Below are 57,671 nucleotides of genomic sequence, written 5' to 3'. Positions count from 1 at the left end.
AATGATCGATCAACCACAAGCTCAAATCACCTTTGACCTCGCCCTTCGAGCTGGCGAGGGTTTCGCGAAATTCATCGATCGAGTCGAGCAAACGGAGTATCGCCGTGTATGCGACTTGGCCTTCCTGAGTCAGTTGAAAGCCGCTACGACCGCGATGACAAAGCTGGCTCCCGAAACGGCTCTCCAGATCCGACAGTTGCCGGCTAATGGCCGAGATGCCCATTCCTGTCGCCTCTTCGGCAGCAGACAGTCCGCCGCATTCGACGACCGCTTTAAATAATCGCCAGTGCTTCAAATCAATATCGTGCAGAGGTGGTACCGATGGGGTGTTCAACTTTTTATACTCCAAATTCAAGGAGTAGAGCGCTTGTGTCGACAAGACGGGTCGCGCTCGGCCTTTTTGTTAGTGTTGTACACCAAAACAATTTTTTAGGAGAGGTTGCTGTCCAGATAGATGAGCGTTTCAGCCAGGACTCGAGTGCCGTCCAACAACTGCTGCTGGTCAAGCCATTCTTCTGGGCAATGACTTCGCCCATTCAGGCAGGGCACGAAAACCATCCCCATGGGGCCTGTTGCGCCCACGTAAACCGCGTCATGTCCGGCTCCACTGGGCATTGTCCTGTGTGAGTACCCCAGACGCTCTGCCACTTGGCTGACGGCTTCGATCACGATGGGCGAGCAGTCCGTTGGATCGGCGTAGGTCAAGGGTACTGATGTGATTGTCAACCTGAGGTCTGCCAGTACAGGCTTACAGCTAGCAAGCAATTGTTCCGGGAAGTCCAGCAAGACCTGTTTTGAATCGCTTCGAACTTCCAACACCATTTCTACCTTGCCAGGTACCGCATTTGGCACATTGGGGGTCACATCCAACCGACCCACTGTGGCAACCACGTAGTGAGGATTGCCATTCATGGTGGCGGCCATGTTTCGAGCTTCGCGAATCAGCTCTGCCGCACCAACCAACGCGTCGCGACGCAGGTCCATGGGGGTGGTACCCGCGTGATCAGGTAAACCGTGGACAGTTATGCCGACGCGACGAATACCAACGATGTTGGTTACCGAGCCGATGTGCAAGCCACTGCTTTCCAGAACGGGGCCTTGTTCAATATGGAGCTCAACAAATGCCGCAGTACTGTTTGGCGCCCGGAGTGCCTGGCCGAGTGCCTCTGGGGCGCCGCCAATACGTGTCAAAGCCGTGGCCAGAGTTTCACCTGCGCGGTTCTCCGAGGCCAGCATCTGCGAGGTCAACAACCCGGAGAATGCCCGGCTACCCACACAGGAAATGCCGTAGTCACTCGGCTCCTCGGAGAGAAAATCGATCACTTGCAATGGGTGGCGCAAAAGTCGACCAACGTCTTTCAGGGCGTGGGCAACTTCAAGCGCGGCCAAGACTCCGATGATGCCGTCAAACCGGCCACCCCCCACTACCGTGTCGCAGTGCGAGCCACTGATGAGCGGTTTCAGATTGGGCTCGCTACCATCGAGTTGACCAATCAAATTGCCGCCGGCATCCAACGTCACTGTAAGGCCCGCCAACTCGAATTCAGATCTCAACCATTGCCGGGCTCGTTCAAACTCCGGTGAAAAGGCGCGCCTGGTCCAAGGCACGTTTGGCAACGTAAATGCTGAAAGGGCATTGACCCGATTCCAGAGACGCTCGATGTTCAGTTCCAACGGTGAATCAATCATGTCAGTAGATACTCTGTGTTGATGGACGAGGACGAAGGAAACGGCCGTACCCGGGTTTATTGAGGATCTTCCCTTGATCGAAAACACTTTGGCCCCTGCAGTAGGTAGCCTTGACCCTGGCAGTAAACTCCATGCCTTCGAATGAGCTCCAGGTCACTGCACTCAGGCTGCTGGACGGGTCGTAGCGATAACGCTCTTGCGCCAACACCACAAAGTCAGCGTCCTGCCCCAACGCAAAATCACCTTTGCGGTCATCCAGGAGAAAGTGCTTGGCGGGGTTGTGGCTGAGTTGCTGCACAACGAGTGAAGGCGCCAGCCCCCTGCCTATGGCGCCAGTCCAAAAAGCTGGCAGGAGCGTTTCGAGGCCCGGGCCACCTGATGAATTACGGAACACGTTGGGATTCGCTTTGCGTTCCAGGCCCCAGCTGACGTGGTCAGAAGAAACGAACGTGCAGTGACCTTTGGCGATGTGCTCCCACAGCTTTTCGGTTTCGGCCTTGGGTCTGATCGGAGGGTAGTGCTTGGTTTTGGCGCCGAAGCGCCGTGTATGTTCTTCATGGTTGAGCATCAAATATTGAATGCAGGTTTCGATACTCGCCTTGTGTCCTGCCTTGCGGTACATCTCGCACAGTTCGAAGCCGCGACTGGTTGAAACGTGTACTGGATGGGCCCTGGCACCTGTCTGCGCACCAATCTCATAAATCAATGCGGTGGCAAGATCTTCCACCAGAGGGGGGTGAGCCCGAAGGAACGCATCCCAACCGGTATCGCCAGCCTCAATGAGGCGATTGATGTTCTTGCGCGTCAGTTCCTGCATCTGATTGTGCACGCCACACACAAGGCCAGAAGGTGCGATCAAGGTGAACAACTCTGCCAACAGGTCCTCTTCGATACGCGGAAAGCGGCCCGGTGCAGCTTCGAACGTCGAGAACTTGAAGGCGCAAGCTCCAGCCTCGATCAATCCGGGTATCGCTGCGACGCCATGGTTTTCGTTGACCGTGGCGAATAAACCTACATCGACATGGCAGGTTTCTTCGACCTCGCGGGCCTTGCGTGTCAGTTGTTCGGCACAGGCCACAGGTTCAGGATCGTCATAAGGCATGTCGACCATGACGGTAATGCCACCGGCAGCGGCAGCGCGGCTGGCCCAACCGAGACCCTCCTGGTTGGCCTGGCTGCCCGAATGAACCTGTCCATCGATGACCCCCGGCAAAATCCAGTGCCCACGTTCATCCAACGTGTCTCTGGCCGCAGGCGGCATGCCGCTTCCGCGAGCTGCAATGCGCCCGTCAATCACGGCTAGCCAGCCGTCTTCTGCGGTCTGCTGGCTATCGACGATGCGTCCACGTACTACCAGATCAAAATCACTCATACATCAGCCTCGTCATCGGGTGAATAAGCTTTGAGCGAGTATCGACAGAGGCAGGCAAGCCAACCATGCAGCAAGTGGCAACTTTACTTGCAACTTTTGGCATAGTTCTGAGCTGCTGAGGTTTGAATAATTCGAGCCATTCAAGGGGAAGCCTGCCAAAGGTGCTTCCGCATAACCTCAGCGAGAGTGGCTCGACATGACTCAGCAAAAAGCTAAACAAATCATGGCTGCCCGTGGCAGTACCTTGCGGTGCAAGGGATGGAAGCAGGAAACCATCCTGCGCATGTTGGAAAATAACTTGGAAAATGCTGAGGACGCTTCGCGTCTGATCGTTTACGGTGGTATTGGCAAGGCCGCGCGCAATTGGGAGAGCTATGACGCGATCGTCCAGTCGCTCAAGTCTCTGGAGAATGACGAAACGCTAGCGATCCAATCAGGTATGCCGGTTGCCATTTTCAAGACCCATCGTCTGGCGCCGCGGGTAGTGATGGCTAACAGCAACGTAATCAAAGCCGACTGGCCGAAATTCTATGACCTCAGTGCACAGAATCTGACGGCGTTCGCCTCGTATACCGCCGGCCCATGGCAATACATAGGCAGCCAGGGCGTGATTGAAGGCACCTTCGAGACCCTGGCGCTGGTGGCCGATCGTCACTTCGACAGCGCGTTGAAAGGCCGCATATTCTTCACGGCGGGCCTGGGGGGAATGGGCCGTTCGCAGCCATTGGCAATGACCATGCACGGCGGTGTAAGTGTCACCGTAGAAGTCCGCCAACAGAGCATCGTAGAACGTCTTGCCGCCGGCTATGCCGATGTCCAGGCGGCATCCCTCGAAGAAGCCATTGAAATGGCGGAGAGTGCCAAGCGTGAAGGGCGGGCATTGTCGATTGTCGTTCTGGGCAACATGGTCGACGCTCTGGAGCAGGCGCTTGGTTACGGCTGGCGGCCAGACATCGTCACCGAGATGTGCCCCTGCCATGACCCGTTTGCGCTGATCCCTTCCGGGTTGACGCTGGAAGACGCCGCGGCACTGCTGGAAACCGACCGTGACGCCTACATGGTCGCCTCTCGTCAATCGATGATCCGTATCGTCCGCGCGATGACTCGCTTCCAGGAAGCGGGTTCGGTGGTGTTTGAGTACGGCACCTTTGTGCGCAAAGAAGCCGTGGATGCCGGGATGTCCAAGGAAGAAGCCTTTGCCTATCCGGGCTGTATTGCCGAGTACGTGCGGCCATTGTTTTTCCTCGGTCGAGGTCCATTCCGCTGGACCTGTGTCTCCGGCGAAGTCTCTGACCAGAGGCGTCTGGATGATCTGGCATTGGAGATGTTCAAGGATGACAGCCTCGTCACTCGTTGGATCTCGACATCCCGTCATCGCTTGCCAGTAGAAGGGCTCCCAGCACGTATCTGCTTCCTCGGGTTTGGTCAGCGCCGGGCCTTCGGCCTTGCGGTCAATGCCTTGGTGCGTTCCGGTGAACTGGCCGGGCCGGTGGCTTTCTCCCGAGACAACCTGGATACCGGTTCGATTGCCAACCCGGCTTTTGAGACCGAAAACATGCTGGACGGCTCAGACGCAATCTCCGACTGGCCATACCTGAACGCCTTGCTGAACGTTTCGGCGATGGCCGACCTGGTCGCGATTCAGTCCAACGGCACCATGGGGATCTCTGCACACACCGGCGTAACGATGATTGCCGATGGTTCAGAGGAAGCCGATCTGCGCCTGGATGCGTGCCTTACGACGGACTCGGGCATTGGTGTCGTGCGCCACGCACAAGCCGGTTATCCAATGGCCAAAACCGTTTCCAAAGGGGAGGGGCCATTGACTGACAACGCCATCGAAATTCCTCTCTGGTGGTCCCCTCAAGCTACCCAGTACCGCGGGGAATAGGAAATCGTCATGGCCCTTCTTCATTTGATCGAACAGGTCAGCGTGGTCGGCATGGGCGATGCGACCGCCCAGGTTGTGGATGTATTGATTGATGGCGATCGCTTCGTTGGCCTGGCACCGCGAATCGATCTGTCCACGGTTAATCTCGACGAGTGTACCGACGGTCGGGGCAAGTTGCTGATTCCCGGGTTAATCAACGCTCATCATCATTCACACGATCGTTTCGACAAGGGCCGTTTTTCCGGTATTCCATTGGAAGTCTGGATGGGCTTATACAACCCGCCGTCTTATCGACGTGGTTGGACGGCCCGCGAGGTGTACCTGCGCACATTGCTGAACGGTATCGAAATGCTGCGAAGTGGCATCACTACCGTGGTCGATGACATTCACTTTGGCGGGCATCTGGAACCAGAGGTCGTGCATTCCGCGTTTCAGGCTTATTCGGACCTTGGGATGCGTGCCGATGTGAGTGTGGCGTGGGCTGACCGGCCGTTTCAAGAAGGTATTCCCTACCTGACCGAGCGGTTGCCCAACGACCTTAAGGGCAGTGTGTCGTCTCAGGCCGCAGAACGGGTACTCGAGCATTGGCAGGAGCTGGCCCGCAGTTGGAACGGCCGAGTGCGGTTTGTGTTTTCACCTTCCGGTCCGCAGCGCTGCAGTGCAGACTTTTTACAACAGACCTGGGCGCTGGCCGAGCAATACGATCGTCCGGTGCTGATCCATCTGTTGGAAACCCGGATCCAGGCACTGACGGCGGCGAAGTACTACGGCAAGCCGATGGCCGCTTACATGGACGACCTTGGCTTGCTGACTCCACGTAGTGTCCTGGCCCACGGGGTTTGGCTCTCACCTGACGAACTCGATCTTATAGCTCGTAGAGGCTCAAGTATCGTGCACAACCCTGCCTGCAATATGAAGCTGGGGAGTGGGGTGGCGCCTGTCGCTGAGATGCTGCGGCGTCACGTGAACGTCGGCTTGGGAACTGATAACAACAATGGCAATGACCTGAACTCGATGTTTGATGCTATGCGCCTGGCAGCGCTTTCGAACGCACTCCTTGATCAAAGCGCGGTCTGCCCGGTTGATGCGATACAGGCGTTCAACATGGCCACGCTCGGCGGCGCCAAAGCCGTCGGACGGGGCGCTCAGACAGGTTCGATCGAGGTAGGTAAACAAGCTGACTTCTGCCTGATCGACTTGAAGACCAGTGCCTTCACTCCGCTTAACGATGCTCTGACGCAGTTGGTTTTCTGCGAACAGGGGAACTCCGTGCGCGACGTCTATGTGGGCGGCCGCAAGTTGGTGGATCAGGGCCGAATTACTCGAATCGACGAGGAGGCGCTGATGCTTGAGTTAGTGGAACGCATGCCAACACTGCAAGGAAGAATTCGCAGCGGACAAAGCGCCAGTGACATCTTGCGACCCTATCTCGAGGACGCTTATCGAGATTGCCTGAACGACCCGCAAATGGGGGATATGCGCCAGTCAATCAACCAGTTTGATCGGTTCAAACTGGATACCAAACCGGTTTAGTTCGCTTCAACTCCTTTACGAACAGCGAGAAAAAAACATGAACACACTACAAAAAATTGTTCCAGGCGAAACGCGAATTTCTACCTGGCGTGCTATTTACAACGGAGCTCCGGCACGCCTTTGCGAAAGCGCAAGGGCTGGCATTGAGGCGGCAGCGAAGATGGTCGATACGCTGGTCGATAGCGGTCGCGCGGTCTATGGCTTGAACACCGGCTTCGGGAAACTGGCCAACGTACGGATCAGCGATGCAGACCTGTGCCAGTTACAGAAAAACCTTGTTATGTCGCATATGACCGGCTACGGCCCTGCGCTGGGGGCCGACGTTGTTCGTCTTGTCATGGCATTGAAAGTGGCGAGCCTAGGACGCGGTGCTTCGGGGGCACAGTATCGCACCGTGGAGTTGCTCGAAGACATGCGAGAGCGCGGAGTCATCCCGTTTATTCCTGCTCAGGGCTCGGTCGGTGCCAGCGGTGACCTGGCGCCTCTGGCACACATGACAGCAGTGATGATCGGCATGGGTCAAGCTTGGTATGAAGGCGAACTGCTTGACGGTGGCGAAGCCCTTGCTCGCGCTGGCCTGACTCCGATCGTGCTGGCGCCCAAGGAAGGTCTGGCGTTGATGAATGGCACTCAAGTGTCGACCGCATTGGCGCTGACCGGCCTTTTCGCCTTGGAAAACGCGTTCATGGCCGCTATCGCGATCGGCAGCCTGACCACCGAGGCCCTTGCCGGTATCGCGAGTCCGTTTGATCCACGCATCCAGGCATTGCGCGGCCATCCGGGACAGATCGCCGTGGGAGCCGCCTTCAAGCGACTGCTCGACGACAGTCCGATGCGGGCCATTTCCCAAGCGTCCGGCAAGGTGCAAGACCCTTATAGCATTCGCTGCCAACCGCAAGTGTTGGGTGCGTGCCTGGACATGATTCGCAACGCCAGTGTCATGCTTGAGATCGAGAGCAACGCGGCTTCCGACAACCCGCTGATTTTCGTTGAAACCGGTGAAGTCATTTCCGGCGGCAACTTCCACGCCGAGCCGGTAGCGTTTGCCGCAGACATGTTGGCCATCGCCATTACTGAAATCGGTAACCTGTCCGAGCGTCGCTGTAACTTGCTGCTCGATCCATCGTTTTCGGGTCTTCCGCCAATGTTGACCGTCGATGCAGGACTCCACTCGGGCTACATGACCGCACATATTTCTGCGGCCGCCATGGCCTCTGAAAACAAGCAGCGGGCGACCCCGGCCTCTATCGACACCATCCCGACTGCGGGCAATCAGGAAGATCACGTGTCAATGGCCACGCACGGCGCCCGCCGTCTTCTGAACATGACTCGTACCTTGCGCGGAATCCTCTCTATCGAGGCACTGTGTGCGGCTCAAGGTCTAGATCTGCGCGGCGGCGAACCATACAGCGCCCGCCTGGCACCGGTGATTGCCAGCATTCGCAGAAGCGTACCGGCAATGAACGTAGATCGGCCTATCGCTCCGGACATGGCCAGCGTTGCCGAGTTGATTCGCAGCGGCGCGCTGGTCGAGGACTGCCCGGAGCTGAAGACACTGTTCTAAGTGCGTCACCCATCGCCTGCCTGGTTGTGGAGGCGATGGATAACAAGAACCAGATCCAAACCTACTGAAGTCTGCCGATTACCTCATAGAGAAATAATCATGAATAAGAATCTCGTTGTGGCTTGTGTAGTGTTGCTCCTTTGCGCTCCCGGGGCAAAGGCTGAAGACGTGCTTCGCCTTGGCGTCGACCCGACTTATCCACCGCTCGAATACCGTGACGCGCAAGGCAAGATGATCGGTTTCGACATCGAGCTGGGTGATGAAATCTGTAAACGAATGGCCGTTAAGTGCGAATACATTCAGAGCAGCTTTGACGGTTTGATTCCGGGTTTGCTGGCACGCAAATTCGATGGCGTATTGTCGAGTCTATCGATCACCGAGCAACGCCTGAAACAGATCGACTTCAGCGCCAAACTCTCCAACCCCTCCACGCGTCTTGTGGCTCGTACTGGCTCGGGAATCTTGCCGACACCCGCTGGGCTTAAGGGTAAAACGGTGGGCTATCAGCAAGGCACCATTCAAGAGTCCTATGCCCGTACTTACTGGAAAGTCCCTGGCATAAAGCTCCAAGCCTACGCCAGCCAAGACCAGGTTTACGCTGATTTGGTGAATGGCCGTATCGATGCCTCGCTGCAGGATGAGGTGCAGGCGACCTATGCTTTTTTGAAAACAGATCAGGGTAAAGGCTATGAGTTCGCTGGCCCGATCATTGTTGATGCCAAGGTTCTGGGAAGTGGTACGGCGATAGGTCTTCGCAAGGAAGATCAGCATCTCAAGAGCGGTATAGACAAGGCCATTGCCGGGATGCTGGCTGATGGCACCTATAAAAGGATCGCCAGTAAATACTTCGACTTCGATATCTACGGCGGTTGACGGCACGCGCAATTTTGCCGCCATGACGGCTGGTTTAGAGCCATGGTCGGCCCTGTGTCGATCGTTCTGTACATCTATTGCGAGTAATGCGCCATGCAATGGCTTGAATATCTACCCTTGATTGCGAAAGGTGCCTTGAGTACCGTCGAATTAGCGCTGATAGCGCTGGTACTGGCTCTGTCTCTTGGGCTGATTAGCGCGTTGGCAAAACTGTCAGGCAAACCCTGGCTGTCCTTCCCCGCTCAGTGCTACACCACCTTAATCCGGGGGGTTCCGGATCTGGCGTTGATGTTGCTGTTGTTCTACACCATCCAAATTGGGATCAACCAGGTAACCGACAAACTCGCATTGGGTCGTTTCGACATCGACCCCTTTGCTGCCGGCGTCATAACCTTGGGTTTTATCTACGGTGCGTATTTCGCGGAAACGTTTCGGGGCGCCTTCTTGGCAATCGATAAAGGCCAAGCTGAAGCCGCCAGTGCCTATGGACTTTCGTCTCGGCAAACATTTCAAAAAGTGCTGCTGCCACAGCTGATCCGCTTTGCGTTGCCGGGTATCAGTAACAATTGGCAGGTGTTGGTCAAGGCGACGGCGCTGGTTTCGATCATTGGGCTCAGTGATCTGGTCATGGCCGCCCAAGAGGCGGGTCGGAGCACCCACCATACGCTGATGTTCATGATGATTGCTGGCGGGGTTTATTTCTGCCTGTCTGGTTTTTCCAGCTTGCTCTTGTACTGGGTCAAGAATCGCTCTGCAGGATGGGTGCGGGAGGCAGAATTATGATCGAACTCTTTCAAACTTATTGGCAGAGCTTCCTCTGGACCGACGGTCAGCAGTGGAGCGGGGTGGCTGTCACCTTGATGCTGTTAATTGTTTCCACACTCGGCGGCTTTATCTTGTCGATTCCCTTGGCCTTGGGCCGGGTGTCGTCGTTACGCTCCTTGAGCGCAGTAATCTGGTTGTACACCTATACCTTCCGGACCACTCCGCTGTACGTGCAGTTGCTGATTATCTACAGCGGCTTGTACAGCTTGGCGTTCATCCAAGATACGCCACTCCTTAACGACTTCTTCCGCGATGCCTATTGCTGCACCTTGCTTGCGTTTGTGCTCAATGAGTGCGCCTACATGACGGAGATACTGGTCGGCTCTATTCGCGCCAGTAGTCGGGGCGAAGTCGAAGCGGGAAGGGCCTTTGGCTTAAGTGCAACGACACTCAACCTCAAAGTAATACTGCCTAGTGCATTGCGGCGGGCGCTGCCGGCTTACAGCAACGAGGTCATTTTCATGCTGCATGGCACGACACTCGCGTTTACAGCCACGGTGCCAGACATCCTTAAAGTGGCTCGCGACGTCAATGCTGAAACCTATGCAACGTTTACCACCTACGGTCTTGCATCGCTGCTCTATCTGATGATCTCGTTTTGCATCATCGCCAGTTTCAATCGCGCCGAAAAGCGCTGGCTCAGGCACCTCAAGCCACGCAAGTCTCAAACAGACATCGAGCGCCCTGTCCCCCTCATCAAAGAAGGCAGCCTGGTATGAACGCCCTGACCGTTGAAAACATTCACAAAACCTATGGCAATCATAAAGTCCTGCACGGGGTCTCTTTGAGCGCCAAGCGCGGCGAAGTCATCAGCATCATTGGCTCGAGCGGTTCCGGTAAAAGTACCTTTTTGCGCTGCATCAACTTTCTTGAACAACCTGATAGCGGTCGGGTCAGTCTGGACAACCTGACCATTGATGTCGGTGCGGGCAAACCGATTCGTCCGGATCGCCGTGCCTTGCAGGGGCTACGCACTCGGCTGGCAATGGTTTTTCAGCACTTCAATCTTTGGGCGCACATGACGGTGCTGGAGAATGTCAGTATGGCTCCGGTTCATGCACTTAAGGTCAGCAAGGAAGAGGCCCGTACCCGAGCGATTGCTTATCTGGAAAAAGTAGGATTGGACGCGCGTTTCCATGACAGCTACCCGGCTCATCTATCCGGCGGCCAGCAACAGCGTGTGGCGATCGCACGTGCACTAGCTGTCGAGCCCGAGGTCATGCTGTTCGATGAGCCAACGTCCGCTCTGGATCCGGAATTGGTGGGGGAGGTGCTGAAGATCATGCAAGAGCTCGCCCAGGAGGGCCGGACCATGATCGTTGTGACCCATGAAATGAGTTTCGCCCGAAATGCTTCAACTCAAGTGGTGTTTTTGCACGGGGGAAAGATTGAAGAACAGGGCCAGCCTGAACAGCTCTTTGACAACCCACAGAGCACTCGTCTGCGCCAGTTTCTTGCGTTAGATCTCAAGTGATCGGTGACTCATTCGGCCGGAGAGTGGTCATGAAGCAAACAGCCTGGATCAAAGTCCCTGAGGCAATCTATGCCTTGAGGCGGGACATCCATCGCCACCCGGAATTAGCTTTCGAAGAGCAAAGGACCGCTGACTTGATTGCATGCACGCTCGAGTCGTGGGGTTTGGAGGTACACCGGGGGCTTGCGGGCACTGGAGTAGTGGGTACTTTGCGATGCGGTACCGGCAACAAATCCATTGGCTTACGGGCGGACATGGATGCGCTGCCAATTCAGGAACTCAACCAGTTCGATCATGCATCCATCCACGGAGGAAAAATGCATGCCTGTGGCCATGATGGGCACTGTGCAATGTTGTTGGCCGCGGCATTCGAACTCGCACGTACCCGACGCATCGATGGCACCGTGTATTTCATCTTTCAACCCGCCGAAGAACTTGATGCCGGTGCGAGGAAAATGATCGAGGAGGGACTTTTTGAGCTGTTTCCGATGAATGCGGTGTTCGGCATGCACAACTGGCCAGGTCTGGACGCGGGGCAGTTTGCTGTTCGCTCAGGGGCGATGATGGCCTCTGATACCGAGTTTCGTATCCGACTGTTTGGCAAGGGCGGGCACGCCGCGTTACCGCATCAATGCATTGACCCTCTGCAGCCCTTGATGCATGTCGCCCAAGCGTTGCAAAGCATCATTACGCGCAATCTGGATACCCAGGACTCGGCTGTGGTCTCCGTCACGAATGTCCATGCAGGCCGTGATGGAAGCCTGACCGTCGTCCCGGATGACGCCTGGTTGGGAGGAACATTCAGAGCCTTTTCCCGTGACGCCATGGCGTTGATCGAAAGGCGCATGACGGAGATCGCCAGAGGCGCTGCTGATGCCTTTGGCTGCCGTGTGGAAACGTCGTTCAAGTCCGATTATCCACCGCTCATCAATCACTTGTGCGAGACAAGCGTCTGTATTGAGGTCCTGCGAAAATTGGTCGGTGAGGAGCAGGTCATCACCAATGGGAAGCCCACCATGGCCGCCGAAGACTTCGCTCACATGCTCGAACATAAACCGGGGTGCTATGTATTCATCGGCAATGGCAATGGTGAGGGTGTTCATCGTGGTGCCGGTCATGGTCCAGGGCCATGTGTTCTGCACAACGCCAGTTTTGATTTCAACGACGATATCTTACCGATCGGAGCTACTTACTGGGTTCGCCTGGCTGAAACCTGGCTTCAGAAAGGTGCCATGAAAAAACCGCTGATTTAACCAACAGAATTCAGCGGCTAATGCCGATATAAACCAACCATTAGGAACGCCATGAAACTGGTCAAAAGCATTCGCCTGAAAGTATTATCCGAGCTTTATTCGATCTCTCGGTTGGACAGCAAAGCCCCGATCCCCGCCTGGGCGGATGGGGAAGGTTTTGTAAACATCGCGCGCTCTGCGGATGAACTGTCCATTGTCTGCCATCAAAGTCGCGTGCCCGAAGGCGTTAAAATCGATCGTGACTGGAGTTGTGTGCAGTTCGTTGGGCCCTTCGCATTCGATGAGACCGGCATTGTCCTGTCTGTCGTGCGCCCGTTGACCGAAGCCGGTTTCGGCGTGTTTGTGGTGTCCACCTTCGATGGCGACTTCCTGCTGCTCAAAGCAGACCGATTTACCGAAGGTCTTGCCGTGCTACGTGACGCAGGTCACTCGATTCTGAATTGAGCCCATCCGCCTCCGCATCCTCGCCGGATCACTCACCAGCTGAGCGCCACCTCATAAGTGTTCAGCTGATGTGAGTTCATCTTTGCAGCCACAACGAACGAATGGAGAACTATCCATGTCGCGTCTTTGGACATCGGCTTTACTCGACTTTCAAATGAAACTGGACCAGGTGCTGGTGCATGGCCCCGAAGGTTTTTTGGTTGGGCCCAAGGGGCTGTTGTTCGCTTATGAGTGGGTATGTGAAAAATTCCTGAACATAGCTGCTAAACATGGCATTGGTTTTTTCGGTGGCCAACCTGTGCATTTGGTGGTGGTGGATGGGGCTGACGCTGTATCGGGTTGTGTATGGCAAACGCTGCGTCCGTTGATGCTGGAACGTGATATCGAAACGTTCCGAATGCTTGGATATGCGGCTCAGATCAGCACGTGGGCACGCCAACATCGATTCTGTGGGGCGTGTGGTTGTGCTACGCAGGTGTCAGCAGTTGAAAGGTCCACTCGTTGCGCCGCGTGCGACCTGACTTACTTTCCCAGGCTTTCGCCTTGCATGATTGTGTTGGTGACACGTGACGATGAAGTCCTGCTCGCTCGGTCAGCGACCTTTCCCCCAGGTCTTTACAGCACCCTGGCAGGTTTCGTCGAACCCGGTGAGTCGATTGAAGAATGCGTCATCCGTGAAATTCGAGAAGAGGTCGGGGTCGACGTAAAAAACGTCAAATACATGGCCAGTCAATCTTGGCCCTATCCGCACTCCATGATGTTTGGTTTTCACGCAGAATATTCGTCTGGTGAAATAACGCCGCAAGCAGATGAAATTGAGGACGCGCGCTGGTTCAACCTCAACACCTTGCCGCAGCTCTCATCGCAACGGTCTATTTCCCGGTACCTGATCGACCTCTACCGTGCGCGAAGAGGTGGAATGGCAGATCCGCAACTGCCGAGGTGACTCTCCTACGTTGTTTTTTATCCCCTATGTTCAGTGAACAAGGCAGCTGGCAGGCGCTATTTGCTGCCTTTGGTGTGAGCACTGTTTGGATATGATCGGTCAGATGGGTTACGGGGCTGAGGACGAAGAGGAGGTGCGATCCATTGTCCTTTCAGTTCAGGAACGTATACGGTTAGGACGCATCACCCTTGGGGATGCGGTTCGACTACTGCGCAATGACGTTCTAAAAATGAATCAAGATGATTTCGCCAAGCAATGCAAAATATCCAGGAGGACCCTCAGCCAGTTTGAGCTTGGCTGTGGAAATCCCACGATGCATACCGTCAATTCAGTGTTGGAGCAGTTCGGCCTAACGCTATGTATAGGGAGGAGAGGAGATCAGCATATGAGGCACAACAACGACCGTGCGACCAAAATTGACTGATGGATTATTTCCAAGAAGCCCGACAGATAACTGCTTGCGCTGTGGGCGATTAAGCCATGCTGACTCAGCCTATCAGGGGGATTTGCTGTGCCGCTTTTGCGTCGGCTAAGCCGGTCAACCGAGGATCCTGAAAATTTCAGTTTTCGGCAATATGGCTCGAAGGCCGCTCGCCATCGAACCGACACCGAAACGGTGTTAGCTCGGGCCATTGCCGTGTTCAGCGCGGCGAGGGCGTATTGCGCTAACTATGAAAGCAAAATGAGTCTTGAGGAACTCCCTGCAGTTCCCAGCCATGACCGCGCCGAGAGGCTAGAACCGAGTCACGTTGCCTATCGCAAGAGCTTCACATACTTGTAGACCGTAGCCCTTCCCATCGACAAAACGTTGGCAATGTAATCCGTGGCACTACGCCCTTCGAAAGCGCCTTCGGCAAACAGCGCCTCGACCAGCAGACGCTTGTGGTTACGGGTCAGCCCGGGGAGCGAAAGATTATGTTCTTTCAACCACGCATGCAGAAAAGTGTTGATGCGTTCTTGCCAGTCGTCCCGAAACAATGCCTCGGGCTGCGGAAGGATTCGGCTAGGCTCAAAGAAACTATTCAACGCCTCGCGCGCCATTTCCAGTACCGAGAAATTCATGTTGATGCACAGTAGCGCTTCGGGCTCCTCGTCATCATTTCTCAGGACGCTCGTAATGGAGCGAATTTTCTGTCCATTCCAATTGAGCTTTTCGTAGGGGCCGAGGTTGCTGACGGCCTCGAAATCTCCCGGTAACTCATCCAGAGCGGAGTCGTCCCCAAGTTTTCGTTTGGAAATATTGTTGGCGATGTGGGCGATGGTCTGAGTTTTTATGTCGTGAATAATGACTTCAGCGTGAGGGAAATACAGCATCGCAATGCCGTCGGCGATGGCCTTGTAGTTGTTGAGTTTCTTCATGCTTTGGCAGGTCGCAAGGGAAGTCCAGTAGAGGGCAACTGTAGCATCTGCGCTATTTGACTACGAGCCGAGGCTCGCGATCATCCTGACGAGGGCCAACGAAAGTTTTTTCGATCTGCATATAGGTCAAGTCTGCTGAAGCCGCCTCCAGTTCCAGATGGCGCATGAACGCAAGCCAAGGGCCGACGGTGTCGCCGTCAGCACTATTTGCGCGCTCATACGCCACTGCACCGGACGATGCAGTTGGAAGCATCAGATATTGGCAAGGAACTGCGAAACCTTGTCCAAACCTTCTTTGAGTACTGACAGGTCATTGGCATAGCCAATCCGCACGTAGCCCTCGATGTCCAGAGCACTGCCAGGCGTGAACATGACGCCTTTGCTTTCCAGCAACTTGATGCACAGGTCACGGGAGGAAAGGTCCGTGTCAATTTTCAGAAGAGCAGTGGTGCCCGACTTTGGTTTGACGTAGGAAACTTTAGGTTCCTTCGCGACCCATTGATCCAGGTACGCGAGGTTGGTCCGGGTAATGGAATGGTTGCGAGACAAAATTTTGTCTTTGTTCTCTAGGGCGATGCTGGCGAAGTGGTCATCAAGCATGCCGACACTGATAGTGTTGTAGTCACGATGAATCGATACGCGGTGAATCAGTTCGGTGGGTGCGACGATCCAGCCAAGACGCAGGCCAGCCAGCGAGAAAGCCTTGGACATACTGGCGGTGCTGATGCCTTTCTCGTACAAATCGGCCACTGAAACGGTAAATCCATCGCCGTGCTGATCAACGCCGCGGTAGACCTCGTCGCTGAGCAGATATGCCCCGGCCGAACGGGCAATTGCTACAATTTTTTCCAGCCGCACCTGATCCATCAATGCACCGGTGGGGTTGTTTGGATTATTGATGGCGATCACTTTAGTGTTCGAGCGAACCAACGCTTGCAATTCTTCCAAGTCTGGAAGGAAAGCATTTTCCTCTCGCAAACGAAGAATCGAAACCTCGGCACCGTAACTCTCTGGAATCGAGTAGTGCTGCTGATAGGTCGGTGCCACCGAAATAACGTGATCGCCTGGTTCAACAAGCGTTTCATACACAAGGGCGTTAGCACCAATGGCTCCGTGGGTGATAACCACGTTCTCCTTGTTCTGTCTCGAGTACAAGGCCGCCACATTGTTACGCAGGCGATCGGAGCCTTCGATGGCACCGTAAGTCATTTTCAGCGGCAGCAACTCAGCGAGGATGCTGTCTTTCTTGCCAGCCATTTCCAGCAGTTGCTCGATAGTCAAAGACTCGACGCAGGTTTCTGCCAAGTTGTACTTGCATTCGTTTTCGTAGGCGTTCATCCAGATTTCAACGCCGAACTCTCTGATTTTCATAGGAGTACCTTTTGTTTTGTTGGATTGGTAAGCAAGCGGTGCTCAGCCTTGAGCCAGCGCCTTGTAGACTTCCAGGGAGATCGCCACGTCCTCCAGGCCTAAACCGATGGAGCGGAAAAACACATGACGGTCGTAGGCAGGCAGGGGCGCGGTCCCGTTGGAAAGTTCCGCCAGATCTCCGGCCAAGCTTTCGGTGGACCACCATTGACGCTCGGTTGCGATAACCATTTCACCCGCGGCCAGCGGCGTGGTGTGGCGGTAGTCGCAATACACATCCATCTTCGATAGCTCCTGCGGCGCGATTTCATGGGCCCGATACGCATTGGTGCTTATTGATGTAATCAGCGTGGGCTGGCCCAGAATTTCCGTTTGCAGTACGGGCTGGGGGGATGACGTGCACAACATCACCACATCGGCGTTGGACACGGCTTGCGATTGCAGCTCACATAACGCGATGCGGGGATCAATGGCCATGATGGCCTCGTGTTGTTTGTCGCTAAGTGTTGGGATCTCCAGGGAGTGGATAGAAATTTTTTCCCACTCTCGCAGCCCCTTCACAAACTCAATGTGAGCCAGTGCAATTGGGCCGCTGCCGATCACGGCCAGGCGCTTGCTACCTTTCGGCGCCAGAGAGTCGATGGCGAGCGCCGTGGTGGCGGCAGTGCGCAAAGTGGTCAGCAGGCCCGCATCTGCAAGCAACAGCGGCGCTCCTGTTTCCATGGACATCAGCATGGTCCAAGCCGTTACTAGAGGTTTGCCCTCGGTCTTGATGTAGGGGGAGGTCTTGATGCCATAAACCTGTTCCTGGCTCATGACCCCCAGATAGTTGATGAAGTCCCCCTGGCCGTTGGGAAACTCTACGAGCTGTTGCGGTAGCTGAATCGCGTGGTCTGCTGCCAGGGAGATGAACAGGCTACGCATGGCGGCCAGCACATCCAGTTTGGGAAGCAGCGCCTTGATGTCACTTTCTTGGACGATGAGAGGGGCTTGTGTGGAAGAGGACATGGATAACGCTCTCTAAGGTGGCTATGGAGGCGGATATCGCGAGTGAGAAAAGAATTCCTCATTCGTGGAATTAAAATCCATTATGGATATATTGTTCTCTTTTACAAGCGGTATTTCCGTACATAAAAGCGCCATCAGGATTCGTTGGCCCAACGAAACTGGGGCCTATTGGCCCCAGGCTGACACGGTGTTGTGGGTGCATTTTTTATTAAGGTGGGCAGGGTGTGTCGGGCCGAGCAAGCGCGCTGAGCCGCTGCCGATTCTTTAAAGTTTTTTATGGATGTATGAGCAACACATAAGTAGCTACTCGCCCACAGTAGGTGGCATCAATCACTGACCATAAACATCAAAATCGAAGTACTTGGCGTTGATGGCTTGGTAAATACCCTTGGCCCGCAAGGCTTTTATGGCGTCATTAAAGCGCTGTACATACGGTGTATCGCCTTTTCGCAAGGCGATACCAATGCCATTACCGAAATATTTCGGATCGGTTAACTGGGGACCAGCAAAAGCGAATCCATGGCCCGCAGGCAATTTTAGAAGAGACTCGCTAAGAATGATCTGGTCCGCGACAGTTCCATCAAGCCGGCCGGAATTCATGTCCAGATAAATTTCATTTTGCGAGGTATAGCGTACGATCTCCGCTCCTTTAGGCGCCAGGGTCTCTGTCGCGAAGCGGTCGTGGATGCTGGAGCGCTGCACGCCGATGCGCTTACCACTTAATCCGGAAAGGTCATCCCCAATTTGTGTTCCGCTTTTCATCACCAGCCGAGCGGGGCTCTGGTAATACCTATCCGTGAAATCCACAGATTTCTTACGCTCTTCAGTGATCGACATCGACGACAAAATCGCATCGACTTTTTTCACTTTCAGAGCCGGAATCAGGCCGTCATATTCCTGCTCGATCCATTGGCACTTGATCTGCATCTCTGCGCAAAGCGCGTTGCCTATCTCGTAATCGAAACCGACAATTTCACCATTTGGCGATTTGGAGGCAAATGGGGGGTAGGCCGCTTCTATGCCTATCTTCAACGTTTCATCCGCTGCCTGGGCCATGGACAGGGGGAGGGTGAAGGTGAGCGCCATGCCGATAAACACTGCTTGGATTTTCATTGTGATGCCTCAGATGGATTATTGGTTTTGTTGGAGAAGCCGCGAAAAGCAGCTCGCCAAGGCAGGTGAAAATTGGATTACTATTGTTTTTTGATAGGGTGATCTACCTACTTCGTTTGTTAGAAGGCGTGCATTAACTGGCCGGTAATGCGTCCCGGAAGTGGCTCGGTGCCGGCTGCCATGCCTATTCGTTGCCCCACGCGAACCAACCTGATGTGATGGCGGGCTACAAGGATGCCTTGCAGTGGACTGAGTACCGGAATACGCGGTGTTCCGAGTGGGTTGTCTAAGGGGAGGATCTCGGCGATGATTTCCCCATGTTGTACCGCTGCACCGAGCGCTTTTCTCCAGGCGATGATGCCCGTCCCGGAGGCCTCCAGATGGGCGACTCCTTCCAACGGATAAACCGTCACGTGCTCCGGCTCAATAGGCGCCTCTGTGTCATCGTCCAGGCGGATTAAGCCTTCTGTCGATAGAAAGCGCAGCAAGCCCAAAGCGTCCTGTTCCGCGATGGCGTCTTCCACATCGGCCTGGCCGCGTAATTCGACGGTAGCTGAGAAACCCGCACACTCAGCATCCACGAAGCCTTTGCCATGCAAGACCTTCCAGGCTTTTGCATACGCCTCGTCCAGGGGCAAACCGCCTGCTTCTTCTTCGAGAAATACCGCTTTAACACCCATGCTCGTGGCAAGGCGGGTCGACCGCTCACGCTGGTTGAGGTTGGCGTAGATGTGCAGAATGCTGGAGGTGTCGCAGTGGAGGTCAATGAACAAGTCATGTTGCAAGGCTTCGTGGAGAAGCAGATGTTTATTTGCGGCCACGGTTTCGGCGGGTACTGAATCGCCCAAGGCAGAGAGCAGCAAAAACTTCATCGCACACACATCGTTATGGGCCGGGCGCGCTTGCGTCAGGAGGGTCTCCAACTGGGTGGTGATATTGGGAAAGTTACGATTAAAGTTCTCGCCGGTGGCCAGGTTGAAGCGTCCAGGCAGTTGTCCGAACACTTGCTGTCCCATACCGACCGGGTTGGCAAACGGTCTGATCACTATCCGACCGTCAATCCGTCCTTCCTGCTCTAATCGTTGCAGATGGACCAGTAGATTCTGAATCACCAGAAGACCAGGGTGCTCATCGGCATGCAACCCGGCCTGGATATAGGCGCTGCGCTGACCTGAACCGCCGCTGAAGGTGTGTTTATAGAGCTTGTGTGCTACGCCCGGAGTTTGGGATGGAAGCGTAATCTCTACCGTTTGGGGCATGCTTGCGAACGCCTATTCTGTGTGTTTTTTGTCTACTATGGACATATAGTCTCTAATATTCAAGTGGCGGAGGGTTGCTTGCGCTCTGCGCAATCATTCGCTTTAGCGGACGAGTGAGAGAAACTGTCCAGCGTTATGAGCGTTCCGATGACGAATGGGAGGGCTCACCAAGAGCAGCGCATCTGAATCGATGTCGTTCGCTAGGGTCCTGTTATTCGAGGAGTCAGCTATCCACGGGCCTTCGGCCGGATCGCATTCCTGTGATGAGTGTCAGATTCTTACTTGGTTGGTTTGTGTTAGTTGCAGTGAGATTGCTTACCGTCCGGCTGGCTATGGATAGAAGCAAATGACACAGCCCGGAATCACGCTTTCTTGGCCCTTGATATTCCCCAAAAACAAGTCCAGGATTAAGTTTTTTCCTGCTCCTGCAAGAAAATAAAACCCTTAGATTTCAACGGGTCGGACACCAGATACGAGTCTCGTTTCCGCTCCAATTATTTTTCTATAGACTTCCATTGAAGTATTTAGAAGTCAAAGAAAGAGGCCTCGGCCTCTTTTTTCGTTCCAGTAAAGTCTACTCTGATACATTAGTATCCACGATTTTTTAGTACATTTTTTAGTACATCAATTCGACGCTTGGTAAATCAGTTTTTTGAGCAGCTTGGTACTCTGAAAACTGTACAACACACCTTCATTTCATATGAGGGAGTTAGTACGATGGTCCTTACCAATACGGCGATCCGGCACGCCAAACCTCGCGCCAAAAACTATACCCTTCCTGACTTTGATGGCCTCGCACTTTTCGTGAATACGAAAGGCACCAAGAGCTGGCACTTCCGCTTTTCCTGGGCGGGCAAGCAGCCTCGTATTTCGCTCGGTACTTATCCTGAAATAGGTCTGCGCAATGCTCGCGCTCTGCGTGATATCGCCAGGGCGCAGGTCGCGAAGGGTATCGATCCCCGCGACCAGCGACGGCTTGAGCGCAATGCCAAACTGTTGGCGGAGAGAACACCTTCTTAGATCGATGTGGTACAAATTTTCGGCCCTTAGGGGAGCGGGACCGCCGGGAATTCAAGCAGTGCTGAGTTGGGTTATGCCAACTCTTTCGATCCACCATTGCTGGTCTTTAGCTCGCTCGCCACACCTGAAAGCCAAGATCGTATCCTTAGACTTTTCGTCCCCAGAGTCACCGTGCTGATCGACGGCATGGCGTGCTCCCCTCAATCCTACCTATGTATCCGGATGAATGGAGGCTAGGCCAGGGCTGGGGTTATCAAAGATATGCTAGTATTTGATAGCGCAGATAACTGGTGAGGAGATTTCCATGAGCGTTACAGAGCAGTCGGGCGTCTCCACTTTGGTCGGTACGCCTAAGGAGGCTCGGGCGAGCTTAAGCCGCTCGCATGCGGATCGAGTGCTGGTCGTGTCTTTTGATCAGGTCAACCTCAGCGTATTTGAGGCGTTGGCGGAAAACTTCGCCAATGTGGCTTCTTCGATGTACGAGGTGCTGCAGGAGCGTCAGGACCCGAAGTCGCTGGAGCGACTGGCCGAGGTGTTTGTGACGCGTAAGCCGCCTTCGCCTCGACTGCTAAAGGAAGCGGCAATGCTGGTCCAAGCCCGCAAAGCGGTGTTGGAAAGCGGTGACTGGCTGACCGCCGCAGACATCGCCCAGGTGGCCCAGTTGAGTACCCGAAACCCGAGTGCCCAGCCCAACAAATGGAAAAAACAGGGGCAAATCTTTGCCATCAGTCACGGTGGGGTCGACTATTTCCCGGGTTACGGCTTGGATCCGGATGCGGGCTATCGGCCGTTCAAGGCATTAGCCAAAGTCATCGAGGCTTTCGCTGGCCACAAGGACGGCTGGGGTATGGCTTACTGGTTCCGCTCAGATAACAGCTTTCTGAGCGGCAAAAGACCTCAGGACCTGTTGGCATCGGCGCCTGATCGGGTGATTGCTGCAGCACTGGATGAAATCCAAGGCATTGTCCATGGCTAAGCAGCGTACCGAGTCCAGTGAGGGTAGGGCGACGCCTCCCACGGATTTGGCAGCGTCCGTTACCCCAGTGCCTGCGGCTACGTTGCACGTCACGTTCACCGTGATCGCCAAAGGCGATGTGCTTCACCGTGTGCACCAGGATAAGTATCAGCCTGATCAATTCAATCCTGGTGTGCACGGCAACGCACGCTTCAGCCCGATCCAGGATGATCAGGGGCGGGCGATTCCCACCTTGTATGGCGGCACGACAGTCGATTGCGCCTTGATGGAGACCGTCTTCCACGACGTTCCCCATACGGCTGGGTTTAAAAGCTTCGACAAAGGCAAGCTGACTGGACAGGTGCATTCTGCCGTCCAGGTTAGCCAACCGCTGCACCTGGTTGATCTGTCCAGCGTGCCACTGCGGAAACTGGGCATCACGCGCAAACAACTGATCGACACCGATAAAGATCAATATCCTGCGACACGCAAATGGGCCGAGGCAATCCACCGTCAGTGTCCAGATGCCCAAGGGCTGTCTTGGGTGTCGCGACAAGATGATTCGGCACGGGCGGTGGTGCTCTTCGGTGACCGGGTTCCTGACGGCGCACTCCATCCGCAGGGGGTATCACGCAGCTTGACCGGCGACTCGACTGCGTTCGACACGGTGCTAGATCTGGCAGAGCGGATTGGGGTCGTTATCATCGCGGGAAAAAGCTGAGTCAAAATGGCCGAACAGTACCCCTAAAATTCGCTCTCTGAAGCCGGAATTGCCATTCATTAGAACTCGCTGAGGAGGGCGGGCTTCTGTGGGGTGTCGGGGGTTCCGTAGAAGGTTTATGCAGCGTCGACGGCCAAATACGTCTTGCGTGCATCCCAAGGAAGGGCGGTGCTTGTCCCTGAACTCAGAAATGACACGATGGCTGGCTCCGTGCTGGCCTAAAATGCGGAGCTCGTTATGGACGTCAACCAGATGTTAAATGATGAACTGGTGAGCCGGCTGGAAGAGAAAATTCCAGCCATGGCGAAAGGCGCGATTAAGGCGGCCTATATCAATACGCTGGCGGTCGGACTCAGTGTGATGGAAATCAGGAATGGCATGCTCGTTGAAACAATGGCTGATGGTCAGCACAAGGTTATTCGAGCGGCCAAGCCCAAGCATAAGGTAGCTTCGGACATGATTATCAAGGTGCGCCGCTTTTCATAACGAAAGGTTGAGGGCGCCCGTATCTTCACGATGTCGCCGCGCAGCGCGCGGGAGTTCTGACACTTCGGCGAGTCCAGCCTTTATGCTGTGCAGGATAACCGCCAAGCTCGCCATCGCATGGGCCGTTAAATCAGTGACCCTGGGTTCTCAGCTTAGCCAAGCCCTGCTTGATGTGTCCGGCATTTTCCCCGATGGTGTGAAGTGCACCTCGGACGTTGGCACCTATCTCCGCTGCACCTTGGTCTTCTACCTTCAAGGTCAGCTCCATCACCGCGGCCTCCAAGGCGAGCTGATTTTGGTACAGCCGCTCGAGAACATCAGAAAGTGAATATTCGGTGGGCATTGTTTCGACTCCAATCGAGGACTCATGAGCGTAGCAGCGGAAGGACGGAAACCAAAGGGGATAGGCCGAGAGTACTTGCTGAGACTCAGTGGCAGCAATCGGCGGAGTGAGTCACCAACCAACGCGCAAGTCGGATAGCGTACTGCTGATATTCCAGCGCTGTGATTGGTTCAATGGTACGAAGTGGCTGAACCACACCTGCCGCGTGCATTCTACGTGCGCCTGAAACTGCTCAAGCGTAAGCTTCAGCGGGCCTGTCAATGAATCGAATTCAAAGGCAATACGAGCGTGTTTTCGCTAACGGTGGCCTGAGCGTTTCTAGTATCTGCGTCATCATGGCGCTGAAGCCTTTCTGGGCTGTCAGTAGGGCGATTAGCAAGCATTCGACGGTAATGGTCGGTGTGGGCAGATTACGATTGGTTTTCTAACGTCTTGACTGTTGCCTGCGCGACCACCTACCAAAGGCAGCTGCCAATTGTTCGAGTACTGCCTTCTCCAGATCGGCATCTCGGCGATCTGCAGGACAGGGTCACTTTTCTACCAGCGACCCCGTATCAGCTTTTTCTGGCCTTAGAGTCGTGTTGCGTTGACCGATTAAATCCACAGCTAAGGGTAGCCAATGAAAGGCCGCTACGATATTGGGGGCGATCGTAGTGGCACAATGGCTAGATATCGCTTAATTTAGCCCTAAGTCAAATCTGGGATCAGGGACGTTAATGAGAATTATCAATCATGGGAAAGGAATTCACCAGCGGGAGATCCCTGGTATCAGCTATTTGCAAAAGCATTTGCCTGATGAATGGATTGGCCACACCAATCTGGCGCTCTCACTGCCACTTGGAGCCCGTGAAATAGATTTAATTCTTTTTGCGGTAGATAGAATTTTTTTGATTGATCTTAAAGATGGTTATGGAAAATACGCTAGTGCTAATGGTGGATGGACACTCAATGGGAAACCACTTGAGGGACAATCACCTGTTCAGAAAATTCTGGACAATACTCGGGAGACTAGCTTTCTCTTAGCAGATTTTTTGGACAAGCAGTCCAAACGTACAGGATATCCAAAACTTCTTACTCCGAGGCTTTATGGGGTAGTGGTTCTAACAAGTAGCCATGATTTGAATGGTATCGCGCCCACAGAAATAAATTCGGTCTTCACCGCAAAGCAATTCGTAACCACAGTGAAGGACACTAGCGCGCGAATAGAGCGCTTCGGAGGAGTCGCATCGGACTTTGTAACTACTCCAATTTGCTCGTCCGAGTGGGGAAGATGGCTAAATCAGTTTTTTAATGTTAGCTCGGGCCACTTCAAACACGGGGTGCGTCGCTACGGTGAGTATATTGCCACTGAGCAAAGTAGCGCGAGTTATATACATCAAAATGAGATCTTTCAGGAGTTTATAGTAAACGATATTTCGGCAGCTCAGGCAGTGGGACTTCTGAGACGCTGGGACTTTTCAAAAGCTGATACCCGTTTTCAAACGGAAAGTGGTCGCTTCGAGATCGCCGGTCGGGAAAGGAGTATTATCGGCTGGCTCAACGATAGAAGTGAAAACTGTGCAAATGCTGTACTTCAACCTAAGGCCGAAGACCCAGAAAAAAGTGTAGAATATTGGGAGGTTTACGATCTACGTAAGAGAATGAAGCGGCTTTCCGAATTCGCCAGAAGCGAGCTTCCTCGTTTAAGATCGGAAGAAAGAATAGAGATTGCAAGGCAGCTGATTCATCAAGCCAACTGCCTCCATAATTATCAGACGGCCCATCTTGACATAGGTGAGCATAGTGTTTGGATTGGATTACCTAGTGAGGTAAAGCTATCACATTTGATGGCTGCTAAGTATCCGGAGGCAGAGTCGCTCGGCGAAAATCGATACCAGTTTCTATCTAGTACGAACCTGCCGGATGACATTATCGATTTCAAATCAACACCAGAGCAGAAAGATGTTTTTCACCTTGGAGTACTGATACATTTGGTGCTATTTGGCACTATTCCAAAGTCGGAGCCTCCTGAGTGGAAAAACTCTATAGATGTAGGGAATCAATTCAGACACCTGCACCATGTCCTAGAGCGCGCCCTTGCCTGGGACAACTCGAGATATGCAGATGCGTCAAAGTTCCTAGAAGAATTCAACAATGCACTAAAGCCTATAGATACAGGCGCTGCAATTCTAAAGAGACTAGAAACATTTAAGTCGATCGGCTCTCAAAGACAGCTATTCAGACAGTATCCTGATGAAGTTATTATTTCTGATGATGATTTCAAAACGATATGGATTGCTGAAAAAGGCGAAGAGAGATTTCTTGGGAAACTGTGGAAAAGAGCCTCTTGGAGTGATGGAGGAATAGATCAACCTCGCATTCTTGATTTTCTTGAAAAAGCGAGACAATATGCTAACTCACCTCCGCCGGGATGCGTACAGCTTCGCGACGCGTATTGGTTGTCAGATTCATTTGCACTTATCCAAGACTACGTTGATGCACCTAGTTTAAGCTCGCATGCAATAATGGCTGACTCTGCCTCCCTACACCAAACACAACGACTAAATTTTATACTTGCATTGATCGAAAGCGTTATAAAGCTTCATGATTCAGGTTACGTTCATGGAGATTTGAAACCAGATAATATTTTGGTGTGTGGTGAGGGCATGGAGCCTAAACTGATCGATTATCTCGACTTTAGTTGTCTGGCTGATGGGGAAATAAGTACATCTGCATATTCACCTTCTTCGGGTGGCACATTAGAGCGTGATAGGTATGCAGTTACAAAAATAGTTGAAGAACTATTAGTTAATGACGGTATTGATGATGGCGTGCGCAAGGTGCTAGATGGTGCGCTCGCCGAGTATCGCGACACTATCTTAGCCAACGCCACTCTACTCCCTCTTCGAGATGCTGTGGTTAGCATTTTACGACCAGAAGGTTCACAGGCAAAACGTAGTTTATCAATTGCACTATCTGAATCTAGGTCGGGCGATATTTTGCCTGACGAGGGTTTTTTTGGGTACGGGTTCAACAAAAATAAGCTTTTTATCCGAGGTGTTTCGGATATTTTATACTTTAGCTTCTCCAACAAAACACTAAACAAGGTGAAACTTTCAAGTGCTCCCCAAGCAGAACATCGCCGTCTGCTGCGGATGCAGCAAGGTATATTTTCTGCCTCTCTCGCTGTCATTGGAGGTGTACAGGACTCGTACGCGGATTTTATTGAGCTTTTCAAAGAGAGCCCATTTATTGAGTTGATCGAGAGTAAATTTACCGAAAGTGATCAGACGAATGATGAATTAGATATTTCGGTCGAAAATGAAGATCCAGAAGCCGAGGGCGAAGTAACTCAGGCAGAAACGGACGAAGACGCTGTCACCGAAATAATTGAGAAAAGCTACGGTAGGTCAAGGTCGAGTACGCCTGATCTCTGGCGCGCTTTAGTAGATGTGGAGGTCGGTTTAACAAACGAGGCCACAACATTGGGACCTAGTACTTTCAGAAAAGAGACAAAAGTACATGCTGTACCAATAATTCTAGAGTGTGGAACGTTCGAGTTTTCTCGTCACGACAAAGTAACTGTTGAAAAGCTGGGTAATGATAATCGTTGGAGACGGGTTGGTTTACTAGATGTGTCGAAATCAAGTGCAGAGTTTATCCACATAGATGACGGCGGCAGAAGCACATTCATGGGAAACCTAATGGATGCAGAACAACGATTGCGATTTCAGAGTCAACTGCACTTTTCTGATATTACTCGTCGCGACGCCGCGGTTAAACGCATCCTAAACCGGGAGTCAGTAGTCAGAAATCTAATAGACTATTTTGACCCTGATGTATCCCCCCCAATTGTAGAGCAAAAAATTGATATAGATGTATTAGAGGTTCAAGCTACGTATGGTCTTAACCAACGCCAAGCTGAAGCATTAATCCGCGCCTTTCAAGTAAGACCGATGAGTCTGCTTCAAGGGCCGCCCGGAACCGGCAAGACACGATGGATTGGAGCTTTAGTTCACTATGCGCTGTCAAAAAACATTGTACGAAATGTACTCATCGCAAGCCAATCCCATGAAGCTGTCAACAATGCAGCCCAAGCTGTTTTAAAACTTTTCCCAAGTACAGAAGATGCCCCAAGCATTATCCGCATTGGTCAAGAAGAAAAGGTTTCCGAACAACTTCTCCCTTATCATGTGGCAAAGGTCGAGCAACTATACAAAGACAAGTTCCGGGCAACACTCAAACAAAGACTTACAGCAGCTTCCGTTTCTATCGGCCTGCCGGAAGAAGTTGCTGATGTGCTAATTAAAGTTGAAACAACGCTAAGCCCGGTTTTCGAGCAATTGAATGCCTTATCCGTAGATGTTATTCCTGAAGGGGTGCTAGTTCGAGTTAAAAGCTTGTTGCAAACAATAGATACTTTGCTATCTGGTTTGGATCTAGATGTTGAAACACCTAAGCTGGAATCTCTTCCTGACAGTTTTTTTATGGACGATGTTTACTCTGTAGTCGCCCGTAAGTTTCGATGCGCACCTGATTTGATCGCGAAACTTCGATCTGTTTCCCGATTGACTCAAGACATAATTGGGAGCGTTTCTACTGCGGATCGGAGTTTCGAAACTTTTCTCGCAGGCACGCGGCAGATTGTGGCTGGTACCTGTGTTGGTCTGGGACGCTCGTCTCTTGGCTTGACATCAACCGCTTTTGACCTCGTTATTATTGATGAGGCTGCACGCTGTTCTGCCAGTGAACTGGCCGTTCCTATGCAAGCCGGACGGTGGATTGTTCTCGTTGGAGATCAACGCCAGTTGGAACCACGGAGTCAGGAAAAAGTGGTCGCGATGGTGGCTGATCAAACTGGCTATCCGGCTGAGGATATTGTCAAAAGCGCTTTCGAACAGGTGTTCGAAACTCCGCTGGGAGCGAAAATCAGTCAAAAGCTTAACGTCCAATATCGAATGCTACCGTCAATCGGAAGGGTTGTTGCAGATACCTTTTATGACAAAGATTTGAAACCTGGCAGAACACATACGGACGATGAAGAAAAGGTTAATCCTTTAGGAATTCACCATCCTTTAACATGGATTTACACGGATGAAATGGGTGATGCCGCATTCCAAAAGCCACATATTGGCAGGGGGCGAAAATCTCTAATTAACCAAGTTGAAATTGATCTAATTGTAGGAATACTCAGCGAATGGAGTAATGATGAGGACTTTCTACATTGGTTGCGCGAGCGAGGAAATTTGGAACCCGCGATTGGGGTGATTTGCACATATGGTGCTCAGGCGGTTGCTATTCGCCACAAAATCCAGTTAGCCAACTTAAATGAAGAAATTCTAAGCTCTCTGAAAGTTGATACTGTTGATAGTTATCAAGGCAAGGAAAACCGTATAGTCATATTATCACTTGTACGAAATAATGCTGATGGCACTCGCAACAATGATGGAGCCACAATTAGGCCAGGATTCATGTCTCGTCCAAATCGAATAAACGTAGCTGTAAGCCGGGCTATGGATTGGTTAATTATTGTTGGAGCAAAGAGTCGATGGATGCCCGGTGGCCCCATGGCCGAACTGGTAGATCATTTCAGTGGGGAGGTAAAATTTGGTAATGGAATATTCGTTGACGCAGTAGGTCTTATTGAGAAGCAGCGAGAACATCAAACAAATGGTATTTCGTCGATTCGCAAAAAAAATTAGTAGCGAGGAGAGTCTGTGATGGATCAGCTTACTTCAAATAAACTTGAGCTAGAGAAAGAAGACTCTAACATAGAGATAGGTATCTATGATGTTTTCCTTCCTTGCCGTCGTTATCGGATAAATTTCAAGGTCGCCGAGACTGGAAAAGCTTCATTAACCACCGAGTTTTTACTTCGATTAATCCACTCCATAGACGGCATGTATGAATCTGAGGTTTCGAAATTTTTCGACTTCTCTGCGGTTGAGATGACTTATTTGCTGAATGAGTCTGTAAGTCTTGGCTACATAAATCGTGACTCTGGACGATTGTGGCTAACAAGCGCAGGACGAAATCTTTTTGTTCCTGATAATGATAGCCCTCAAATTTTCAATGTTGATAACAGCTCGCTGGACATTGGTTTTGACCAAATATCTTTTGCACCACAAGAGAAAGGTTGGACCGATCATTTCGACCCTGCATTGCCAGAACTTGCCATTGACCCCGCTACTGCTAGCAAGGGCACAGAGCAAGTTACTATTTCGTTCAAAAAACACTTCAGTGAGATTGCTTTTCGACGCGAATTTAAATCTGGTCCTAGAAAGTCACTTTACTCAATTGATAGCGTCTCCCCAGGAGACCGATTTGTTGCTATAGTTCCGGTAGTAGTAAAAGCACAAAAAACTCTACCTTCTCGAGGTGAGCCAGATCTAACAATTTGGCGTTCGGAAGACGAGCTGGATCATAGGTCAAAAATAACTCCTGCTGTAGCTAGATTCGTGGACGAATTACGCTTTTCCTTGCCGAGGGATGCGAAAGAGCAGTATAAAATTTTGCTTGATTTGGCGCCAAATTTAATGGGGGAGTATTCTAGCAAAGAGGTAGTGTCTGTAAAAAAATTCTATAAAGAGGTAGTATCATTAAAATCAGCGGGATTTCGAAAAAATAGGACTACTATTCCTATAGTTGGCCCGCTATTCACCGCAAAAAATATACGATTAATATTAAATGGATTAGCTTTAGGTGTTGCCAACACACCGACGGAAAGCCTACCTACTAAATTTTATTGGCGTGCGCCTTATACTTGGCACTGGGGTCGAACCAGAACTTTGCCGGAGTTAATCGATAGGTTGTCGCAGTTGTTATCCAGCAAGTCGGAGACTTATGACCCTACTGTCTCGGCAATTCTACTTCGTGACGAAACTCATCGCGCACCTGACAAAGCTTTCCGTAAGACTATCCAACTTACAACAGGAGAGCTGCCTCGCTCTGTCGAAATATTACTAGTTCCAGGTTTACTGGTTGCCGTCCTAGTACATCTACCTGTTGAGGCCGCACATGGTCACGCCGTACCACTTGGTTTTGTCAGCGTTGACGCGTCCGTCATTATTAATGCAGAAGAACTACTTAGTACAGTTACAAATATCGAGACCCCTTCTGTACGGCCGAATGAAAGCCATTTTGAATTACCTGATGAATCAAATTAATTTTAATCGTCATGCAAATTAGCCGAAGATCTTCGGCGGCGCTACCCGGTATCGCCTGATTTAGAGAGTTGAAGTCCCTCTCAGGAATGAGCATCTGATAGAGTTCGAGGACTGAAAATGACGGCACAAGGCTTTCATCTGACTCTTTTTCTACCTTCAGGCTTCGATCACTTCATGAACACCTTTTGTTTCCGAGGGGACAGGATTCATCACATGTTCGATTCCTGCGCTCATACAGAGACGAAGATTGCACCGCCCCGAGGCTGTAAGGCTCGGATAATGACCCAGTAGTCTCCCTGGTTTGCGTTCATGATGGAGTTTATATGCTCGAAGATTTGCGTGAACAGCTCAAACCAATCTCCACGATGCGCGTGTACGACGCGGTGTCTGAGGCGGGTATTGATGTTGAAGATTGGCACAACATCTCCTCAAACAGAACGCCCGCCCAAAACCCCAAGTATTGCTATCGCTGGGCGTTTGAAGGTGCTGGTCGGGTACTGTTGTGTCTATGGCATAGCGACCTTAGCTTTACGGAAAGCAGTGTCGAGTATTATGGAAATGCCAGGAATGAGCAGCGTGTCAACGAAGAGCGTTCGAACGACCAGCGTGATCCCTCACTGAAGCAGCGCTTCAAAAAGTGGGCTTCCAGCGCCTACCAGATGGATGAAGTCGTCAAAATTGCTGACCGCGAAGGCCGGCTAATACGCGTTGCTTTGGTCGCCAGCAAGAATCTGGCCCTACAAGAGGACGAACGTGCGGCAGCGGACTTCCGCCTGCTGGATCCACAGCCTTGGAATCTGGTGCGTTATGACATGCAAACCGGCTCTTTCCTTTTGCGTCGGGGTCTTGAGCCAACTCAGAGCAGCGGCAGTGAGATAGAGATTCGTCTGCAAGAGCCTAAACTCCCGATCATGTCCCAGGTTACCGCTGACTCCTATGGTGTGGGAGTGGCGGATCAGTTCGTGGGGAATGAGGAGCCTGAGCGCATCGCCATTTCTTCGTTTGCTTGGGTGCGCAGCCCACAAGTACGCCAGGTGGTCTTGGCTCGGTCCAAGGGGTTCTGCGAGCTTTGCGGCCGTCGTGGCTTTCTTAAGGGCAACGGTGACTTGTACCTTGAAACCCACCATGTTGTTTCGCTTAGCGAGGAAGGAGGGGACGCTCCAGGCAATGTAATTGCTCTATGTCCGGAACATCATCGGGAAGCTCACTATGGTGCAAATAGGCAGGTCCTACGGTCGCTCTTTCAGGAGCTTCTGCGACCCAGCCCTGATCTTGATGATGCCGTTTCTCAACTTTTTACGGCGTCGTATGGTCGCCCGGAACGCTAATGTGACCAGTACAAACGCTACCTGCACAACGCTGGTTAGTGAGGGCGTTGCTTTGCAGTCACACAAATGACGAGTTCAAAACGTGGGCACGAACGCGGCGGTTATCCAACAGGTCGTCGCTGTAAATGTGCGCCTCACTCAAGGTTGCGATCAGAACGACGTTATTGAGCTTCGTGCTCGTTAGGTTGTCAGGCAGAATTGTGATCAGTGATGCGTCTGCGGATATGGAGTTATGTGCGCATCTCACAGTGTGGAATTAGCCTTCGGCGTGTGGTCCCCCTAGGTGCGGATTCCATGACCATCCGGACACCCATTCCACCAACATCCGGACACTGATTCCACGCTGATCCGGACACTCATTCCACAAGCATCCGGACACCGATTCCACGGCCATCCGGACACTTTGAGGCAGGCAGCAACGCAGGATTATTCACTACCATCGGCCTCTTTTATCGAAGCGAAGAGGTCGTCGTGGAGCGTTTATCCATGCGTAAAATCCGAGAGGTACTACGCCTAAAGTTCGACGCCGGCCTGTCCGTGCGCAAGATCGCCGCCAGCTTATCCATCGGCCATTCGAGTGCAGGAGATTACCTTTGCCGGTTCGCCGCAAGTGGGCTTCAGTGGCCCATCGATATTTCTGATGCGGAGCTGAATCGACGGCTGTTTCCACCGGCAGTGCCGGTGCCCACCGACCAGCGCCCGATGCCTGACTGGGCGTGGGTACACGCGGAGTTGCGCCGCCCCGGCGTCACTCTGGCCTTGCTCTGGCAGGAATATCGACTCGCTCACCCGCAAGGCTTCCAATACAGCTGGTTCTGCGAGCACTACCGCCTTTGGGCCGCCAAGGTCGACGTGGTCATGCGCCAGGAGCATCGTGCTGGCGAAAAGCTGTTCGTCGATTACGCCGGGCAAACAGCGCCGGTCATCGACCGGCAAACCGGCGAGATCCGCCAGGCGCAGATCTTCGTCGCCGTTCTCGGCGCGTCCAGCTACACCTTTGCCGAGGCCACCTGGTCGCAGAAACTGCCCGACTGGCTGGGCTCGCACGTCCGATGCTTTGCTTTTTTCGGCGGCACAACGCAGATCTTGGTGCCCGATAATCTGCGCAGTGGCGTGACTAAAGCGCACCGTTACGAGCCGGATATCAACCCCAGCTACCGCGATCTGGCCGAGCATTACGGCGTCGCCGTCTTGCCTGCTCGCTCGCGCAAGCCCAAGGACAAAGCCAAGGTCGAAGTCGGCGTGCAAGTGGTCGAACGCTGGATCCTGGCGGTGCTGCGCAACCGGCAGTTCTTCTCGTTGGGCGAACTCAACACAGCCATCGCGCTGCTGCTGGATCGCCTCAACCACAAGCCCTTCAAAAAGCTGCCCGGCTCACGCCGGTCAGCTTTCGAGGCCCTCGACCAACCGGCCCTGCAAGGGCTGCCGGAACACCCTTACGTCTATGCCGAATGGAAAAAAGTGCGCGTCCACATCGACTATCACGTCGAGGTCGATGGCCACTTCTACTCGGTGCCGTACCAACTAGTGAAGCACCAACTCGAAGTACGACTCACCGCCCAGACCGTCGAGTGCTTCCACGCCAACCAGCGCGTGGCCAGCCACCTTCGCTCGCAGCACAATGGCCGCCACACCACCCAAACCGAGCACATGCCCAAGAGCCACCGCGAGCACGCCGAATGGACTCCACAACGGTTGATCCGCTGGGCAGAGCAGACCGGGCCTAACACCGCAGGCGTCATCGCCTACATCCTCGAGCGCCGAATCCATCCTCAGCACGGCTTCCGCGCCTGCCTGGGCATCCTGCGCCTGAGCAAACAGCACGGCGAAGCGCGGCTGGAAGCCGCGTGCCAGCGTGCGCTGGCACTGGGCGCATGCAGTTACAAGAGCCTGGAATCGATCCTGCGCCAAGGGCTGGAGCGCCTGCCGCTGGCCCAGCAAAACCTGCCGCTGCTGCCCGACGAGCACATCAACCTGCGCGGCCCTGGCTACTACCACTGACTGAAAAAGGAGCACCAACATGCTGCCCAACCCGACCCTCGACAAGCTACAAACCCTGCGCCTGCACGGCATGATCAAGGCGCTTGGCGAACAACACGCAACGCCTGACATCAACGACCTCAGCTTCGACGAACGCCTCGGCCTGATGGTCGACCGCGAGCTGACCGAGCGTGAAGATGCGCGCCTGAGTACGCGTCTCAAAGCCGCCCGACTACGCCACAACGCCTGCCTGGAAGACATCGATTACCGCAGCCCGCGCGGGCTGGACAAGGCGCTGATCCTGCAACTGGGCAGCGGCCAGTGGCTGCGCGACGGCCTGAACCTGATCATCGGCGGCCCAACCGGCGTAGGCAAAACCTGGCTCGCCTGCGCGCTGGCCCACAAGGCCTGCCGCGACGGCTACAGCGTGCGCTACCTGCGCCTGCCACGCTTGTTGGAGGAACTGGGCCTGGCCCACGGCGACGGCCGCTTCGCCAAACTGATGGCGGGTTATGCCAAGACCGACTTGCTGATCCTGGACGACTGGGGCCTGGCGCCTTTTACCGCCGCGCAACGGCGCGACATGCTTGAACTGCTGGATGATCGTTACGGTAACCGCTCGACACTGGTGACCAGCCAGATGCCGGTGGACAAATGGCATGCGCTGATCGGTGATCCGACCTTAGGCGATGCGATCCTCGACCGGCTGGTGCACAACGCTTACCGGATCGAACTGAAGGGCGAATCGATGCGCAGGCGCGCAACGAAATTGACGACGGCAGGGGCTTCAGACTAACAATGCAAACCTGCGTCGCTGCGCTCCGACTGCCTGTCCGAATGAGCGTGGAACGAGTGTCCGGATGTTCGTGGGCTGAGTGTCCGAATGGCGTGGAATCCGCACCCTAGGCGTACCCCTACCTGAAGAAAGACCTGGGCAAGGCAAAAGCCCAACCCAAGTTTCGTGACATCTGATGCCCACTCTTCTTGCCGGTAATGCTGGATGCGAAAACACGAAGCCGTAACCAATCACCCAGGCCGCCAGGAAGCCGCCCACCTTCCAGAAATCCCGGCCGAAGACGCTGCCCAAGTACACCGACAAAGCCACCACGAACCAGACATCCCGAGCACCAAACAGGAAGATCCGCGCCGCCGAAAGAATGTTGATTGCCCAGCTTTTGGACGACTACCCAGGCATGCCCAGGCGATTTGAAGCCATTCTGATGTGGTTGGGGCCAGGAAAGCCGTTGGCACACGGTGGGCGCCGAGGAGCGACGGAGCTCTTGGGTAGCGGTGCTCAAGCGATCTCAGGAGAGGGTAAGGAAGTCGGTAGCTCGCCTTGGAATTGCTCTTGATGCACCCGAAAAACAAGTCCAGAATTAAGTCTTTTCCTGCTCCGGCAAGAAAAAAAACCCCTTAGATTTCAATGAGTCGGACGCTAGATAAGAGTCTCGTTTCCCGCTCCAAGATTCAAAAAAAGCCACTCAGATGAGTGGCTTTTTTTTGTGCCTAAAAAAATGTCTGCACTCATGTCGACAGGCTACTTCGGGCCAAAAGCGGACAGTTACGCAGGGTTAGCAGCCCTTGAAGCTTGAAGGCGTATACAGAAGCAGGGGCGATTCAGGCTCAACGTTTTGCAGCAGGTGATCGGTCTGCCTCCAGAGGCCGGCACTGCGGGCATTGAGCCTATGTGAGCATTTGTGACGGCATCGCCCGATTAACCTCTAGAGCTTTCTGCTTACATATGCCAAAGAGTCTTACCGTTTTGGTCATTGGACATCGGGAACGAATCTGGAATGCACCAAAAATGCAGAGCTAGGAGCTATGTATAGACCCCCGCTCCCGCGGCAGCATGGCCAGGAAACTCTCCAGCATCGCGTTGATTATGGTCGGACCGGCGAAAGCACTACCGGCGTAGGGGCGTCATGGTGGCAGATGTTTGGGAATGGTTGAGGTGAGGAAAGCAAATTTGAGCACAGCCAAGGCTTGGCAATGCGATGGGTATGCGTAGATGCCCATCGCACAAGCGTGCCGTCGCACAGAATGTTCAAGCCTTAGCTGTGTGCCGGAATATCAACTTCACGCCCGTTATGCAGTACGCCCGCCGAGCACTTCAGCCACCCAGTCGGCAATGTATTGACCAGCATTGATACTGTTATCGAAACTCGAATGCTGCACGCCGCCCTCACGTTCGGTGAAGACTTTCAGCTCGCGCTTTGGACTGTTGACCAACTGCTCGTAGGTGCGGTGTGCCCACTTCAGCGGAATCTGCGAATCCTTTTCTCCGTGGGTGACCAGGAAAGGCACCTTGATGCGATCCAGGATGCCGTCCAGATGAACATTCTCGGCGATGGTCATGAACTCATCGGTGTCTTTGGCGCCCCATACCCAGGCCACATGCGACCAGTAATGCGGCACCGGAAAGCTGCCTTCCTTTTCCAGGCGACGTTTCTGCACATCACGCCAATCATGGTTGGCACCCCACACGACGCCGCAAGCGAAGCGCGGCTCGAAGGCTACCGCGCGCGGGCAGTAGTAGCCGCCGAGCGATACTCCTTCCAGGCCAATGCGTTTGGCGTCGACATCGTCGCGGGTTTCTAACCAATCCACCACGGGGCTGGCCCAATGTTCGCTGTCGAAACGCGCAGTCAGATTATGTAGCCGGAGCGCTTCGCCCGTCCCGGGTTGGTCGATGATCAACGATGACACGCCACGTTTGGCCAACCAGGCGGGCAGGCCGACGCGGTATTTCATTTCTTTGGTGGAATCCAGACCATTGACCTGCACCAGGATCGGCGCTGGGCCGCTGACGCCTTCGGCACGGACCAGCAGACCGGAAATGTGTTTGCCTTCGTAAGGGATTTCAACGCGCACGCAGTTTTCTCGTGCCAGTTCGATACCGCGTTGGAAGGTGTGCAGAAAGCGCTGGTACAGCTCCGTGCGGCCAGGGGCACCATGGGCCTGCAGGCGTTCGCAGCTCAGGTAATAGGTCGCGGCGCGGTTGTATTTTTCACCGGCAGACAACATCCGCCCCTTACTTTCGTCTTCTTCAGCCAGGCCGCACAGCTTGTCGGCCATGTTCGCCCAAGTCTCACGGAAGGCCTTGCTGCCGGCGGCGTCCGGTTGCTTGGCGGCTTCCTGCAGCGGCGCGCACATTTCTTCGATTTCGCCGATACGGGCGCCCATTTCAATGGCCAGGTCGACGGAAAGATTCCACACGTAGTTGGTCGGGAAGTAGCGAAACATGATTGTTATTGTCCTTGTGCAAGCAAAGGCAGGCGGCCAGGTCCGGCGCGGGGATGACCAGGCCTGACGGTTCGAAGCAGGCTAAGGGGAGGCCAATGGTTTGGCCAATCGCGAGTCGGGATGGGAGGTATTGCGAACGCTGATAGAGCGTATGTGCGCCGTGGCCTAAGGGTTTTCTACTCACTGTTCAAGCCGCAAATCCGGATACCTATCATCGTACTTTGCGATTGCTCATAACGCGGGATGCGATTGGTGTCGTCGAGGTACGACTCATTAGAGTTGCTGCTACACCGCGCTATTGGTCGGAGTCCCGGGCGCGCACAACAACAAGAATAAGGTATCGGCAGATGAGTGAGTCCAAACCCGGCACAGCGATCAGCCTGGTCGCCAAGGGCAGGCTGTTTTTCCACGACCGTGCGAGGAGTTGGGCATGCCCGTACTGAGCCGTGTGTTTGGCAACCTATCGGTGGGGGCCAAGCTGTCGCTGGGTTTTGGCCTGGTGCTGCTGGTGACATTGGCGGTGGCAGTCACTGCTTTTCGTTCCCTGGGTGTGTTGCAGCAGCGCGGTGAACAATCGCGTCAGGAGTCGTCGATCCAAGCACTGATCCTGCGCGCGCGTATCGCCGAGAAAGCATTCGCCCTGGACCTTGCTCCACAGCGCCTGGAGCAGGTCCGCGAGGCGATCGGCACACTGAACCGGCAACTCGATGCTGAGCCCGCCAATAGCGCAGTACGCACGGCCGCTGGCACGTATCTGGAGCAGTTTCTCGGCTATGCCGATTCGTTGCGTCGGGCTCGGGAGGCGCGCCTGCGCATGCAGGCACTGGCGCAGACGGCTGGCGACAGTTTTACCCTGCTGTTTCTCGATCAACTGGATGCGCTTAACACTCGGTTAGGGCAGGGGACGCCACCGAGCAGCGATCAGATGGTGTTGCTTGAGCAGACGGCCGCATTGCGGGACAAGCTCGCTAAACTGCGTGACAGCGAGCTGTACTACTCGCTCGATGGCGAGGAGCGTTACCGCAGCGATTGGGAAATGAGCATGAGTGACCTGCTGGCCGCCATGCAGGCGCTCGCCCTGGATAAGCAGCAAGGCGAGTCGCTGCAGGAGGCGAGCAGGGCTTTGGGCGACTATCGCAAGGCCTTCCTCGAGTTCGTCGACAGCCGTCAGCAAAGCGCGCAAAGCAGCACGGCCATGAACGCGCAAACCGAGCAGGTAAGTCAACTGCTGACCCAGGCCGATGAACAGCAAAGGCAGGCGGTACTGGACGATAACCGTGATGCCAATCGCCAATTGGGTTTGATCACTGTCCTGGCGCTCGCCTTGGGCATTGGCGCCAGCCTGCTGATCCGCCAGTTGATTGTGCAGCCGTTGCGCCAGGCTGTGCAGTTGGTCCAGCGCGTGGCGGCGGGGGACCTGAGTGATCCGCCGTCAGACAGTGGTCGTCGTGATGAGTTGGGCCAACTGTTGGGCACCGTGGGCAGCATGCTGGGCAGTCTGCGGGGATTGGTCGGGCGCATCGACCGTGGTGTCGGCTCGCTTAACGGCATGGCCGGCAGCTTGGCCGAAGTGACCTTGAGCAACAGCCGTGGTGTCGAACATCAACGCCAGGAAACCGAACTGGCCGCCACCGCCATGCAACAGATGGCCGCCACGGCGCAGGAGGTCGCGCGCAACGCGGGTGAGGCCAGCGAAGCGGTGGCGCATGCCGACCAACAGGCGCGTGAAGGCGATGAGTTGGTGCGTCAGGCGAGTGACAAGATTGACCATTTGGCTGTGGAAATGGGCGGTTGCGCTGAAGCCATGCGGTCGCTATTGGTGGAGAGCGCGGCGATTGGAGGCGTGCTCGATGTGATCAAGGCGGTGGCCGAGCAGACCAACCTGTTGGCGCTCAACGCCGCCATTGAGGCCGCACGCGCGGGCGAGCAGGGGCGTGGCTTTGCCGTGGTCGCCGATGAGGTTCGCGGTCTGGCACGGCGCACCCAACGTTCGACCACGGAAATCGAAGGGTTGATCGTCCGCCTGAGCAATGTTGCCCAACAAGCCGCCGAGCGTTTGCAAGGCAGCCATGTGTTGAGTGATGAAACGGTGGTGCTGGCTGCGCAAGCCTCCCAGGCGCTGGCGCGGATCACCCGGGCGGTGTCCAGTATCGAGCAGATGAACCAGCAGATCGCTGCGGCCGCCGAACAGCAGAGCGTGGTGGCCGAGCAGGTCAGTCAGAGTATGACGCGGGTGCGGGAAGTGGCCGAGGGCAGCGCCAGGGAAAGCCAGCAACTTCAAGGTTCATCGGCTGACTTGCAACGGGTTGGCGGCGAACTCAAAGCGGCCGTCGGGCACTTCCGTACCTGACGCGCCTCCAGGTTACGGCAGCCATTACTGCTCCAGCTCGTTAATGATCTGACTGATTTTCGCCCGCAGCCAACGGTGCATCGGATCCCCCTCCATGGTCCGATGCCAGAGCATGAACTCACGCATCACCGGGATTTTCACCGGTGGTTGCACGATGCGCAGCGGCAGGTAGTTGGCGTAGAGCCTGGCCATGCGCTGGAGCATCGTGGCTACACGTTGGGTGCCGACGATCAACTGCGGCAAGGTGTTGAAGTCATGGGTCACCACTTCCATGCGACGGGTGAAACCGTACTGGCTCATCAGCCATTCTTCGACGCTCAGTTGCCGGTTGCGGCCAAAAATCACTGAGACATGGCCCATCTCGATGTACTGATCGAGGCTGATGCTGTCGCCCACTAGTGTGTTGCCATCCCACACGACGCAAACGTGCTCTTCTTCGAACAGAAGCTGCGATGGGTGGCCTTCGATGAGGTAGCGCTCAGGCACGATCATCATGTCGGCCTCACCGCGCATCAGCATCTCGGTGGACGTGTCGCCGGGGCCCAGCAGTTCGAAGGTGATGTGCGGGGCTTCCAGGGAGATCTTCTGGATCACCCGGGCAAACAGGACGCTGATCAGATAGTCCGAAGTGATCAAGCGAAAATGGCGTTTGCTGGTGGCTGGGTCGAACACCGGTTTGGCGGTAATCGAGGACTGGATCGTCAGCAGCACCTGGCGCACCGGTGCCGCCAGTTCACGGGCATAAGGCGTGGGCTGCATCTTGCGTCCTACCTGCGCCAGCAGCTCATCTTCGAAGTAGAGGCGCAGCCTGCCCAGTACGCCGCTGGTGGCGGATTGGGTCATGTGCAGGCGTTCAGCGGCGCGGGTGATGTTCTGCTCTTCCAGCAATACATCCAGCGCCACCAGGAGGTTGAGATCCAAGTGGTTAAAACGCATGGCGGTCTCGATTCTTGTATTTATTTTGTAAATACCTTCCGGCCTTCCTATCGCGGCGTCAAGTCCCGCGAGTGGGTGAATCGAACGATGACTGTTCGATTTTTCAGGCCATTTGCGCTGTGCAGCCAGGTATCGCGTTTGCCGATAGGTCGCATCCCGACAAGCGATTAGTCAGTGAGTTTGTCCCCCTTCAGTATCAGCCCACAGTCGGTTGGCGTGACGCTTGATCGACTCCAAGACCAGCCTCGGCAGCGCTCCGCCTGGCACGGCTCCCGTAAGCGGGGTGCTGGCCTGCGCTGAATAATTACAATGGAGTGGTAACTCAATGAACATCATTGGCCTTGATGCCTTGATTTTTGGCGTCGACGACATTCAAGCCTGTACCCATTGCCTGCGCGACTATGGTCTGCTGCCTGTCGATGTCGACAGCGAGGGCGGACGTTTTGAAGCACTCGACGGCACGGCGGTGATCATCCGTCGTGCGGACGATGCCCGTCTGCCGGCGGCCATCGGGCCCGCCCCCTCGATTCGTGAAACCGTTTATGGCGTGGCCAGCGCAACTGATCTTGAGGCCATCGCCGATGAACTGGGGCGCGATCGCCCGGTGACCCGCGGTTCCGATGGCTCCGTGCACAGTGTGGACGACATGGGCTTTGCCATTGGTTTCCAGATCAGTGTGCGGCGTGCGTACAGCGCGCCGGCGGACCTGACCAATGCACCGGGCCATGCCCCCCAGCGCCCGGTCAACCAGCCGGGCATCAACCCCGATATGCAGGCCCTGCCGCGCACCCTGTCCCACGTGGTGTATTTCGTGCCGGATGCGGCCAAGGCCGAGGCCTTTTACAAACGCCTGGGCTTCGTGACCACCGACACCTTTGTTGGCGCGGGTCCGTTCATGCGTCCCGCCGGTTCCGATGACCATCACTGTTTGTTCATGATCCAGACGCCGCCGCATATGAAGGGGTGCGAGCACTTTACCTTTCACATGGGCAGCGGTACGGAAGTGCTGTTGGCCGGGCGTCGCTTCGAGCAGCAAGGCTGGACCAGCTTCTGGGGGCCGGGCCGTCACCTCTTCGGTTCCAACTGGTTCTGGTACTTCAACAGCCCGCTGGGCTGCCACATCGAATACGACGCCGACATGGACAAGCACGATGACGCCTGGCAGGCGCGCCAGGCGCCGTTGTCGGCGGATAACTCGCAATTGTTCCTGTTCACTTCCCGGGAAAAATGGTTCCCGAGCGGCCCACCGCCCAAGCAGGCCTGAGTGCGTATTTCGTCCATGAGCCACGACGCGATTGTTCTCAGTCGATTGGATGAATTGGTCGAAGGGGAGGCCCGCGGGTTCGATCCTCTGGGTACAGGCAAGGACAGCGTGTTTGCCCTGCGCCATGACGGCGAGGTGCGCGTCTATCGCAACAGTTGCCCACACTTGGCGGTGCGCCTGGAGTATCGCAAGGACCGTTTTCTCAGCGTCGATGGCCGCCAGATTGTCTGTTACGCCCATGGTGCGCGGTTCCTTCCTGACACGGGTCTGTGCGTGTACGGCCCGTGCCTGGGGGAAAGCCTGAGTGCGCTGCAATGGCATGCAGAAGCCGATTGGCTGGTGCTCGAAGCGGGTCAGTTGGAGGCGTGTGAACCTTAGTTAACGTATCGCGGTTGCTGATACATCGTATCCCTACATGCGATTAGTCAAACGCCTGCTTTGCCGAGAAAGTGAACACAACGCGGTAGCGAATGCGTGCAGAAACAGCCGGCCGTGAAGCCTGGGAACGTTCCGGCAGAACGCTTGCGTGAATAACAAGAATAAGAGTGAGACGAGCATGAACGCAGTGAAAAAGGTGCTTATCGTCGGTGGTGGTATCGGTGGCCTGTGTGCCGCAATCGCTTTGCGTCGCAAAGGCATCGTCGTCGACCTAGTCGAGCTCAAGACGCAGTGGACCGTCTACGGCGTTGGCATCATCCAGCAGAGTAACGTCGTGCGTGAGATGGCCAAGTTGGGTGTGCTGGAGGGCTACCTGGGCGCGGCCTACGCGTTCGAGGATCTGACCATCAATACCACGGCCGGTGAGCAGCTGGCGCGAATCCCCGGTCAGCGCCTGGCTGGACCCGAGTATCCGGCCAACGTTGGCATCTCGCGCCTGGCCCTGCATCAAGTCCTCAGCGAAACCACCATTGCCTTGGGCGCTTCGATTCGCCTGGGCTTGAGCGTCGAGACGCTGGAGCAGGTGGGCGAGGGCGTTGATGTGCTGTTCACCGATGGCAGTCGGGGTCGTTACGACCTGGTCGTGGGCGCCGATGGCCTGTACTCGAAAATGCGCGGCTTGCTGTTCGGCGACCAGTACCCCCCGCGCTTCACCGGCCAAGCGGTGTGGCGCTACAACTTCCCGCGTGCCGCCGGGATCGATCATCTGGCCACGTTCCAGGGACCCGCCGGTAATGCCGGGCTGGTGCCGCTGGGTCAGGACCAGATGTACCTGTTCATGACCTCCCACGAACCCGCCAATCCAAGGATGGAGCCTGCCACGCTGGCGACCCGGATGCGCCAGCGCCTGAGCGGCTTCACCGGGCTGATCGGCGAACTGCGCGAGCAAATAATCGACAGCGAACAGGTGGTCTACAAGCCGCTGGAGGTGGTGTTCGTCAGTGAGCCCTGGTACCGCGGCCGTGTCGTGTTGATCGGCGACGCGGTACACGCCACGACACCGCACCTGGGCCAGGGCGCCGGCATGGCCATTGAAGATGCCGTCGTGCTTGGCGAAGAGTTGGTCGCCGGCGGCAGCGTTGAACAGCAGCTCGAACGCTTCATGGCGCGCCGTTATGAGCGCTGCAAATTCATCAGCGAAAGCTCGGTGCTGGCCGGTGAAAAGGAAATGGCCCACGACAGCAGCTTCGACCGGATCGGCCTGGTCAGGCGGATGCTCGAGGTCACGGCACAGCCCATCTGAGGCGCCGACAAAACCGAATTCGCTCTCCCATGGATGCTTCATGCCTGTGCAGGCTTGGCCCGGTTCGACTGTGGGCGCGGTTTCACCAGAAGAGCTGACATACAACAACAATAAAGAGGGTTACTTCGATGGCTACTCGCAAGATCGCTGCGTCGCGGCGCGTCCCCTTCACCCTGACCCTTGCGGCCAGCCTCGGGCTTGGCGCCTCGGCAGCCCAGGCGTTTCAGATCGACACCGGCAATCCCGATCTCAGCTTGCGCTGGGACAACACGCTGAAGTACAGCGCGGCCTGGCGCCTGAAGGAGCCCAGCAGCAAGCTCAGCGAAGGGCAGACGGCGTTGAACCAGAACGACGGTGATCACAACTTCGGCAAGGGGTTGATCTCCAATCGCCTGGATATTCTTTCCGAGCTGGACATCGGCTTTCACAACTTCGGCGCTCGTCTGAGCGGTGCCGCCTGGTACGACACCGTCTACCAGGACCGCAACGATAACAACGACGCGGCCAGTGCCAACCAACGTTCGGTGGGTTTCAACGAGTTCACCAGTGATACCCGTCAACTGCACGGCGGTGACGGTGAACTGCTGGATGCCTTCGTCTACTGGAACGGTGAGCTGGCCGACCGCTCCTTGTCGGTTCGCGCCGGGCGCCACGGCCTGATCTGGGGTGAAAGCCTGTTCTTCGGCGGCAACGGCATTGCCGGGGCCATGGCGCCGGTGGACGTGGTCAAGGCGCAATCGGTGCCCAATACCCAGTTCAAGGAAATCACCCGGCCGGTCAATCAACTCTCGACCGCCTACCAACTGACCGACGATGTGTCATTGGGTGCCTTCTACCAGTTGGAGTGGGAGGCCACTCGCTTGCCGGGCGCCGGCAGCTATTTCTCCACCAGCGATACCATCGGTGAAGGCAATGAACGGCTGATCACCGGCGGGCCGTTCCCGGATTTCCTTGGCGGCAATGCCAACAGCCCGGCAGCGTTTTTCCATGGCAAGGACAAGAAAGCCAGGAGCTCCGGCCAAGGCGGCCTGCAGCTCAAGTACAACACCGGGACGACGGATTACGGTCTGTACGCGCTCCAATATCACGAGAAAACCCCAACGCTGTACTTGAAGCCGAATGCCACCGGGCCGAACTTCAGTACCGGGCAAGTCGGCGAATATTCCTGGGTTTACCCGGAAGACATCCGCGTCCTGGGCGCCAGTTTCGCGACTTCCGTGGACGAGTACAGCTTTGCCGGTGAGGCATCCATGCGCTGGAACATGCCGCTGGTGTCCAACGCCCAGACCGTCCTGGCGGGTGTCGACGCGGACAACAACGATGACGCCTTGTACGCCGTTGGCCGGACGGCCCACGTCAACCTCAACGTCCTGGCGTCGCTGGGCCCTTCCTTCGTCGCCAATGAGGCCAGCCTGGTCGGGGAGATCGCTTGGAACCGCCTGCTGGCCGTGACCAGGAACCGCGCCGCCCTCGACCCTAACGCCACCGATGACGGCCTGGGCCTGAAGCTGGTGTACACGCCCACCTATCGCCAGTTTTTCCCGGGCGTCGATATCAGCGTGCCGCTGGGCATCAGCTACTTCCCCATGGGCAAGTCGGCGGTGATCAGCGGGTTTGGCCCCGATAGAGGAGGGGACATGAACATCGGCGTCTCCGCCACCTACCTGGACCAAGTGACGGTGGGGCTGACCTACACCCACTTCTACGGTCCCGAGGACACCAGCCTCAACGCCGTCAACCAGTTTAACTACAAGCAGTCGTTGAAGGACCGGGATTACCTGGCTTTCTCCGTCAAGACCACGTTCTAAGAGGATTTGCGCATGACCATTCAGTTCACTCTAAAGGCCTTGTGCTTAACCCTGCTGGCCGCTGCCGCGCCGATGACCCTGGCGGCCAGCGCTGAACAAGCGGCCGCGCTGGGCAAGACCCTGACACCCTTCGGTGCAGAGAAAGCCGGCAATGCCGACGGCAGCATCCCGGCCTGGGATGGCGGCTACACCAAGGTCGATCCTGCCTATGTGCCGGGCGGCAAGCGCAGCGATCCGTTTGCCGCGGACAAACCCTTGTACAGCATTACTGCGCAGAACCTGGCCAAGTACGCCGACAAACTCAGCGACGGCACGAAGGAGTTATTCAAGCGCTTCCCCGACACCTATCGCATCGATGTCTATCCGACCCGGCGCACGGCGGCCGCGCCACAGTGGGTCTATGACAACACATTCAAGAATGCCACCCGCGCCAAACTGGTCGACAGCAGTGCCGGCCTGATCCCCGACGGTGCCTACGGCGGGATCCCGTTTCCGATTCCACAGAACGGCACCGAAGCGATCTGGAACCATTTGCTGAACTGGCGCGGGACCTCGGTGGCGGGGCATTTTCGCCACTATCTGATGACTGCCGACGGCAACCAGGTGATGACAAGCGACGGCCTGTTGACCCAGGAAATGCCCTACTACTTCCAGGAGGGCGGCCCTGAAAATTACTCGGGCGACTACTGGCTGGTGCACTTCGTCAATCTTGGCCCGGCGATTCGTGCCGGCGAGCAGATCCTTGGGCGTGAAAACATCAACGGCGACAAATCCCAGGCTCATGTCTACCTGAGCGGCCAGCGCCGGGTGCGCACGCTGCCCAACGCTTGCTGTGATACGCCGACGCCTTCCACCGCCGGGGTCATGTCCTTCGATGAGCTGAGCGTGTGGGGTGGGCGCACGGACCGCTTCGACTGGAAGCTGGTTGGCAAGCAGGAGATCTATGTCCCCTACAACGCCAACAAGGTGCAGAACGCTGCCCAGCCGCAGGACCTTCTGGGCAAGCACCATCTGAACCCCGATTACGTGCGCTGGGAGTTGCACCGCGTCTGGGTGGTCGAGTCGACGGTGGCCGCCGGCAAGCGCCATCAGTTGCCCAAGGGCCGTTACTACCTCGACGAGGACACTTGGCAAGCCCTGCTCGGCGATCGTTGGGACGCCAGCGGTCAACTGGCCAAGACCCTCTGGTCGCTGCCTTCCGTGCTGCCCGACCTGCCAGGCCTGGTGCAACTGTCTTCCGGTTTCTACGACCTGACCTCTGGTGCGTGGTTTATCCAGAACCTCTATGCGGGGTTGCCGGATCAGTATCGCGCGGTTGATCGCTACAAGGCCTCGGAGTTCTCGCCGGCGGCGATGGCTGGGCGCGGCGTGCGTTAGACCTGAGCCGAGAGTGAGGGGCAGGCCTGTCGGGCTGCCCTTGGGATACGAGTGTTTGTCCGAGGTAGGTTATGAACAGAATCAGTCAGGCGAGCGCGTTGCTCCTGGCCCTGCATTTGCCCTTCGCCACGAGTGAGTGCCTGGCCGGCACGGCTGTCGTGGACGTGCCGCTGAATACCCCTGCCATGCAGGTATCGGCTGCGCAGAACGGCGTGTTGATTGGCCTGGCGCGTGCCGGTACACGTCTCGTTGCGGTGGGCGAGCGCGGCCTGGTGCTACTCTCCGACGACAACGGGCAAAGCTGGCGCCAGGCTTCGGTGCCGGTGTCGGTCAGCCTGACGGCGGTGCAGTTTGTCGATGCGCAACAGGGCTGGGCGGTCGGCCACGCAGGCGTGGTGCTGACGACGCATGATGGCGGCGAGCACTGGACGCTGCAGCTCGACGGCGTGCGCGTGGCACGGCTCGAACTGGATACCGCCAAGGCTGAGCAGGCCACGGCAGCCAACCCGGACGACGCCCTGGCACGGGTACAAAATGCCGAGCGTCTTGTTGCCGATGGGGCGGACAAACCCTTCCTGGCGCTCCAGTTCATCGATGCACATCGAGGGGTGGTTGTTGGGGCCTACGGCTTGGCGCTGCAGACCACCGATGGCGGTGCGACCTGGCAGTCATTGATGGGGCGCATCGCCAACCCGAACGGCTTGCACTTGTACGCCATCAGTGTTCAGGGACCGCGTTGGTTCCTGGCGGGCGAGCAGGGCTACCTGGCGCGCTCGGACGACGACGCGATGTCGTTCAGCCAGTTGAATAGCCCTTACGAAGGCAGTTTCTTCGCCCTGCAGAATCGTGCCGATGGCGCGCTGGTGGTTGCCGGCCTGAAGGGCAATGCCTTTGTCTCCCAGGACGCTGGTGCAAGTTTCCAGCGCCTGTCAGTTCCCGTACCCATCTCCTTCAACGATGCCACCCGTTTGGCCGACGGCCAACTGCTGCTGGTCAACCAGGGCGGCATGCTGTTTCGCAACAGCGAGCAGACCGGAGCGGCGCTGCTGCCATTGGGCAAACCCTTGGGCAAGCCTGTTTCAAGTGTGATCGAGGCCGCCGATGGCAGCCTGATCGTTGCCGGTTTCGCCGGGCTGCAGCGTCTCGCGCAGCCAGCCACTGCCGCTTCGGAGTGAGGTTATGACGTCCCCTGGTAAGTTTTTCCAGTCCCCTAAGAATGCGTTCGACGACTTTGATCCGCGTTCCGGCTCGGTGCTCGAACGAGCATTGTTCAACCATCGTCTGTGGGTGTTGCTGCTGTGCCTTGCGACCACGCTGGTGCTGGGTTGGCAGTCCAGCCGTGTCGAGCTCAATGCCAGTTTCGAAAAAATGATTCCCACCCATCATCCCTATATTGCCAACTACCTTGAGCACCAGCAGGAGTTGAGCGGGCTGGGTAATGCCTTGCGCATCGCCGTGGTGAACAAACGGGGCGAGATCTATGACGCTGACTATCTCAAGACCTTGCAGGCATTGAGCGACAAGATCTACCTGCTGCCCGGTGTCGATCGCGCCTATATGAAGTCGCTCTGGACGCCCGCCACACGCTGGGTCGCGGTGACCGAAGCGGGCCTGGAGGGTGGGCCGGTTATTCCGGATAACTACGATGGCGGCGCTGCGAGCCTTGCGGCATTGCGGCGCAATGTGCAGCTGTCCAACGAAATCGGTCAGTTGGTAGCGTTTGACCAGGCTTCGAGCATCATCCAGGTACCGCTGCTGCAGCGAACCCCCGATGGCCGACCGTTGGACTACACCCAGCTATCGCAACAACTGGAGTCGTTGCGCAGCCAATATCAGAGCGACAACATCGACATCCGTATCACCGGTTTCGCCAAGAAAGTCGGTGACCTGATTGCTGGCCTGCGGCAGATCCTGATCTTCTTCGCCGTGGCGATCCTGATCACCACCGTGGTGCTTTATTGGTACACCCGCTGCATTCGCAGCACCTTGTTGGTGGTGTTCTGCTCATTGGTGGCGGTGGTCTGGCAGCTCGGTCTGCTGCCGCTGCTGGACTATCAACTGGATCCCTACTCGGTGCTGGTACCGTTCCTGGTGTTTGCCATTGGCATGAGCCATGGGGCGCAGAAGATGAACGGCATCATGCAGGACATCGGGCGGGGCATGCACCGGGTCGTCGCTGCGCGCTTTACCTTCCGCCGCCTGTTCCTTGCCGGTCTCACCGCGCTGCTCTGTGATGCGGTCGGTTTCGCGGTGCTGATGATCATCAAGATCCAGGTGATCCAGGACCTGGCGATGATCGCCAGTATCGGTGTGGCGGTGCTGATCTTCACTAATCTGATCTTGCTGCCGATATTGCTTTCCTATGTCGGGGTCAGCGGTCGCGCCGCGCGACTGAGCCTGAAAAGCGAGCACGCTGAACAGGCCGGTCAGAATCGCCACGGGTTCTGGCGCTTCCTCGACCTGTTCACCCAGCGCCGGTGGGCGGCGTTGTGCATTGCCCTGAGCCTGGCGTTGGCGACGCTCGGCTTCATCGTCAGCTTGCAATTGAAGGTTGGGGATCTGGACGCAGGCGCGCCCGAGCTGCGGGCAGACTCGCGCTACAACCAGGATGACGCGTTCCTGACCCGTCATTATGGCGCCAGCAGCGATCTGTTCGCGGTCATGATCAAGACGCCAGCCAGCGCCTGTTCGCGCTACGACATCCTGCGCAAGGTCGATGCCCTCGACTGGCAGTTGCGCACCTTGCCAGGGGTGGATTCGACCAATTCCCTGGCGCTGCTCAACCGCCGGATGCTGGTGGGCCTCAGCGAAGGTAGCCCGAAATGGTATGAGCTGCAGAACAACCAGGCGATGCTCAACATGGTCACCGCCGGAGCACCGCGCGGGTTGTACAACGAAGACTGCAGCTTGCTGACACTGTACGTCTACCTCTCCGACCACAAGGCGCAAACCCTGACCCGCCTGGTAGATCACGTCGAACAGTTCGCCGGGGCGAACAATACCGACGAGGTCCAGTTCCTCCTGGCCGCTGGCAATGCCGGGATCGAGGCGGCGACCAACATCGTCGTCAAGCAGGCCAACCGCGAAATGCTGTTCTGGGTCTACGGTGCCGTGATCCTGCTCTGCCTGATCACCTTCCGTTCCTGGCGCGCCACGATTTGCGCGGTGATTCCGCTGATGCTCACGTCGATCCTCTGTGAGGCGCTGATGGTCTGGCTGAACATCGGCGTCAAGGTCGCGACCTTGCCGGTGATCGCCCTCGGCGTGGGCATCGGCGTCGACTACGCGCTTTACGTGATGAGCATCCTGCTCGGTCATATGCGCCAGGGCACAAGCTTGTCTGAGTCGTATTACCGGGCACTGCTGTCCACCGGCAAGGTGGTGATGCTGACCGGGGTGACCCTGGCGATCGGCGTGGCCACCTGGATGTTTTCGCCGATCAAGTTCCAGGCTGACATGGGCGTGCTGCTGGCCTTCATGTTCGTCTGGAACATGGTCGGTGCACTGGTTCTGTTGCCGGCCCTGGCTCACTTCCTGTTACCGAGCAAACGTGTCAGCACGGGGCAGGCTGAGGCCAGACCCAGCCACCTGACGAGCCTGCCGCTGATGCCGGCCGTAGCCGAGGAGGGGGCCTGCGTGAAGCACTCGCTGCGCCTGACTTCGGGACACGATCAAACGACAACAGCCGCCAATCCCGTCGCGTCATAACAACAAGAAAGGACTTTCCCATGCCTCGTGTATCGCTGTTCCAGCAGTCTCTATGGCTTGACCTTATCGCCGGCCTGAGTGCCTTCGGCATGGCGTTCTGCGCGACCCAACCACCGGAGGTACGCGATGAACGTTGAACGCCAGGCAGGTTTGCCACAGTCGTTGTTGCTGCTACTCGGCAGTTGCCTGCCGGTGCTCGGTGCGGTGCTGCTGGCTCCCATCCTGCCGCGTATGCAGGAGCACTTCGCCGACACGCCGGGTGTAGCCGTGCTGGTGCCCATTGCCCTGACGCTACCGGCATTGATGATTGCACTGTTGGCACCTGTAGCAGGGATCATCGCCGACCGACTGGGGCGCAAGCCGTTGCTGATCGGTGCGATGTTTCTCTACACCGTCTGTGGCGTGCTGCCGCTATGGCTGGAGTCGCTAGAGGTCATCGTGATCAGCCGCGCCGGCATCGGTGTGGCCGAGGCGGCGATCATGACCTGCTGCACCACGATGATGGGCGACTACTACAGCGGTGCGCGGCGTGAACGCATGTTCGCCCTGCAAATGGTTGCGACCTCGTTGTCGGCGGCGATTTTCATTGCTGTTGGTGGCGTGCTCGGCGAGCACGGCTGGCGCACGCCGTTTGCCCTGTATGGGCTGGGGCTGGTGTTTCTGCCGCTGATGGTCTGGTTGCTGTGGGAGCCGCGGGCGCAGGTCGTCACCGCGACAACAGCGGCGGGCAGGGCATTCCCCTGGCGCCCCCTGGCACCGTTGTATGCCCTGGCATTCCTGGCGGGCTTGAGCCTGTTCATCGTACCGGTACAAGTCGGTTACCTGCTCAACCTGCTGCATGTCGAAGGCTCGCAGCAGATCGGCATGACCATGGGCGCCAGTCAGTTTGGCGTCCTGGTCGGCGCCCTGAGTTTCCGTCTATTGCGTGGTGTCCCTGCGCACCGGCAGATGCTCCTGGCTTTCGTCGCGGCCGGTATCGGTGGCGGGCTGCTGGCGGTGGTCGACAGTCATGGGCTGGTGGTGATCGCCGTCCTGATCAATGGCCTGGGCATCGGCCTGATGATGCCGACCCTGCTCACCTGGATCATGAGCCAGGTCGACTTCCAACAGCGCGGCCGCGCCGCCGGCGGCTTCACGGCGATGTTCTTTGCCGGTGAGTTCGCCAGCCCGCTGGTGGTGTTGGCGATTACCGGGGGAATGATCAGCGCTTTGCCAGCCGCACTGGGAATCGTCGCGGGCGTTCAACTGTTGGTGGCCCTGGCCTGCATTCGGTTGCGTGGCCGCAGGTCAGTTTTTCCCGCTGCGGTTGCCGCAGACACTGATCGCTGATCTGCCCATCCGACGTGTCATCAAAATAAGAAAAACGAGGAGAACATCATGAGTTATTTGCTCAACACCTGGTACATCGCTGGATGGGCGGACGAGCTGGCGCAAGGTGGGATGCTTGGCAGAACCATCGTCGAGCAACCCATCGTGTTCTTTCGCAATAGCCAGGGGGCGATCCAGGCGCTCGCCGATCGTTGCCCGCACCGTTTTGCCCCGCTGCACATGGGCAAGATTGTCGGCGACAGCGTTCAGTGTCCGTACCACGGCTTGCGTTTCGATGGCAGTGGCCAATGTACGCACAATCCCCACGGCGATGGGAGTATCCCCAAGGCTGCGTGTGTCCGCGCGTTCGCGGTCGCTGAGCGCCATGGCGCGATCTGGGTCTGGCCTGGCGATCCGAACTTGGCCAACGATGCGCTGATCCCTGATTTTTCCTTCTTCGAGCAGGCGCCTACCGATGCCAAAGGGCACGGCTATTTGCCTACGCGTGCACACTATGAGCTGCTGGCCGACAACATCATGGACTTGAGCCACGTTGATTTCCTGCACCCCGATACGCTCGGTGGCGGAGCGTTGTCCAGCACGCGCGCCACCATCGAGGAGTTGCCCAATGATCGCGTGCGCATCAGTTGGTGGGCGCCTGACGATGTACCTCCACCGGCCTTCGGCGCTCATCTTGAGGATCCGACTCGGGCGGACGTCTGGGCCGAGGTCATCTGGCACGCCCCCGGCCTGATGCTGCTGGGCAGTGGCGCCACGCCTCCAGGGTGCCCCAGGGAAGAGGGGCCCGTGACATGGAACCTGCACCTCATGACACCGCAGGACGCGACCAATACCCATTACTTCTTTGCCAACACGCGCAGTTTCGAGCAGGACAATGCGCAGTTGAATGCCTTCGTCCAGGACATGTTGATCGGTATTTTTGCCGGTGAAGACAAACCCATGGTCGAGGCCCAGCAGCGCCAGATTGGCGAGGTCGACCTGCTGGGTCTTAACCCTGTGTTGCTGCCAGTCGATGCCGGGGCCGTGCGCTGTCGACGGGTGCTACGTCGATTGATTGAAGCCGAGCGCGCGACGACGCACGCCAGCCCGTCGTCAAGCTTTGAAAAAGAGGAATCGCGATGAGCTTTCTCCGCAACGTCTGGTACGCAGCCGCCTGGGGCACCGAGGTCAAGGCCGGGGAGCTGTTCCAACGGACCCTGCTCAATGAGCCCGTGGTGTTTTTTCGCGACACCCAAGGTAACGCCCAAGCCATTGCCGATCGCTGCCCCCACCGTTTCGCGCCCCTGGGCATGGGAATCCTCAAAGGCGATGCGGTGCGTTGTCCGTACCACGGCCTGGAGTTCGATGGCAGTGGCGCCTGTGTGCATAACCCCCACGGAGATGGTGCAATTCCCAAGGCGGCAAAGGTCAAGGCCTACCCGCTGGCTGAACGCTACAGCCTGCTGTGGATCTGGATGGGTGATCCACACTTGGCCGATGCGACGCTGATTCCGGATTTCAATTGCATGGATGAAGACCATTGGTATGTCGGCAAACGCTACCTGCACGCGAGAGCCAACTATGTGCTGGAAACCGACAACATCATGGACCTGAGTCATATCGAGTTCCTGCATCCGTCTACGTTGGGTGGCGATGGCGTCAAGGGTGCATTGACTAGCGTGCAAGAGGAGGGCAACACCGTTTGGTCCAACCGCCAGACGGTTGCGGAAATCATGCCAGAGTTCCTCTACACCGCCTGGAACATTCCCCAGGGTACGCCGGTGGACCGTTGGATCGATGTGCGTTGGGATGCGCCTGCGAACATGTTGCTGTTTTCCGGTGCAGTGGCGACCGGTCTCCCCAGGGATAAGGGCGTTTCCACACCGATTCCGCACCTCTTCACCCCGGAGACCGAGACCACGACTCACTATTGGTTCTCAGTCTGTTTTCCCAAGGCAATGGGCGAATTCGCCGAGCGATTCGCTGACGAACAAGCGGCCGCGATCAACCGGCCCTTTACCGATGAAGACTTGCCAATGCTCGAGGCTCAGCAACGCATGATGGGCGATGCTTCGTTCTGGGACTTGAAACCGGTCCTGCTGATCGGTGATGCAGGCGCCATCCGCGCGCGGCGTGTACTCGATCGGATGATTGCTGCCGAGCAGCCTGCGGGTGCCAAGTGATGATTGAAGTCATCGTCACCCGCAAGCGTCGCGAAGCCGAAGGCATCTACAGTTTCGAACTGGCCCCGGTCGACGATTCCATGTTACCTGCCTTCAGCGCCGGCTCGCATATCGACGTGTATCTGCCCAATGGCCTGGTGCGCCAGTACTCGCTGTGCAATCACCCGGAAGAACGCCACCGCTACCTGCTGGGGGTGTTGCTCGACCCAGCGTCTCGCGGCGGTTCACAGGTCATGCACGAGCAGGTGCATGAAGGTAGTCGCCTGCGCATCAGCGAGCCACGCAACCTGTTCCCGCTTGAGCATGGCGCGGGGCACAGCGTGCTGTTCGCGGGCGGTATCGGCATCACGCCGATCCTCTGCATGGCCGAGCGCCTGGCGCGGATCGGCGCGCCTTTCGAGCTGCACTACTGCGGTCGCTCGGCCGGGCGCATGGCCTTTATCGAGTACATCCGCCATTCGGCGTTTGCCAATTGCGTGCACGTTCATGTGGACGATGGTGAGGATGCCCAGCGTCTGGACAGCGTTCGGGTCTTGTCCGCGCCGGCGAGTGACCGTCACCTGTATGTCTGTGGCCCTAACGGTTTCATGGAGCACGTGCTTGGCACGGCGCGCGCGCAGGGCTGGGCCGAGGCGCAATTGCACCGTGAGTACTTCAGCGCTGCCGCTGCTCCGATGGGTGAGGCGGACGGCTTCGAGGTGCAACTGGCCAGCACCGGACAGTGTTTCCAGGTGCCGGCCGCGCTCAGCGTTGCCCAGGTGCTGCAGGAGGCGGGTATCGATATTCCGTTGTCCTGCGAGCAGGGCATCTGTGGCACCTGCCTCACGCGCGTGCTGGAAGGTGAGCCGGACCATCGCGACATGTTCTTGACCGATGCCGAGCGAGCCCGCAACGACCAGTTCACGCCGTGTTGCTCGCGTGCCAGGAGCGCGCGGCTGGTGCTCGATCTTTAAGGTTTTTTCATGAATCCATTTTTACCTGCTGCTGTGCTTCGCCAATTGATTGAGGAGTCGAACATGCAACAACTTCCTGGTTTCAAACGCGTGGTCACCGGGCACGATGCCCAGGGCCAGGCGGTGGTCGCGCTCAGCGGCCCGACGCCCAACAGCTTCGCGCTCAAGGCCGTACCCGGCACGGTCTTCCATGAGATCTGGAGCAGTGGCGCCAGCCCGGCCGTGCTGGATAACGGCGACGACCCCACCCGCAAGCCGCTTCAATTGAGTCCGGCACCCCTGGGCAGTGTCATCCGCGTGGTGGATATCCCGCCTGACAGCATGCAGAACCAAATCAGCGCCGAGGAGGCCGCGGCGGCCTTCGCCGAAATTGGCCAGGCCCATGCCGGCACGGGGCAGGCGGATTCAAAGCACAAGCTGATGCACCGCACCGAAACCCTCGATTACGGCGTGGTCACCGAGGGTGAAGTCTGGCTGGTGCTCGATGGCGAGGAGGTGCATCTCAAACGCGGTGACATCGTCGTGCAGCGCGGCACCAACCACGCCTGGAGCAATCGCACCGAGCAGATGGCCCGCATGCTCTTCGTGCTGCTCGATGGCCGCTTCGCCCCCGAGCTGCAAGGAGAACCGGCATGAAGCTCAGTACTCTCAAGAATCACAGCCGTGACGGTTGCCTGCTGGTGGTGTCTCGCGACCTGGCCTGGGCGGTGGATGCCAGCGATATTGCCGCGACGCTGCAGGATGCCATTGAGCAATGGCCGAGCGTCGTAACCGATTTGCGCGCGCGGTATGAAGCCTTGAATGAAGGCACGCTGACCGGTGCCTTCGCCTTTGATCCGCAGCAAGCCGCCGCCCCCTTGCCGCGTGCCTGGCAGTGGCTGGACGCCTCGTCTTTCCTCAGTCATGGCGAGCGGATGCAGAAGGCGTTTGCGCTTGATCCGATCGAAGGCGTTGAACACACCCCGCTGATGTACCAGGGTTGCGGCGATGATTTCCTGGGCCCCCACGACGACATCGTTCTACCGAGTGAGGCCCACGGCATCGACTTTGAAGGCGAGTACGCGGTGTTGGTCGATGACGTGCCCATGGGCTGCTCGGCAGAACAGGCCGCCAGTCATATTCGACTCATTCTGCAAGTCAACGATATCAGCCTGCGTGCGCTCGCCCCCCGTGAAATGAAGACTGGCTTCGGTTTTATCCAAGCCAAGTCCTCATCCAGCTTTGCCCCGGTGGCGGTCACCCCCGACGAGTTGGGCGAGGCCTGGCGCGATGGGCGTGTGCACTTGCCGCTGAAGGTTGAATGGAATGGCAAGTGGTTTGGCCATGCCCATGGCGGCGCCATGCATTTCGGTTTTCATCAGTTGATTGCCCATGCGGCGCTGACCCGGCGCCTCAGGGCGGGCTGCCTGATCGGCTCCGGCACCGTCTCCAATGCCGACCCCACGGTTGGCGCTGCCTGCATCGCCGAACGTCGTGCCGTCGAGATGATCGAGCGAGGCGCGCCACAGACACCTTTCATGCGCTTCGGTGATCGCGTGCACATGGAAGTCTTCGACCAGCAAGGGCAATCGGTGTTCGGGGCGATAGACCAGTGTGTCGTGTGTGGAGGCCTCCCATGCGCGTGATGATTACCGGGGCCAATGGTTTTGTAGGCCGGGCGCTGGTGAAACGATTGCTCGAAACCAATGAGTTACTAGGCCGGACGATCAGTACGTTGATCCTGCTGGATAAAGAGCTGGTGGGCTTTGCTGACGATAAGCGCCTGCGCCGGCATTGCGGCAGTGTGACCGACGCCGCGTTATTGCGCCGCGCGTTGGCCGATGGCGTTGATGTGGTTTTTCACTTGGTCAGCGTCCCGGGTGGCGCGGCCGAGCAGCACTATTCGCTGGGCTATCAGGTCAACCTGTTGGCAAGCCTGGAATTGCTTGACCAGTTGCGCGAACAGCCGGGCCGGCCGGTGCTGGTGTATGCCAGCAGCGTGGCGGTGTACGGCGGCGACCTGCCGGCCCGCATGGATGAGCGTGCGGTGCCGAGCCCGCAGTTGAGTTACGGCGCGCACAAGGTGATGGTGGAAATGGCGCTCAACGACCTTGCCCGACGAGGCGAGGTGGACGGTCGTGCCGTGCGCCTGCCCGGCATTGTCGCGCGTCCACGTGAACCCAATGGACTGCGCTCGGCGTTCATGAGCGACCTGCTGCACGCCTTCGCGCAAGGCCAGCCATATTGCTGCCCGGTCTCACCGCTGGCGCAGGCATGGTGGATGTCCGTGCGGTGTTGCGTGGATAACCTGCTACGGGCCGCCGAACTGCCGGCTGCCGAGCTCGGTGAGTCACGCGTTTGGCAACTGCCGCTGTTGCACCTGTCCATTGCCCAGGTCATCGATGCCTTGGCCGCGGCCTATGGCCAGGAACGCCGCGCATTGATCAGCTTCGCACCGGATGCCGGGCTGCAAGCGTTGTTCGGCAATTTTCCGGCGATGAAAACCCCTCTGGCCCGCGCCCTTGGCTTTCGCCATGACGGCTCGGCAGCCGCCTTGATACGTAACAGTTTGAACACGGCTACCCCGATGCGTCGTGCGCGTGGGCGGGTGGCGCTTGGAGTGAGCGAAAATGCAACCAACTAAACGCCGCCTGGTGGACCTGTCCGTTACCCTGGACAACAACCCTTACACCGATCCACCGCCGTTGCTGCCGAAAATCGACTACATGGACCATCAGCAAGGCTGGCCGGAGATGGCTGCGATGTTTCCCGGCCTGTCCAAGGCGCAACTGCCCGGCGACGAGTCCTGGGCGGCTGAGCGCCTGCAGATCACGACGCACAGCGGTACGCATATGGACGCCCCTTGGCACTACGCCTCGACCACGGACGGTGGCAAGCCGGCTTTCGGCATCGACGAACTGCCGCTGGACTG

Annotated in this window: 46 protein-coding genes and 3 pseudogenes (2 of these 49 cut by a window edge); 37 read left to right on the top strand and 12 right to left on the bottom strand. The window is 56.4% G+C overall.

What is annotated here, in order from left to right; all coding sequences use genetic code 11:
- The 3 genes from F7R20_RS02770 to F7R20_RS02760 all read right to left on the bottom strand — a co-directional run.
- A protein-coding gene (locus F7R20_RS02770) for a LysR family transcriptional regulator (protein ID WP_162276483.1) crosses the window boundary here: on the bottom strand, positions 1–334 show its beginning. Its footprint begins 590 nt before the window's first position; the window shows 334 of its 924 coding nt (coding positions 1–334); it begins with the start codon at positions 332–334; the stop codon falls past the left edge of the window.
- Positions 335–429: 95 nt separating this feature from the next.
- The gene (locus F7R20_RS02765; RefSeq protein WP_081352519.1) at positions 430–1,689 is read right to left on the bottom strand and encodes a Zn-dependent hydrolase; all 1,260 of its coding nucleotides are present in this window, start codon (positions 1,687–1,689) and stop codon (positions 430–432) included.
- Position 1,690: 1 nt separating this feature from the next.
- On the bottom strand, positions 1,691–3,061 hold the full coding sequence (locus F7R20_RS02760) for a dihydroorotase (protein ID WP_081352520.1): 1,371 nt from the start codon (positions 3,059–3,061) through the stop codon (positions 1,691–1,693).
- A gap of 196 nt (positions 3,062–3,257) precedes the next feature.
- Here F7R20_RS02760 and F7R20_RS02755 point away from each other — a divergent pair, with 196 nt between their 5' ends.
- From F7R20_RS02755 to F7R20_RS32210, 11 genes are all read left to right on the top strand, one after another.
- The gene (locus F7R20_RS02755) at positions 3,258–4,952 is read left to right on the top strand and encodes a urocanate hydratase (protein ID WP_081352521.1); all 1,695 of its coding nucleotides are present in this window, start codon (positions 3,258–3,260) and stop codon (positions 4,950–4,952) included.
- A gap of 9 nt (positions 4,953–4,961) precedes the next feature.
- A complete protein-coding gene (locus tag F7R20_RS02750) occupies positions 4,962–6,485 on the top strand; it encodes an amidohydrolase family protein (protein WP_081352522.1) in 1,524 nt (507 codons plus the stop codon).
- Positions 6,486–6,522: 37 nt separating this feature from the next.
- Positions 6,523–8,049 (top strand): histidine ammonia-lyase, encoded by a 1,527-nt coding sequence (hutH, locus tag F7R20_RS02745; RefSeq protein WP_081352523.1) that lies wholly within the window; start codon positions 6,523–6,525, stop codon positions 8,047–8,049.
- A 99-nt stretch (positions 8,050–8,148) separates the two neighbouring features.
- Positions 8,149–8,922 (top strand): ABC transporter substrate-binding protein, encoded by a 774-nt coding sequence (locus F7R20_RS02740; RefSeq protein WP_081352524.1) that lies wholly within the window; start codon positions 8,149–8,151, stop codon positions 8,920–8,922.
- A gap of 93 nt (positions 8,923–9,015) precedes the next feature.
- Positions 9,016–9,705, top strand: coding sequence for an ABC transporter permease (locus F7R20_RS02735; RefSeq protein ID WP_081352525.1), 690 nt, complete (start codon positions 9,016–9,018; stop codon positions 9,703–9,705).
- Entirely contained in the window at positions 9,702–10,466 is a 765-nt protein-coding gene (gene hisM, locus F7R20_RS02730) for a histidine ABC transporter permease HisM (RefSeq protein WP_081352526.1), read from the top strand. The genes F7R20_RS02735 and hisM overlap by 4 nt, the downstream gene beginning before the upstream one ends.
- Positions 10,463–11,221 carry an ATP-binding cassette domain-containing protein gene (locus F7R20_RS02725; RefSeq protein WP_081352527.1) on the top strand — a complete coding sequence of 253 codons (759 nt, stop codon included), beginning with the start codon at positions 10,463–10,465 and terminating at the stop codon, positions 11,219–11,221. Before hisM ends, F7R20_RS02725 begins: the two co-directional genes overlap by 4 nt.
- A 29-nt stretch (positions 11,222–11,250) precedes the next feature.
- The gene (locus F7R20_RS02720; RefSeq protein WP_081352528.1) at positions 11,251–12,474 is read left to right on the top strand and encodes a M20 aminoacylase family protein; all 1,224 of its coding nucleotides are present in this window, start codon (positions 11,251–11,253) and stop codon (positions 12,472–12,474) included.
- A 51-nt stretch (positions 12,475–12,525) separates the two neighbouring features.
- Complete coding sequence (locus F7R20_RS02715; RefSeq protein ID WP_081352529.1) at positions 12,526–12,918, top strand: ACT domain-containing protein; 393 nt, start codon at positions 12,526–12,528, stop codon at positions 12,916–12,918.
- A gap of 115 nt (positions 12,919–13,033) precedes the next feature.
- Positions 13,034–13,864 (top strand): NAD(+) diphosphatase, encoded by an 831-nt coding sequence (gene nudC / locus F7R20_RS02710; RefSeq protein ID WP_081352530.1) that lies wholly within the window; start codon positions 13,034–13,036, stop codon positions 13,862–13,864.
- 91 nt (positions 13,865–13,955) lie between these two features.
- Complete coding sequence (locus F7R20_RS32210) at positions 13,956–14,288, top strand: helix-turn-helix domain-containing protein (RefSeq protein WP_081352531.1); 333 nt, start codon at positions 13,956–13,958, stop codon at positions 14,286–14,288.
- A 329-nt stretch (positions 14,289–14,617) separates the two neighbouring features.
- On the opposite strand, the gene F7R20_RS02700 is transcribed toward F7R20_RS32210, so the two are convergent.
- From F7R20_RS02700 to F7R20_RS02680, 5 genes are all read right to left on the bottom strand, one after another.
- A complete protein-coding gene (locus tag F7R20_RS02700; RefSeq protein ID WP_081352532.1) occupies positions 14,618–15,223 on the bottom strand; it encodes a helix-turn-helix transcriptional regulator in 606 nt (201 codons plus the stop codon).
- Between the two features lie 252 nt (positions 15,224–15,475).
- Positions 15,476–16,594, bottom strand: coding sequence for an aminotransferase (locus F7R20_RS02695; RefSeq protein ID WP_081352533.1), 1,119 nt, complete (start codon positions 16,592–16,594; stop codon positions 15,476–15,478).
- 42 nt (positions 16,595–16,636) lie between these two features.
- On the bottom strand, positions 16,637–17,599 hold the full coding sequence (locus tag F7R20_RS02690) for an ornithine cyclodeaminase family protein (protein ID WP_081352534.1): 963 nt from the start codon (positions 17,597–17,599) through the stop codon (positions 16,637–16,639).
- 330 nt (positions 17,600–17,929) lie between these two features.
- On the bottom strand, positions 17,930–18,712 hold the full coding sequence (locus F7R20_RS02685; RefSeq protein WP_081352535.1) for an ABC transporter substrate-binding protein: 783 nt from the start codon (positions 18,710–18,712) through the stop codon (positions 17,930–17,932).
- A 119-nt stretch (positions 18,713–18,831) separates the two neighbouring features.
- Positions 18,832–19,971, bottom strand: coding sequence for a succinylglutamate desuccinylase/aspartoacylase family protein (locus F7R20_RS02680; RefSeq protein ID WP_081352536.1), 1,140 nt, complete (start codon positions 19,969–19,971; stop codon positions 18,832–18,834).
- 717 nt (positions 19,972–20,688) lie between these two features.
- Here F7R20_RS02680 and F7R20_RS02675 point away from each other — a divergent pair.
- From F7R20_RS02675 to F7R20_RS02660, 4 genes and pseudogenes are all read left to right on the top strand, one after another.
- Positions 20,689–20,976: pseudogene (locus F7R20_RS02675) on the top strand (Arm DNA-binding domain-containing protein); the annotation flags it as partial.
- Between the two features lie 319 nt (positions 20,977–21,295).
- Positions 21,296–21,967 (top strand): hypothetical protein, encoded by a 672-nt coding sequence (locus F7R20_RS02670; RefSeq protein WP_081352538.1) that lies wholly within the window; start codon positions 21,296–21,298, stop codon positions 21,965–21,967.
- The gene (locus F7R20_RS02665; protein WP_081352539.1) at positions 21,960–22,667 is read left to right on the top strand and encodes an RES family NAD+ phosphorylase; all 708 of its coding nucleotides are present in this window, start codon (positions 21,960–21,962) and stop codon (positions 22,665–22,667) included. Before F7R20_RS02670 ends, F7R20_RS02665 begins: the two co-directional genes overlap by 8 nt.
- 237 nt (positions 22,668–22,904) lie before the next feature.
- Positions 22,905–23,153 (top strand): hypothetical protein, encoded by a 249-nt coding sequence (locus F7R20_RS02660; RefSeq protein WP_081352540.1) that lies wholly within the window; start codon positions 22,905–22,907, stop codon positions 23,151–23,153.
- A 130-nt stretch (positions 23,154–23,283) separates the two neighbouring features.
- Here F7R20_RS02660 and F7R20_RS02655 read toward each other — a convergent pair whose 3' ends face one another.
- Entirely contained in the window at positions 23,284–23,496 is a 213-nt protein-coding gene (locus tag F7R20_RS02655) for a hypothetical protein (protein ID WP_039011490.1), read from the bottom strand.
- Between the two features lie 716 nt (positions 23,497–24,212).
- Between F7R20_RS02655 and F7R20_RS02650 the strand changes: the two genes are divergently transcribed.
- From F7R20_RS02650 to istB, 5 genes are all read left to right on the top strand, one after another.
- Positions 24,213–29,177, top strand: a complete 4,965-nt coding sequence (locus F7R20_RS02650; protein ID WP_081352541.1) for an AAA domain-containing protein — start codon at positions 24,213–24,215, stop codon at positions 29,175–29,177.
- Between the two features lie 18 nt (positions 29,178–29,195).
- Positions 29,196–30,641: a hypothetical protein gene (locus F7R20_RS02645; RefSeq protein ID WP_151180586.1), complete on the top strand. Its 1,446-nt coding sequence runs from the start codon at positions 29,196–29,198 to the stop codon at positions 30,639–30,641.
- Between the two features lie 323 nt (positions 30,642–30,964).
- Positions 30,965–31,969, top strand: coding sequence for an HNH endonuclease (locus F7R20_RS02640; protein ID WP_081352542.1), 1,005 nt, complete (start codon positions 30,965–30,967; stop codon positions 31,967–31,969).
- Positions 31,970–32,455: 486 nt separating this feature from the next.
- Positions 32,456–33,970, top strand: a complete 1,515-nt coding sequence (istA, locus tag F7R20_RS02635; protein WP_081352543.1) for an IS21-like element ISPsy14 family transposase — start codon at positions 32,456–32,458, stop codon at positions 33,968–33,970.
- Positions 33,971–33,989: 19 nt separating this feature from the next.
- The gene (gene istB / locus F7R20_RS02630) at positions 33,990–34,745 is read left to right on the top strand and encodes an IS21-like element ISPsy14 family helper ATPase IstB (protein WP_081352544.1); all 756 of its coding nucleotides are present in this window, start codon (positions 33,990–33,992) and stop codon (positions 34,743–34,745) included.
- Positions 34,746–34,884: 139 nt separating this feature from the next.
- Here istB and F7R20_RS31845 read toward each other — a convergent pair.
- Positions 34,885–35,129 (bottom strand): annotated as a pseudogene (locus F7R20_RS31845) (organoarsenical effux MFS transporter ArsJ); the annotation flags it as partial.
- 905 nt (positions 35,130–36,034) lie between these two features.
- Positions 36,035–37,192: an alpha/beta hydrolase family protein gene (locus F7R20_RS02615; RefSeq protein ID WP_003200352.1), complete on the bottom strand. Its 1,158-nt coding sequence runs from the start codon at positions 37,190–37,192 to the stop codon at positions 36,035–36,037.
- Between the two features lie 430 nt (positions 37,193–37,622).
- Here F7R20_RS02615 and F7R20_RS32205 point away from each other — a divergent pair.
- Both F7R20_RS32205 and F7R20_RS32200 read left to right on the top strand, forming a co-directional pair.
- A pseudogene (locus F7R20_RS32205) lies at positions 37,623–38,684 on the top strand (HAMP domain-containing protein); the annotation flags it as partial.
- Complete coding sequence (locus tag F7R20_RS32200) at positions 38,679–39,542, top strand: methyl-accepting chemotaxis protein (protein WP_373557715.1); 864 nt, start codon at positions 38,679–38,681, stop codon at positions 39,540–39,542. The pseudogene F7R20_RS32205 and the gene F7R20_RS32200, both read left to right, overlap by 6 nt.
- 24 nt (positions 39,543–39,566) lie before the next feature.
- Here the strand turns inward: F7R20_RS32200 and F7R20_RS02605 are convergent, their stop codons facing one another.
- Positions 39,567–40,478 (bottom strand): LysR family transcriptional regulator, encoded by a 912-nt coding sequence (locus F7R20_RS02605; protein ID WP_003200355.1) that lies wholly within the window; start codon positions 40,476–40,478, stop codon positions 39,567–39,569.
- Positions 40,479–40,803: 325 nt separating this feature from the next.
- Between F7R20_RS02605 and F7R20_RS02600 the strand changes: the two genes are divergently transcribed.
- The 15 genes from F7R20_RS02600 to F7R20_RS02530 all read left to right on the top strand — a co-directional run.
- On the top strand, positions 40,804–41,742 hold the full coding sequence (locus F7R20_RS02600) for a VOC family protein (RefSeq protein WP_003200357.1): 939 nt from the start codon (positions 40,804–40,806) through the stop codon (positions 41,740–41,742).
- A gap of 15 nt (positions 41,743–41,757) precedes the next feature.
- Positions 41,758–42,120, top strand: a complete 363-nt coding sequence (locus tag F7R20_RS02595; protein ID WP_003200360.1) for a Rieske (2Fe-2S) protein — start codon at positions 41,758–41,760, stop codon at positions 42,118–42,120.
- A 178-nt stretch (positions 42,121–42,298) separates the two neighbouring features.
- Complete coding sequence (locus tag F7R20_RS02590) at positions 42,299–43,423, top strand: FAD-dependent oxidoreductase (protein WP_003200362.1); 1,125 nt, start codon at positions 42,299–42,301, stop codon at positions 43,421–43,423.
- A 128-nt stretch (positions 43,424–43,551) separates the two neighbouring features.
- Positions 43,552–45,231, top strand: coding sequence for a DUF1302 domain-containing protein (locus F7R20_RS02585; RefSeq protein ID WP_003200364.1), 1,680 nt, complete (start codon positions 43,552–43,554; stop codon positions 45,229–45,231).
- Between the two features lie 12 nt (positions 45,232–45,243).
- On the top strand, positions 45,244–46,608 hold the full coding sequence (locus tag F7R20_RS02580) for a DUF1329 domain-containing protein (RefSeq protein WP_003200366.1): 1,365 nt from the start codon (positions 45,244–45,246) through the stop codon (positions 46,606–46,608).
- Positions 46,609–46,679: 71 nt separating this feature from the next.
- Positions 46,680–47,783 carry a WD40/YVTN/BNR-like repeat-containing protein gene (locus F7R20_RS02575; protein ID WP_033028088.1) on the top strand — a complete coding sequence of 368 codons (1,104 nt, stop codon included), beginning with the start codon at positions 46,680–46,682 and terminating at the stop codon, positions 47,781–47,783.
- A gap of 4 nt (positions 47,784–47,787) precedes the next feature.
- Positions 47,788–50,316, top strand: coding sequence for an efflux RND transporter permease subunit (locus F7R20_RS02570; protein WP_003200370.1), 2,529 nt, complete (start codon positions 47,788–47,790; stop codon positions 50,314–50,316).
- 126 nt (positions 50,317–50,442) lie between these two features.
- The gene (locus F7R20_RS02565) at positions 50,443–51,645 is read left to right on the top strand and encodes an MFS transporter (RefSeq protein ID WP_003200372.1); all 1,203 of its coding nucleotides are present in this window, start codon (positions 50,443–50,445) and stop codon (positions 51,643–51,645) included.
- Between the two features lie 48 nt (positions 51,646–51,693).
- Entirely contained in the window at positions 51,694–52,767 is a 1,074-nt protein-coding gene (locus F7R20_RS02560) for an aromatic ring-hydroxylating dioxygenase subunit alpha (protein ID WP_003200374.1), read from the top strand.
- Positions 52,764–53,807 carry an aromatic ring-hydroxylating dioxygenase subunit alpha gene (locus F7R20_RS02555; protein ID WP_003200376.1) on the top strand — a complete coding sequence of 348 codons (1,044 nt, stop codon included), beginning with the start codon at positions 52,764–52,766 and terminating at the stop codon, positions 53,805–53,807. Before F7R20_RS02560 ends, F7R20_RS02555 begins: the two co-directional genes overlap by 4 nt.
- The gene (locus F7R20_RS02550) at positions 53,807–54,760 is read left to right on the top strand and encodes a PDR/VanB family oxidoreductase (protein ID WP_003200378.1); all 954 of its coding nucleotides are present in this window, start codon (positions 53,807–53,809) and stop codon (positions 54,758–54,760) included. Before F7R20_RS02555 ends, F7R20_RS02550 begins: the two co-directional genes overlap by 1 nt.
- 63 nt (positions 54,761–54,823) lie before the next feature.
- Complete coding sequence (locus F7R20_RS02545) at positions 54,824–55,396, top strand: cupin domain-containing protein (protein WP_003200380.1); 573 nt, start codon at positions 54,824–54,826, stop codon at positions 55,394–55,396.
- A complete protein-coding gene (locus F7R20_RS02540) occupies positions 55,393–56,385 on the top strand; it encodes a fumarylacetoacetate hydrolase family protein (protein WP_003200383.1) in 993 nt (330 codons plus the stop codon). Before F7R20_RS02545 ends, F7R20_RS02540 begins: the two co-directional genes overlap by 4 nt.
- Positions 56,376–57,383 carry an NAD-dependent epimerase/dehydratase family protein gene (locus F7R20_RS02535; protein WP_003200384.1) on the top strand — a complete coding sequence of 336 codons (1,008 nt, stop codon included), beginning with the start codon at positions 56,376–56,378 and terminating at the stop codon, positions 57,381–57,383. The genes F7R20_RS02540 and F7R20_RS02535 overlap by 10 nt, the downstream gene beginning before the upstream one ends.
- On the top strand, positions 57,370–57,671 hold the beginning of the coding sequence (locus F7R20_RS02530; RefSeq protein WP_003200387.1) for a cyclase family protein. Its footprint extends 484 nt past the window's final position; the window shows 302 of its 786 coding nt (coding positions 1–302); its start codon is at positions 57,370–57,372; its stop codon lies off the right edge, out of view. Before F7R20_RS02535 ends, F7R20_RS02530 begins: the two co-directional genes overlap by 14 nt.

The organism is Pseudomonas brassicacearum subsp. brassicacearum, from assembly GCF_008801605.1.
Classification (GTDB): Bacteria; Pseudomonadota; Gammaproteobacteria; order Pseudomonadales; family Pseudomonadaceae; genus Aquipseudomonas; species Aquipseudomonas brassicacearum.
The sequence above is the reverse complement of the archived record's forward strand: the minus strand, read 5'-3'. Positions and strand labels throughout refer to the sequence as shown.

Bases quoted from the DNA above. Each gene is read 5' to 3' on its own strand.
- F7R20_RS02615 (WP_003200352.1), bottom strand. From the start codon at position 37,192: ATGTTTCGCTACTTCCCGACCAACTACGTGTGGAATCTTTCCGTCGAC.
- istA (WP_081352543.1), top strand. From the start codon at position 32,456: ATGCGTAAAATCCGAGAGGTACTACGCCTAAAGTTCGACGCCGGCCTG.
- F7R20_RS02575 (WP_033028088.1), top strand. From the start codon at position 46,680: ATGAACAGAATCAGTCAGGCGAGCGCGTTGCTCCTGGCCCTGCATTTG.
- F7R20_RS02690 (WP_081352534.1), bottom strand. From the start codon at position 17,599: ATGTCCTCTTCCACACAAGCCCCTCTCATCGTCCAAGAAAGTGACATC.
- istB (WP_081352544.1), top strand. From the start codon at position 33,990: ATGCTGCCCAACCCGACCCTCGACAAGCTACAAACCCTGCGCCTGCAC.
- F7R20_RS32200 (WP_373557715.1), top strand. From the start codon at position 38,679: ATGCTGGGCAGTCTGCGGGGATTGGTCGGGCGCATCGACCGTGGTGTC.
- F7R20_RS02715 (WP_081352529.1), top strand. From the start codon at position 12,526: ATGAAACTGGTCAAAAGCATTCGCCTGAAAGTATTATCCGAGCTTTAT.
- F7R20_RS02550 (WP_003200378.1), top strand. From the start codon at position 53,807: ATGATTGAAGTCATCGTCACCCGCAAGCGTCGCGAAGCCGAAGGCATC.
- F7R20_RS02685 (WP_081352535.1), bottom strand. From the start codon at position 18,712: ATGAAAATCCAAGCAGTGTTTATCGGCATGGCGCTCACCTTCACCCTC.
- F7R20_RS02535 (WP_003200384.1), top strand. From the start codon at position 56,376: ATGCGCGTGATGATTACCGGGGCCAATGGTTTTGTAGGCCGGGCGCTG.
- F7R20_RS02600 (WP_003200357.1), top strand. From the start codon at position 40,804: ATGAACATCATTGGCCTTGATGCCTTGATTTTTGGCGTCGACGACATT.
- F7R20_RS02645 (WP_151180586.1), top strand. From the start codon at position 29,196: ATGGATCAGCTTACTTCAAATAAACTTGAGCTAGAGAAAGAAGACTCT.
- F7R20_RS02640 (WP_081352542.1), top strand. From the start codon at position 30,965: ATGCTCGAAGATTTGCGTGAACAGCTCAAACCAATCTCCACGATGCGC.
- F7R20_RS02735 (WP_081352525.1), top strand. From the start codon at position 9,016: ATGCAATGGCTTGAATATCTACCCTTGATTGCGAAAGGTGCCTTGAGT.
- F7R20_RS02660 (WP_081352540.1), top strand. From the start codon at position 22,905: ATGGACGTCAACCAGATGTTAAATGATGAACTGGTGAGCCGGCTGGAA.
- F7R20_RS02560 (WP_003200374.1), top strand. From the start codon at position 51,694: ATGAGTTATTTGCTCAACACCTGGTACATCGCTGGATGGGCGGACGAG.
- F7R20_RS02585 (WP_003200364.1), top strand. From the start codon at position 43,552: ATGGCTACTCGCAAGATCGCTGCGTCGCGGCGCGTCCCCTTCACCCTG.
- F7R20_RS02760 (WP_081352520.1), bottom strand. From the start codon at position 3,061: ATGAGTGATTTTGATCTGGTAGTACGTGGACGCATCGTCGATAGCCAG.
- F7R20_RS32210 (WP_081352531.1), top strand. From the start codon at position 13,956: ATGATCGGTCAGATGGGTTACGGGGCTGAGGACGAAGAGGAGGTGCGA.
- F7R20_RS02605 (WP_003200355.1), bottom strand. From the start codon at position 40,478: ATGCGTTTTAACCACTTGGATCTCAACCTCCTGGTGGCGCTGGATGTA.
- F7R20_RS02595 (WP_003200360.1), top strand. From the start codon at position 41,758: ATGAGCCACGACGCGATTGTTCTCAGTCGATTGGATGAATTGGTCGAA.
- hisM (WP_081352526.1), top strand. From the start codon at position 9,702: ATGATCGAACTCTTTCAAACTTATTGGCAGAGCTTCCTCTGGACCGAC.
- F7R20_RS02650 (WP_081352541.1), top strand. From the start codon at position 24,213: ATGAGAATTATCAATCATGGGAAAGGAATTCACCAGCGGGAGATCCCT.
- F7R20_RS02695 (WP_081352533.1), bottom strand. From the start codon at position 16,594: ATGAAAATCAGAGAGTTCGGCGTTGAAATCTGGATGAACGCCTACGAA.
- F7R20_RS02740 (WP_081352524.1), top strand. From the start codon at position 8,149: ATGAATAAGAATCTCGTTGTGGCTTGTGTAGTGTTGCTCCTTTGCGCT.
- F7R20_RS02725 (WP_081352527.1), top strand. From the start codon at position 10,463: ATGAACGCCCTGACCGTTGAAAACATTCACAAAACCTATGGCAATCAT.
- F7R20_RS02570 (WP_003200370.1), top strand. From the start codon at position 47,788: ATGACGTCCCCTGGTAAGTTTTTCCAGTCCCCTAAGAATGCGTTCGAC.
- F7R20_RS02540 (WP_003200383.1), top strand. From the start codon at position 55,393: ATGAAGCTCAGTACTCTCAAGAATCACAGCCGTGACGGTTGCCTGCTG.
- F7R20_RS02565 (WP_003200372.1), top strand. From the start codon at position 50,443: ATGAACGTTGAACGCCAGGCAGGTTTGCCACAGTCGTTGTTGCTGCTA.
- F7R20_RS02750 (WP_081352522.1), top strand. From the start codon at position 4,962: ATGGCCCTTCTTCATTTGATCGAACAGGTCAGCGTGGTCGGCATGGGC.
- F7R20_RS02555 (WP_003200376.1), top strand. From the start codon at position 52,764: ATGAGCTTTCTCCGCAACGTCTGGTACGCAGCCGCCTGGGGCACCGAG.
- F7R20_RS02765 (WP_081352519.1), bottom strand. From the start codon at position 1,689: ATGATTGATTCACCGTTGGAACTGAACATCGAGCGTCTCTGGAATCGG.
- F7R20_RS02680 (WP_081352536.1), bottom strand. From the start codon at position 19,971: ATGCCCCAAACGGTAGAGATTACGCTTCCATCCCAAACTCCGGGCGTA.
- F7R20_RS02670 (WP_081352538.1), top strand. From the start codon at position 21,296: ATGAGCGTTACAGAGCAGTCGGGCGTCTCCACTTTGGTCGGTACGCCT.
- F7R20_RS02720 (WP_081352528.1), top strand. From the start codon at position 11,251: ATGAAGCAAACAGCCTGGATCAAAGTCCCTGAGGCAATCTATGCCTTG.
- F7R20_RS02545 (WP_003200380.1), top strand. From the start codon at position 54,824: ATGCAACAACTTCCTGGTTTCAAACGCGTGGTCACCGGGCACGATGCC.
- F7R20_RS02755 (WP_081352521.1), top strand. From the start codon at position 3,258: ATGACTCAGCAAAAAGCTAAACAAATCATGGCTGCCCGTGGCAGTACC.
- F7R20_RS02665 (WP_081352539.1), top strand. From the start codon at position 21,960: ATGGCTAAGCAGCGTACCGAGTCCAGTGAGGGTAGGGCGACGCCTCCC.
- F7R20_RS02590 (WP_003200362.1), top strand. From the start codon at position 42,299: ATGAACGCAGTGAAAAAGGTGCTTATCGTCGGTGGTGGTATCGGTGGC.
- hutH (WP_081352523.1), top strand. From the start codon at position 6,523: ATGAACACACTACAAAAAATTGTTCCAGGCGAAACGCGAATTTCTACC.
- F7R20_RS02700 (WP_081352532.1), bottom strand. From the start codon at position 15,223: ATGAAGAAACTCAACAACTACAAGGCCATCGCCGACGGCATTGCGATG.
- F7R20_RS02580 (WP_003200366.1), top strand. From the start codon at position 45,244: ATGACCATTCAGTTCACTCTAAAGGCCTTGTGCTTAACCCTGCTGGCC.
- nudC (WP_081352530.1), top strand. From the start codon at position 13,034: ATGTCGCGTCTTTGGACATCGGCTTTACTCGACTTTCAAATGAAACTG.
- F7R20_RS02655 (WP_039011490.1), bottom strand. From the start codon at position 23,496: ATGCCCACCGAATATTCACTTTCTGATGTTCTCGAGCGGCTGTACCAA.